Here is a 57671-nt window from a genome sequence, read left to right as displayed (position 1 = left end):
ATGAGAAAACTGATTCTGTAAGCGCTTAATTTCTAACAAACATATATCTTCAAATGGCACTGGGTATCCCGATGTACAGCTATAAACAACTAAGTCCTTTGCGCGCTGCTTTTGCTCAAAAAATGAAACTATTTTTTCCTCCTCTTCTTGTGTGGTCATCCCAAACGAAAGATGTATTTCACCTTCAAAATTATCTGCCAAATAGTCCAATAGCTTTTTATTAAGATTACATGCAGATGGAATTTTTATTAGCTTGGGATTAATCGAAGTTATCTCTTTGGCTGAAGTAACGTCCCAAACAGACGTTGAATACTCAACTCCTAAACCTTCACACCACTTTTTTAGCTCTTTGTGTTGATCTAAATCTAATTCCAAAAATTCGCGATGTGCGCCATAAGTATCTCCGTAAGAATTATGCGGGTTTGGATGAGGCGCCTTATACTCCGCCTCAGATAACAACTCTTTATTATGCCTTTTTTGAAATTTTGCAACATTTACCTTACAGAAAATAGCAGCAGTCTGTATTAATTCTTTGGCGATATCCATATTGCCCTTATGGTTTGCACCTATCTCAGCTATTATTTTTGGTGTTTTCATATCATTAATTTAATTGCATTTTTAAAAGGGCATCATTTACATTGTTTATAGACGTTGCAAATAATTCTTTTTGTTTTGAAGATATATAAGCCATTTCATTTTCTGTATTCGCTAAAGCAGAAAAAACTCTCTCTCTTAAATCTTTTTCATAAGCATCTGATAACACATCCACTCCCCATTCAGGCCTACCTATATCATCCAAAAACCATTGCAATTTATTATGCGAAACAATTGATACTATTGGTGTTTTACACCCAAAAGGAATCATTTGTGCGTGACCGCGCATGCCAATCACTAATTTTGGTTTGGCATATTCTAAAATAATGTTTTTTGGATGAACCTTATTAAGTTTTATAAGTTCATAATCAACCTCATAACTTTGAAGAAATGGTAGAAAAGCTTCGTCTGATGGCATATGAGAGTAAAACTTTAAAGGAAATTTTTGAGAAATCTCTTTTAAAACTTTTGCGGTAGCTGAAAGGATATCTCCTATGTTCTCTCCGAACCTAAAATGCGACCTGTCAAAAGCTGTATTAATAGCTACAAAATCCTCCTTATTGTTGTAATCAGTGATTTTTGGATATAGCTCTGAAATGAAAGTGGTCATACATGGTTGAAAACGTATTTTATGATGAAATTGCTCAGGAATATAATTTTTTAAAGCCTCTATGCTTCCCGTATTACGTAACCCTAAATAAACCGATTTCTCTGCAAATGCTGTAATATTTTCTTTAAAATAAGGCTCAAAATCGTCTTGACCTCTAAAACGATTATATCCAACGGCACTTAGAACAATGGGGACTTTTATATTGTTTAGCATCTCTATAGAACAAGGCAATTGCCAACCACTGATTTTGTTTGCATTTGTGTCTTTTAAGAATAGTCCACCACCACCAATTACAACACCCTTAGAATTGTTTATTTCATTGACTAGAGAATTATTTACCTTAGGATATATCTGTTTATTATTCCAATCTATTGTTGGTAATACAGTATCCCAAGTATTTTGCAATGCTAACGGAAGTAAGGTGTCCCCTGCATTTCCATAACTAAATGCTGAAATATGAACAATTTTATTTAAAGATTTTTTTGAAGATTCATTTAAGATTTTCGGTAATATAATACTCTTTTGCTCCTTCTTAGATTTTGGTTTTCTAAAAAAATGACGATATATTCTTTTTAAATACTTTTTCACAGTGTTTTTCATTCTAGTACACTTTTTATAACATTTTTTATTTTAGTTTCAATTCTTTTAGAAAAACTAATTTTCTTTGGTTTTGGAGCGAAGCTCTTTACTATACCTATAATCCTGTCCTTATCATCACTTTTAAATTTTACTTGAGTTCCTTTCTTTGCAATGATAGAAACAAAACCCCTATTCATAAATATCTCTTTAATAGAAAACCCTTCACTTTCCAATAACCATGGTAATGTATTATTGGAAAACGTATTAACATGCACATCCCAAAAAAATGTATCTAAACTTCCTGTATATATATTATCTATAGTTGGACACTCTATATAGAGAAAACCTTCATCTTTTAAACGATTATAAATTTCTTTGACGAATGCTCGCGGATTGATTATGTGCTCTATAACATGAAAATTACATATAAAATCAAACAGTTCTGTATTATCATAATCTTGAAACATAACTGTCTCAATCGGAATTTTATAACGTTTCTTCACTACCTGCACATAATCAACGTCTGGCTCTATTCCTAAAACTTTTTGTCCTCTAGATTTTAGAAGCCAAAGAAAACTTCCTGCGCCACAACCAATTTCAACGCAACTATGAACTTTAGAAAAAAAGTCAGGAATTTTCGTTTCTAAATGATGTATTCGCTCTAAGGCATACTGTTCAGTTTGTTTAAACTTTGCTAAGTCTGGAACAGAGGATTTTCGAGCCTCTTTAGAAAAGTCACCATCAGAATACAATCTTTCAACTTCTTGATTTGATATTCGTGGCCATGTGTAGACAAAACCACAGTTGCAACAAACATAATTTTCTAGATACTTATTGCCTCTTGAATTGGTATATAGCAATTCATTTTTATCAGACTCACAAAGTGGGCAGGTATTCATTTCTTAATAACAAAATTAGAATTTAACAAGACAGGAACTGATGTTGTTAGTGGTGATTCCTTTACAAAGAACTTAATATAGTTTTCTTTTTTAAATAAAGTTTTTCCAATAGTGTATTGATTTTCATTAATATTAGTTTCAATTATTGTCAGTCCTAAATAAAATCTTCCATTAGTAAAAAGACATGGTACTTTGCAGTCCACCGAAACCAATTGATTATTATTTTTAGTAAGTCCTAAATTCATTAAAGAAGATGTTAGAGCTACATGAATCATCTGATCATCGGTTATTGGTAAATGCACAGAAAAATTCTCAATATCTGATGGACAAACAAACTTAAAGCTTAAAATGATGTCTTCGCCATGTTTCAAGTTTAATGTTGCATTTTCTTTAATACTTCTTCCATTAACATTGAAATCCTTTATGGTAATGCCAAAAGGATTGATTTCGTTAGACTTATAATTATCTTCAAAAGTGACATAATACTTTTCTACAAGTAAACCTACATCATTAGTTAATAAACTTGTTTTACCTTTATCTAAAAGTATTCCATTTGTACATATTCGAGCTATTTGCGGCATCGAATGAGAGACCAAAATTACGGCGCATTTATTGAGTAATTCTGATATTCTATTTAAACATTTTATTCGAAAGCCTACATCTCCCACAGCCAGCACCTCGTCAACAATTAAAACATCGGGTTCCATTTGTGCCGCTATGGCAAAACCCAAGCGCACCTTCATCCCAGAACTGTAATTTTGCACGGGCATATCTATAAACTCTCTAATCTCCGAAAAATCGATAATCTCTTCAATCTTATTCTCTATTTCGTTTCGTGTAAACCCTAAAACAGCACCGTTATTATAAATATTTTCGCGCCCAGTAAGTATAGGATTAAAACCAGCACCTAATTCTATCAGTGCGCCTACACGCCCTTTTATAGTCACCTTGCCGGCATCGGGGTTAATTAACCCATTTAAAATTTTTAACAACGTAGATTTGCCTGCACCATTATGGCCTATAAGCCCTAAGCATTCGCCACGACGCAACTGAAAATTAATATCTTTTAAAGCCCAAAATTCCTTAGGACGTAGTTCTCTATTATTTCTGTTACCAGTAACGCCTAAAAACAAATCCTTGATGCCGTACCACAGGCTAGTTTTTAAGTCTTTGCAAAACTTTTTGCTTAAGCCTTCTACACTAATTAATATGTCGTTATCTAATTGGTTCATGGCTATACTTTAGGCACTTAAACGCTCTACGATGATAGGTATGGCTAGTCTATAAAATACTAAACCTATAGCTAATAATGGTAAACATAAAAGCGTAACACTAATAAAATACGTGATATGCTCTGGATGAAATCCCACAATTAAATCTCTAGTGGTTAATACTATAGGTGTTATAGGATTCCAAGTCATAATCGTTTTCATAAGACCATCTTTAGGTATGGCATAAACGACTGGTGTGGCGTACATTAAAAACTGCATACTAAAACTAATGAGTTTACCAATGTCTTTGTACAATAGGCCTAAGGGTGTAATTAACAAGCCTATGACCGTACCAAATAAAATAGCAGCAAATAGCGCCAAAGGCACCAATAAAAGTGTCCAATGAAAACCAACACCGTACACAAAAACGAAAATTAAAAGAATGAGAACTTTTACGGCACTATTAAATAACAACTTGTAGATACCAGATACGATTAATGCCTCCTTAGGAAAATTAATCTTTGTAAGTATACCTCTAGCGGCATTAGTACTCTGCATTGGCGAGTTAATCGATGCTACAATAATAGACCAAATCAACGTTCCTGAGAATGCATAAACGGGATACGGAATGCCGGTATCCGATAATTTAACCGTACCAGAACTATTTAATACAATCCACACTAATGCGGTTGCTAATGGTGTTATAAAAGCCCAAAAAATACCAAAATACGATTGCCGGTATTGGGCTTTAATATCACGTTCTGCCAACTGTCTGGCCAGAAATCGTGAGCTGTAAATATCTGACAAGCTTTGTTTTAAAAGCTTAAGAATATTTGTGTTGTTTTCTTTCTGATAAGTGCGTGATTCCAGGGCCATCAACAATCATGGTTGTGTCGCTAATATACTAATTTAATGTACGCTCCAAAACCAACGCTAAAGAAGTTATAACAGGTAATTAACAAGTTTTCGATAGTTCTGCTGAGCTTGCTTGCCTTGTCGTAAGTTAGGCCGAAACTACATTAAATAACGAAATCCAATACCAAACAGCTAAACAGCTTAACAATCGTCGCTTCGAGTGATTTGTGAGGTACGAGCAAATTGTATCGAGAAGCACCCAACAACCAACACTCAATTTAGAACATCTAAACAACTAAATGCCTAAACAACTTAACTACTAATAACTAAACAACCGTCCTTTCGTGAAATTCGTGTCTAAGGAAATAGAATCCATCACTCAATAGATAAACACCTAAACAACTTGACGCCTAAACGACTGAACAACTTAACATCCGTCCTTTCGTGTTATTAATGAAATTCATGTCCAAACAACTAATCTTAATTTAATGTTTAACATCACCAAGCCGCTTCGACACGCTCAGCATAACAATTTGATTCTTTTTTGTCTTAGTTACTGCCGAGAAGCAATCCAACCATATAACTGTCTAAACATCTAGTCATCTAAGTATCTAGTTATCCAGCAATCTAACAATCCAACCATCTAAAAAATCTAAGACTATTCATGACGCTCTAAGCTCAGCATTTAAACAGGCCACGACATCAGCTTTATCTAACATGTAATATTCACAATAACACTTTAATGAAACATAAGGTCGTTTTGGAAGCTTATAATGCGCATTAATATCCTTAATAATACCACGTGCGGTAGCCTCACTCACTTGGTGAGTAATCATCACATCTTTGGTATGTAAAAACAACGGATACAGCATGTTATAGCTTAAAAACCCAAAACTAATAATGAATTATGAGATTTAGCTAAAAAACCCTTGCCACATTTCAACAACTAATTAACAACTAAATTGTTAAGGTGAAATATAAATCATTGATTATCAATTATTTAATTTTTAGATTATTGCAATTTTTCTTTTAAAAATGGGCCTTTCAAGACTTTGTTAGAAAAACACTAATAAAAAGCCTCTAAACATTCCTATACTAAAGCCATAGATACCCTATATATACTATATAAACAAAGATAATCATGTAATAGTAATCATTAAAAAAAAGCAAAAAGCACTAAAAAATAATAGATATCGATAATAACGACTAAAAACCAATAAAATCACGTGAATTAAGTACTAAAACAATAACTTTTCAAAATGCCATAATACATCAAGCTACTTTTATCATCGAATTATGAAGCAAGACTTAGGTCGCGAACTAAGTAAAGTGAGAAATTCAAAAGATTAAGTATAACGATAGCCTAGCTATCATAAAAATTTAGAATTATGGCAAAGTTAAAAAGCCTATTAAAAATTGAAGGAACTCTAGACGATATTACCTTCTACAAAAGTGAAGACGGTTACTTGGTACGCCAAAAAGGCGGCGTATCTAAAAACCGAATTAAAAACGACCCTGCATTTGCAAGAACTCGGGAGAATAATGCCGAATTTGGATACAGTGCCTCAGCGGGCAAAACGTTCCGACAAGCCATCACACCATTACTATTCGATGCAAAAGATGCCAAGGTCACAAGTCGAGTAACAAAAGTGATGACTCAGCTAAAAAATCTAGACACCACCTCAGTAAGAGGGCAACGTCAAGCAAGTATTGGACTGCAAACCACAGCAGGTAAGGAACTGCTAAAGGATTTTGAATTTAATCTAAGAGCAACTATAGATAGTATCTTATTTACAGATATTAATCTAGACACAGCCACTGGAGTAATCACCTTAGTAAATCTAAATCCTAGCCAGCAAATTGCAAAACCAACAGGAGCTACACATGTAAGCTTCTATGGTGCGATGCTAAATCTAGATTTAGATACTGGAGAAAAAAGCTTAGAAATAAGTAATACGGTAAATATTCCAATAGATACTACGGTGCAAACAGTAACATTGACACCAGCGGTAGCTACAGGCTCTGGATTATCCTTTTACTTTCTAAAAGTAGCGTTTTTCCAAGAATTAAATGGTGCACAATACCCATTAAACAATGGTGCATTTAATGCCTTAAAATTATTAGAGGTCATATAAAAGCTACACCATTAGCAAAGTAAAAAAGCGATTACAAACACAATAGAACGTAATCGCTTTTTTTATATGTAAACAACCGTCACTTCGAGTATTCCTACCGCAGCGTCAAAATGTACTTCGGAAAGCTCAGCAGAACTATCGAGAAGCAAAACAACAAATAACAACTGAACAGCTAAACGACTTAACGACTGAACATCAAAAAATCCAAAAATCTAACAATCTAAAAATCGAAACAACCAACACCCAACACCTAACACCTAAATAACTTAACGACTAAACAACCGTCACTTCGTGTGATTTGTGTAATTCGTGTAATTCGTATCAAAGTAACTAACACCCACAATCTAACACCTAAATCACCGTCACTTCGAGCATTCCGACCTTAGCCTCATAATGTACTTCGGCAAACTCAGCAGAACTATCGAGAAGCAAAACAACAAATAACAACTAAACGACTTAACAGCTAAAAATCTAAAAATCGAAACAACAAACACCAAACAGCTAAAGAACTAATTACTGCCTACTACCTACTGAATACTGAATACTGAATACTGCCTACTGATTACTAAAACCTACCGCTTCCCTTTAAACAATCGTTTAAATCGTTGCCATAAGCCACGCTTCTCATTCTCATGATACGCATCGCCATAAGCACCGTAACCATAACCGTAACCATAGCCATAGCCATAGCCATAGCCACCTCCTTTTTTATGCCTATAAAAGTTAAGCAGTAGGTTAACATTTTTAAGTTCGCCTTTCTTAACTTTGGAATTGATAAGAGACAGCATCCCTTTTTTAGTATAGTTTAAACGTACCATAAAAATGGTAGCATCAGCATATTGCGCTAATTCTAAGGCGTCCGTCACCAAACCTAATGGTGGTGAGTCCAGGATAACCATATCGTATTTAGCTTTTAGCGCTCTAACTAATTCTGCCATACGCTCACTCATTAAAAGTTCTGAAGGGTTTGGAGGAATCGGCCCAGATAGAATTAAATCCAAGTTAGGAATCTTCGTTTGGTGCGTAATGTCGTCCAAGGTACTATCGTTAATCAAATAATTAACAGCGCCTTTATCGTTTTTGACTTCAAAATCCTCTGAAATTTTAGGCTTTCGTAAATCTAACCCTACCAAGACAGTTTTCTTACCACTAAGCGCATAAACTGTAGCTGTATTAATAGAACAAAACGTCTTTCCCTCACCACTAATAGAAGACGTAAACATCAAGGTCTTAGCGCCATCAGTGTCTTTTTGGCTTTTGTAAATAAACTGCAAACTAGAACGAATAGCTCTAAAGGCTTCTGCTACGGATGACCTTGGTTTTTCAAAAGCAACCAAGTTATTTTTGTGGTTATATTTCCCTACAAGTCCTATGACTGGCAGTTTGGTTAAGCGCTCTACATCTGCCGAATTGCTAATTGTATAGTCTAAGATAAACCGAATAAATATGAATAATATAGGCAACAGTGTTCCTATCAATAATGCAATAACGTAATTTAAAGAAGTTTTAGGGCCAACAGGTCTATTACCAGTATCCTTAGCAGCATCTATCATAGTAATATCAGACACATTAGCAGCTCTAACTATTGCTGCCTCGGAACGTTTAGCCTGATACACGTTGTAGGCATTTTGACTAATGTTTAAGCGACGCTGTATTTTTAAAAACTCCTGCTGTTCTTTAGGTAGTTTTTTTAACTCTGCCTCTAGTTTTGCTATAGAACTGTTTATAGAACTTAACTGTAAATTAATACCACGACGTGCGGCATTAATAAGCTCAAAGGCAACACTTTTTTCGGAGTCAATTTGAGCATCTAAACGTTTTAATAAAATAGAACCCTCACGTGCAGTTTTCGCTTGATTTTCGCGTTCAATGGCAAATCCGGTTAACTTTCCAATACTATTTAAAAGACCACTCTCGGTAATACCTACAGAGGTAGGTGCAGCAATTTTAGTATAGTCGGACTTATTCTGAAGGTATGACTCTAAACTATTTAGATAGTTGATTTTTATGCGTTCTGTCTCAAGTTGAGACTCATAATCTTTAAGTCGCTGAGAGGTGTTAGAAATATCTTCAGTAACATTAAAAACTTTGTTAGACGCCCTGAAATCATCCATCTCTTTATTCACATCTTTGAGACGATCATCTACGGTTCCCAGGGTGCTATCTATAAACTTAATAGTGTTGGTAGCATAAAGATTTTTAGCTCTTAACTCAGTCTCTCTTAAAATAGCAACAGTGGTATTTAAATAATCAACAATTTTTGCCTTGTTAGTACCAGATTGCGATAAGGATAAAACCGTAGAACTGCCTTTAAAAAAATTAACGTTAACACTATTCTGAAAGGACGATACTAAACCATCAAAATTAAGAAACCGTACAAAATACTGCTCACTGGTCTTAGGAGTAGCACCTTGTCGCTTATGCACCACCGCGTTGAAAAAGGGCAAGCGTATTGAGTCCCCATAAACAAATGTTTGCTCAAAAATACCAGGAGTCACAGTAATACCAACTCTAGAACGGTCTGAATAGCGCTGCCCTGATACCGATTGACGCTCCTCAAAATCGCAAATAAGTTTAAAACGGGTTGCATCAATATGTTTTAATTCAAGAGGAATACCTAATAACTGAGGTTGCGATTTATCGATGATAACCTCATACGGAGACGCTTTATAGATATCCTCCAAATGGTATTTACCTTGCCTTAGGTATTGCTTGTAAAACTGAAGGGAATCCACCACAAGCTCATTATGACTGCGAGTTGCTAGCGTTGTCATCACTTTACCTAACTTCCCAGAAACACCACCCCAATTAAAAGAAATACTTGTATTGGTTGTAAAAAAAGGATTTTGTTCGCTCTCTACAGAAACCAATGCATTTAAAAGATAAATGTTCTGTTTTCTTACGTTATTGTAATGTGCTATTGCTAAAAAGACACCTATACATATAGCGATGTAGTACCAATTGTTTAGTATTTTAAATAAAAACCCTTGAAAATCAAAAGTCAATCGTCCACTAGAATCATCAAACTCAATATCCTGATCTAAGTTAGCCATAAGTTAAAGTCTATCTATCAATAAAATGGTACTAGTCACTACGGTGACTATGCTTAATATCGTTGTAAATGTTTGTATACCATTAGTACCTGTTCCGAGGGATTTTTGAACTAACGGATCTACTATAATTACATCATTAGGCTGTATATAGTAATAAGGTGATTTCATAACGCTTACATCAGTTAAGTCTAAACGATGAATCTCTTGGCCGTGTGGATACTGCCTAAGAATCCTTACTGCTTTTCGATTACCCTCTATAGGAATGTCGCCAGCATTGGCAATGGCTTCTAAAATGGTTGCACGCTCTTGAAAAATAACTTGCGACCCTGTTCTACCTATTTCACCTAAAGTCGTATAGCGAAGTCCTGCTAATTTTACGGTGACAAAAATTTGTGCAAACTCATTAAACTCTTTTTCTAACAAGCGCGTTTTTATAAGCTCTTCTATCTCACGATTTGTTAGATTTAAGACTAAGAATTCACCAAGTTGTGGCACACGAATATTACCTCTTAAATCCACCGTAAAACCATCAAAATACGCACGCTCCTGTGGGCTTGCCTGTAAATCGCCTTCGCCTGTAGGATTAAAAATTGTGGCATCGTCTTGGTCCAAAACCTTGATACGTATATTTAAAATATCATTGATCTGAACGCGATAAGGTTTCTGCTGTTCAACCAAACTCGGAATCGTATCATTAGAATTCCCCTTATCTTGTAAGTAAATAATATCTTTTTGAGGGACACAAGACGTACAAAACAAAAGACCCAAAAAACAAATGGCCAATAAATACCGAATCATAGATAAATAGGTTTACTCACAAATATAATCGAACGTTAGGAATAACAAAATTATTGGCACTAGAAGTTGAAAGCATAAAACTTAAGTCTATTACAAAAGCCAACACCAAACAACTAAACAACTTATCAGCTAAACAACTAAACGACTTAACAACTAAACATCTAAACATCTAAACCCATGTCAAGTTGAGCCTGTCGAAACCGAATTAAAACAACAAAACACAATACCAAGAAACTAAACAGCTTAACAAATAAACAATCTTCGCTTTGTGAAATTCGTGAAATTCGTGTCAAAAAAAAGTCCTTTCCATTTACTCTTTAAAACCTCCAAACCGCTTCGACAAGCTCAGCGTGACAAATCGATTCATTTTTGTCTTAGTTACTACCGAGAAACACCTAAACAACTAACACCTAAACATCTTAACAACTAAACGACTTAACAGCTAAACAACTAAACCGATATAAGGTTGAGCGTATCACACTGAGCGTGTCACACTGAGCGCAGTCGAAGTGCAGTCGAAGTGCAGTCAAAACCTCTAAACGACACTAAAAACTCAATTCTGAATACTTAATACTGAAACTTAAAACTTGGAACTTGAAATGCCTTTCCTCATCTTTGCATAAAATTAGTTAAGATTGAATTACCTCAACGTTGAAAATATATCTAAGTCCTACGGAGAACTCCAATTATTTAGCGACATCTCATTTAGCATTCACAAAGACCAAAAAATTGCATTTGTAGCTAAAAATGGAAGCGGAAAAACATCGATACTTAATATCCTTTCGGGAAATGATACGCCTGATACGGGTCAAGTTGTTGTACGTAAAGGTTTAAGGTTAGCTTTTCTAGACCAAGAACCAAACTTAGACCCAAACCTCACCATTGAAGAAACCATTTTTGCGAGTGACTTACCCATTTTAAAAATCATTGAAACCTACGAAAAGGCACTAAAACATCCTGAAGATACCGAAGCCTATCAACAGGCCTTCGAAGCTATGGACCGACACAATGCTTGGGAGTTCGAAACACAATATCAGCAAATACTGTCACAGTTAAAACTAGACAATCTCGATGCTAAAATTAGTACACTCTCTGGAGGACAAAAAAAACGTTTGGCCTTAGCACAAGCATTGATTAGCAATCCAGATATATTAATCTTAGACGAGCCAACTAACCATCTCGATTTAGAAATGATTGAGTGGCTTGAAGATTATTTTGCTAAAACACAGCAAACACTATTTATGGTAACGCACGACCGTTATTTCTTAGAACGTGTGTGTAATGAAATTATAGAACTCGATAATGGCAATCTTTACACGTATAAAGGCAATTATTCGTATTATCTAGAAAAAAAAGAAGAACGGATTGCTAATGAACAGACCGAGGTTGGTAAAGCCAAACAACTCTTTAAAAAAGAACTCGACTGGATGCACCGCCAGCCAAAAGCCCGCACCACAAAATCCAAGAGTCGAATAGATGATTTCTTTGAGATAAAAAAGAAAGCCCATCAGCGCCGCAAAGACCATGTAATTCAGTTAGAAATTAACATGGAGCGCTTAGGAAGTAAAATCATAGAGTTTCATAAGGTATCTAAAGCGTTTAAGGACAAAATAATTCTTGATGGTTTTGAATACACTTTTAAAAAAGGAGAGCGCATAGGCATCATTGGAAAAAACGGAACTGGCAAGTCTACCTTTCTCAACATGCTTACAGGAGCTATTCCTCCAGACGCAGGTAAAATTGTTGTTGGAGAAACGGTGAAGTTTGGCTATTACACACAAGGAGGCATTAAAGCAAAACCCAACCAAAAAGTTATTGATGTTGTTAGGGATTATGGCGATTATATTCCGCTTGCAAAAGGCCGACAAATAAGTGCTCAGCAATTACTAGAACGTTTTTTATTTGACCGCAAAAAACAATACGATTTTGTCGAAAAATTAAGTGGTGGTGAGCAAAAGCGCTTATACCTCTGTACAGTCTTAATACAAAACCCTAACGTTTTAATTCTGGACGAACCTACAAACGATTTGGATATTGTAACACTGAATGTCTTAGAAAGTTTCTTACTAGATTTCCCAGGATGTTTGCTCGTGGTGTCTCACGACCGGTACTTTATGGATAAAATTGTTGACCATTTGTTTGTATTTAAAGGTGAAGGGATTGTAGAAGATTTTCCTGGTAACTACACAGATTTTAGAGCTTACGAAAATAGTCAACCTAAGCAAGAAACAAAAGTAGAAAAGACGGAGAACGCCGAAACCATAAAACAGAATGAAGCCAACAAACTCTCTTACAACGAACAGAAAGAATATAAAAACTTAGAATCTAAAATTCGTGCTTTGGAGTTAGATAAAAAAGCGCTAGAAGCAAAGTTTCTCAATCCAGATTTATCCCAAGAAGACATTACCAATCTCTCGGAAGAACTTCAAAAAATAATCGATAACATTGAAGAAAAAGAATTGCGCTGGTTTGAATTAGCGGAGAAATTTGAAAATTAGGAAGCAGGAAGCAGGAAGCAGGAAGCAGGAAGCAGGAAGATAAGTTGTAAAAAAAATCGAGTAAAAAAATAATTAAAAATCAATGTCCCAAATTTCGACAAAGTCGAAAAATATCAAAATGCAGAAATAAAGAGTGAAAGAACAAAGATGCGAGATGAAACCTCAAGCACGAAGTTCTGAAAGCGAATGGTGCGATAGCAATTTCCTCATTTTGATTGTGATTTTTTGGCTAGGTTTATCCTGAGCGCAGTCGAAGGGTTTTGCATCAAGGCAAAATGAGCATATTAAAAATAGAATGCATCAGCTTTTATCATATATAAAATTCCTTTTAAACTCCACTAACCAACACGGAGTACACTCGCCATTTGTTTATGATTTTGTTACCAAATGCTTATATAACAAAACAAATTACAAAGCTTATACAAATTTAAAAACCTACAGAAATCAATTGCTTCAATCTAAAGAAATATTAAATATCACAGATTTTGGCGCAGGTTCTAAAATTTTAAATTCAAAAAAACGTTCGGTGTCTAAAATGGTGAAGAATTCAAGTAGTCCATTAAAAGATTCAAAATTACTTTTCAGAATTTCAAACTATTTCAAATTCAAAAACACTTTAGAATTAGGTACATCATTAGGTGTCGGAACACAAGCCTTAGCTTTAGGTCATTCAAATAATAACATTACAACAATTGAAGGCTGTCCAGAAACTTTTGAATTTTCAAGACAACAATTTGAGGCCTTAAACCTTTCAAACATTACAACTATCAATTCAGACTTTAAAACAGCTATCTCTCAACTAAAAGAAGACACTTTTGATTGTATCTTTTTCGATGGACATCATAACAGAGCGGCTACCTTAGACTACTTCAATCTATTGATTTCCAAAGCACATAACAATTCTGTATTTATTTTTGATGATATCTATTGGTCTAAAGGCATGACTGAAGCATGGCGAGAAATCACTACGGACAAACAAGTGACGGTAAGTATCGACACATTTAACTTTGGATTTGTGTTTTTCAGAAAAGAACAGCCAAAACAACATTTTACAATACGACTGTAACAAGTCTATAATTTTAACGTCATATTCAGATAATAGCTATTATAAACTTTTATCTTGCGATAAGCATTTGTATTTTCTAATTTGTAAAGCGAAAAAATAATGTCAGGTTGAGCGCAGTCGAAACCTATTGAAAACTAATTTCAAAAACCTTTAAACTGCGCTCAAAGTGACTAACATTACAACCAAATTATGAGTGACAACGTCATTGAAATCAGAAATATCATTAGAGATTTTAAACTAGGCCAAGAAACGGTCCATGTACTAAAGGGTATTGACTTAGATATAAAACGCGGTGAATATGTCGCCATTATGGGACCGTCTGGCTCTGGGAAATCGACATTGATGAATTTGCTGGGATGCCTCGATACACCAACTGCTGGAACCTATCTCCTTAATGGTAAGGATGTAAGTCAGATGTCGGATGACGAGCTTGCCGAAATCCGAAATACGGAAATAGGCTTTGTGTTTCAAACCTTTAATCTATTACCAAGAACAACAGCATTGGATAATGTGGCGCTTCCTATGGTGTATGCAGGGCAATCTAAAAAAGCTAGAGAAGAACGCGCTACAGAAGTATTACATGATGTTGGTTTGGCAGACCGAATGGACCACAAACCCAATCAATTATCTGGTGGACAAAGACAACGTGTTGCAGTCGGACGTGCATTGGTGAACAAACCTTCTATTATTTTGGCAGATGAGCCTACAGGAAACCTCGACTCTAAAACAGGTACCGAAATCATGGCGCTCTTTGATGAAATTCATGCCAAAGGCAATACGGTAATTATGGTAACTCACGAGGAAGATATTGCAGCACATGCAAAGCGTGTTATCCGTTTACGTGATGGTATTATCGAAAGTGATAAGATGAATTAAGTTAAAATAATAATAACTTCAGAATTAGCTAAAAATCCTTCAAGTCAAATTGCTTAAATTTGACTTATGAAAATCTACACAAAAACAGGAGATAAAGGCACTACTGCCCTTTTCGGTGGAACTCGAGTGCCTAAACACCATATTCGTATTGAAAGTTACGGTACCATTGACGAGCTAAATTCGCATATAGGTTTAATCAGGGACCAAGCCATTAACCAATTACATAAAAATGTGTTGATGGAAATTCAAGACCGGTTATTTACAGTCGGAGCTATTTTGGCAACTGACCCAGAAAAAGCCACGCTTAAAAACGGTAAAGACCGCCTAAATATTCCTAAAATATCTGAAGCAGATATAAAGCGTTTAGAAGATAGTATGGATAGCATGAATGCCGAACTTCCGCCAATGACGCATTTTGTTTTGCCAGGAGGACATCAAACCGTGTCATTCTGTCACATTGCCCGTACGGTGTGCCGAAGAGCAGAACGTTTGGCAAGTCATCTAAATGATATAGAACCGTTTCAACCCGAAACACTGATGTATATTAACAGACTATCTGACTACCTTTTTGTATTGGCACGGAAGTTGTCTCAAGAGTTACAAGCTGAAGAGATTAAATGGATTCCAAAAAAGGAATCATAATAACTTCAGGGTTAGAATGGGCAACGCAAAATACCATTCTACAAGTTTTGAGATTATACGTTCTTTTTATTGATGACTTCTCATTTATTAGTAAATACACTTGCCTTAAAGTAAATACTTATAAATGACTAATTAGAGACCGGTGAATTAATATAGTTTAGCTAAAAACTAAATAATTTAATTTTTTCTTGACTTTTTGAACTAAAAAATTATTTTTGCAAAAAAATTAAACACCAAAGTAAATGTATTGGACATTAGAATTAGCATCTTATTTAAGCGATGCGCCTTGGCCAGCAACTAAAGATGAGTTAATCGATTATGCGATTAGAACTGGAGCACCTTTAGAAGTTGTAGAAAATTTACAAGCAATAGAAGACGAAGGTGATTCTTACGATTCTATAGAAGAAATTTGGCCAGACTATCCAACTGACGAAGATTACCTCTGGAATGAGGATGAGTATTAAAAAATAAAAACAATTAGAAAAAAGTCTCTTTCGTTATTACGACAATGAGACTTTTTTTGTTTATAAAGGGTTCTATTTACACAATACAAAGTGTATATTTGAAGCCCTTTTAGACAGATAACTATATGTAAGATTAAGCACTGTCTAAGTCTTAATAACAATATCAAAAAATGTTAGGCTTAGTCTAACATTATCAAAAAATAAACCACATGGGAATACTAGATTCTGTACTTAAAGTGTTTGTTGGCGATAAGTCCAAGCAAGACGTTAAGTCCATAATGCCAATTGTAGAGCAAATAAAAACGTTTGAAAAATCTTTAGAAGCCTTATCGCATGACGAACTAAGAGCTAAAACTACAGCTTTTAAAGCTAAAATTGCGGAAGCACGCGCACCTCTTAATGCGCGTATCCAAGAGCTAAACGAAAAGGCGGAACAAACAGAAGACATCGATGAACGAGAAGATATCTATCAAGAAATTGACCGTATTAAAGACGATATTTATTCGCTTACAGAGGATGTTTTAAACGATATTTTACCTGAAGCGTTTGCTGTTGTAAAAGAAACAGCTAAGCGTTTTGTAAATAGCACAGAAATTGAAGTTACTGCAAATGCCTTTGACAGAGAAATTTCAGGAGAGAATGATTATGTAACACTAGAAGGTGATAAAGCCTATTGGGCAAACTCTTGGGACGCCGCAGGCAAACCAATTACTTGGGATATGGTACATTACGATGTTCAGCTTATCGGTGGTATTGCAATGCACCAAGGTAAAATTGCCGAAATGCAAACTGGTGAGGGTAAAACACTGGTAGCAACCTTACCCGTTTACTTAAATGCTTTAGCAGGTCGCGGTGTACATCTGGTTACAGTTAACGACTACCTAGCAAAACGTGATAGTGCATGGATGGCGCCAATATTTCAATTTCATGGGTTAAGTGTGGACTGTATAGACCATCACAGACCTAATTCCGATGCTAGACGTAAAGCCTACAATGCCGATATCACATACGGTACAAATAACGAATTTGGCTTTGACTACTTACGTGATAATATGTCGCACTCTCCAGATGATTTAGTGCAACGCCCACATCATTACGCTATTGTAGATGAGGTGGATTCTGTTTTAATTGATGATGCGCGTACACCTTTGATTATTTCTGGACCAATCCCTAAAGGTGACCAGCATGAATTTAACGAATTAAAACCAAAAGTAAGTAGCATTGTAGAGACACAACGTAAATACCTTATTGGCGTTTTAGCAGAAGCTAAAAAATTGATTAGCGAAGGTGATACTAAAGAAGGTGGCTTTCAATTACTCCGAGTTTACAGAGGTATTCCAAAAAATAAAGCATTAATAAAGTTTTTAAGTGAAGAAGGTATCAAGCAACTCCTTCAAAAAACAGAAAACTTTTACATGCAAGACAACAATAGAGAAATGCCAAAAGTTGACGCAGAACTCTATTACGTCATTGACGAAAAAAACAATCAAGTAGAATTAACAGACAAAGGTGTAGATTATCTTTCAGGTGACGATGACCCTAACTTTTTTGTAATGCCAGAAATGGGTACTGAAATTGCAAAAATCGAAAATAAAGGGCTATCAACAGAAGAAGAAGCTGCTGAGAAAGAAGAACTATTCCGTGATTTCTCGGTAAAATCAGAACGCATCCATACACTTAGCCAACTTTTAAAGGCTTATGCGCTATTCGAAAAAGATACCCAGTACGTCGTCATGGACAATAAAGTAATGATTGTCGATGAGCAAACAGGACGTATAATGGATGGACGTCGTTATAGCGATGGCTTACACCAAGCGATTGAGGCTAAAGAGAATGTAAAAATTGAAGATGCTACCCAGACTTTTGCCACTGTAACGCTTCAGAATTATTTTAGGATGTACCGTAAGTTATCTGGTATGACAGGTACCGCGGTAACTGAAGCTGGCGAATTCTGGGAAATCTACAAGTTAGATGTTGTAGAAATCCCAACAAATAAACCAATAGCTCGTGATGATAGAGAAGATTTGGTTTACAAAACTAAGCGCGAAAAATATAACGCAGTTGTAGACGAAGTAACAAAGCTTTCGCAACAAGGCCGACCAGTTTTAATTGGTACAACTTCGGTAGACATCTCAGAATTGCTAGGTAAAATCTTAGCACAACGCAAAATACCTCATAATGTACTTAACGCTAAACTTCATAAGAAAGAAGCAGATATCGTTGCAGAAGCTGGTAAACCAGGCCAAGTAACAATCGCTACAAATATGGCAGGTCGTGGTACAGATATTAAGCTATCAGACGAGGTCAAAGCAGCTGGTGGTTTAGCCATTATAGGTACAGAACGTCACGATTCAAGACGTGTAGATAGACAGTTACGTGGTCGTTCAGGTCGTCAAGGAGACCCTGGAAGTTCACAATTTTATGTGTCTTTAGAAGATAACTTAATGCGTCTTTTTGGTAGTGAGCGTATTGCCAAAATGATGGATAAAATGGGCTTAAAAGAAGGCGAAGTTATTCAGCATAGCATGATTTCTAAATCTATAGAACGTGCGCAGAAAAAAGTAGAAGAAAATCAGTTTGGTGTGCGTAAACGTCTCTTAGAGTATGATGATGTGATGAATGCGCAGCGTGAAGTGGTTTACAAACGTCGTCGTCATGCCTTACATGGAGAGCGTCTACGTGTGGATTTAGCAAATATGATTTTTGATACGTCTGAAATCATCACTGAAACTAATAAAGAAGCTAACGATTATAAAAACTTTGAGTTTGAGTTGATTCGTTATTTCTCTATGCCATCTCCAATTTCTGAAGCCGATTTCGAAAAAATGGATGCTCAGAAAATAGCAGGCACCGTTTATAAAGCAGCTTTTGCTCACTATCGCGAAAAAATGCAACGTGCTGCTGATTTAGCATATCCTGTAATCGAAAATGTTTACAATACACAAAGAGATAAATTTAAACGAATTGTCGTACCATTTACAGATGGTAAGAAGACATTACAAGTTGTAACAGATTTAGAAAAAGCTTACGAAACAAAGGGAACACAGTTAATCAATGATTTTGAAAAGAATATCACCCTTGCAATTGTTGATGATGCTTGGAAAACCCATCTACGTAAAATGGATGAATTAAAGCAGTCGGTACAGCTTGCGGTACATGAGCAAAAGGACCCACTTCTTATTTATAAATTTGAAGCGTTTGAATTGTTTAAAGCAATGATTGACCAAGTGAATAAGGATGTGATTTCATTCTTATTTAAAGGCGAAATTCCTCAAGAAACAGCTAACACTATTCAAGAGGCAAAAGCAAGACGTCAAGAAAAAGTCCAAGAACAAAAAGAGGAAATCCAAAATTTAGACGAGCGCGCAGCACAAAGTAGAGCTGCTGGTGCTGGAGCATCAAGACAACAGCAAGTGGTAGAAACTATTGTACGTGAGCAACCTAAAATTGGCCGCAACGATCGTGTAACCATAAAACATGTGATGAGTGGCGAAGCCAAAGAAATGAAGTACAAACAAGCTATCCCTTTAATACAAAAAGGCGAATGGGTTTTGGTTGAATCCTAATTGTTGTCACTCTGAACCTAATATACTTAAAACCCAATGCTTTGCGTTGGGTTTTGTGTTTTAAATTGTTTTTTATTTATTTGAATTGGATTTATAGGACAACTTTATACAAGAGTTGGTTTATCATCATTAAGATACAGGACAAGCCGATAAGGCCGTTATGGTATAATTAGTAGAAGACAACAAACAGAAAATATCATCATGAAGCAAACATTATTATTAGTATTAATCTCGATAATTTTTGGTTTATCACATGCTCAAGATTTAAAAAAGGTCTATTATGATAATGGGCAATTACAAGCTGAAGGCAAAGTAGAAAATGGAAAACAAGTTGGAGTATGGAAAATTTACTACGAAAATGGGCAACTAGTTTCTGTTGGAGAAATAAAAGACAATAAGGAAAATGGAGATTGGAAATATTATCATGACAATGGACAACTTGCTGAAGCTGGAAATTTCGACAATGGAAAAAGAATTGGTACTTGGAGATTTTATTATAATAATGGAAAATTAGAAACAGTTGCCAATTTTGTTGATGGTCAACCGCACGGAGAGTCAAAGTCGTATTGGGAAAACGAAAATTTTGCACAAATTGGGAATTACGATAACGGTAATAGAACAGGTATTTGGAAATTCTATTACAAAAATGGGCAACTACAACAAATAGGCGATAGTAAGAATGGATTGCAAATTGGCGAATGGAAAAGTTATCATGAAAATGGGAACTTAGGTGAAATGGGCGAATATAATGATGGAAAAAAGGTGGGTGTTTGGAAATTTTATTTCAAGAACGGGAACTTAATGAAAACTGGTAATCTTACAAATGAAAAAGAAATAGGTGATTGGAAATACTATCACGAAAATGGAGAATTAAAAGAAATTGGCACATATGATAATAACGGAATAAAAAACGGTGAATGGAAAGAATATTATAGCAATGGGCAATTAAAAAGTGAAGGGAAACAGAGTAAAGGATATAAAATCGGAGATTGGACAGAGTATTATGAAAATGGACAAATTGAAACACGAAGTAGTTATAACAGTGAAGGAGATGAAATAGGCGATTGGAAGTACTATCATGAAAATGGTGAGCTAGGAGGAATAGGTACATATGAAGACGGTAAGCGTATGGGTGAATGGAAAGAGTACCATGATAATGGCAAACTTGCGGCAGTGGTATATTATAAAAACGGGAAAAAAACTGGTGAGTATAAAGAATATCACAAAAACGGTCAGCTGGCATACATTGGAAGGTTTATCAATGATAAAGAATCAGGCGACTGGTTAGAATATGATGAAAACGGGAAATTGACTAGTAAAGAAACTTACATCGATGGAAAATTACAAAACAAATAAAATCTTTATCAAAATGAGCTGGTTTTTGAATTTTACAGCCAACTAAAAGCCTATTACTTTAAATTCCTATTTACTAAAATGGTAAAAGAATTAATTTAAATAATTTACCAAATCAAATATGGATTTAAAAACAACTATTTCCAACCATTTGAAATCCTTAACTAGTATTCAATATTCAAGTATTGAAGGTTCAATGGAGCAATTGAATTCAACAGTAAAGGTTATCAGAAGTTATCAAGATTATTACATTAAGGTCTCGGAATCATATAAAAAAAATCATGAAAGCATAAATCACAAAATAGCTTCAAAACTAACAGTTATAAAAATTGCACTATTAAAATCTAAAAACGAACAACGTTTATTTTTAAGTACGGGTAAACTGAAACACAAAAACAATTATGCAGATTCTTTACAAAAAGTAATAGAGGAACTAAAAGAATTACAAGTTATAATTGAAAAATAACTATTGCCAACAATGCCATAACCTGTACTAAACCGAAAATTAAGGCATATCACCCTGTAAGAGACGATTATACAATACCGTTAACCAATTAAATAACAAAACTTTAAGGAATCCTTATGTACTTGTGTATTAGGATATCCTTACTTTGAAAAATAAAACTTTGTTATGAAAAAAATTAACTTCTTTTTCCTGGTCTTGATTCTTACAACTAGTGCTATTAACAGTCAAACTGTTTTAAATTTAGAACCTATACAAAGTATGTGCATTGCAGGTAAAGGTCCTGGCCAAGATGGTGCTATTAACCCTTACCTTGGTAAAGATTGCATTAGTATTGTAGAAAATATTGGTAAAAACGACTTTTCAATTCGCATTCAAGAAGAGGGAAAAATCATTAAAACTATAGCTATTAAACCTCAGGAGAAGAAGAATATTCCGTTACTTAAAGGTCAAGTATTATACTTTGACACAGAAAAATCAGCCATTGCCAAGGTTGATTTTAAGCAAGTTGCATATTAAAATTCGAGAAGTAATTTAGGGTCTGGACAGTTGGTTTTATAAAACTCCAAATCTTGTAGATTAGAAACACCTGGATAATCTCCATAGAAATCTTGTATATCTTTTATCAGCTGAAAGTGTAAATGCGGAGCATAATCGCCATTAACTTCAGCAGTACCTAAAGTTGCAATTACTTCTCCTTTTAAAATTTGGTCTCCAACGTTTTTATTCTCTAGAGATTCTATACTTAAATGACCGTAAAGCGTATAAAATCTGTAATTTTCTATTTGGTGCTTTAGAATTAGGGTTGGACCATAATCACCATAATTGGTATTATTTTTAAAACTATGAATTTCGCCATCAAGAGGCGCATAAATTGGAGCATTCGCTTCTATCCATAAATCTAGTCCTAGATGGATATTTCTTTCCAAGTCAGGATTTTGTTGATTAAAATGGGAACTGCGATTATAAATACCTCGTTTTTCGATATAACCACCGTAAGCAACTTTAGCCTTATGTTGTTTTATATGATTCCATATATACTGTTCTAAATCATCAGATGAAGACAAATTAACCTGTGTTAATTGCGAATTATCGACAGATAAGTCTATGGCAACGTAGTCTTTGTTTACATAGCTTTCCCCTAATACTGGAAACACATCTAAACCTAATATATAACTTTCGAAAGTTGAAGATGGCATAACTAAAAAATTTCCATAAAAATAAGAATCTATTCTATGGAAAACAGGGAAATAGGTCTAAGAAAATAGTACTATTCTAAATCATACTTTTATATTAAAAAATTGCATCAGCGAAGTAGTTAATTCATTGTCACGCTGCTATACTTAGCATTAACTACAATAGTTTTGCTGGTTGGTTTACCATCGTAGCGTTTTACTGTTTTTTGTTTGGTTGGCTCATTATTATACTTAGAACGATTTCCGTTAAAAAACAAACTATAATTAACACTCTCAGGTATTTCTACGAACGCATCACTATTCTCTAAGACTAGATTTAGATTATTAAATGTTTCGGCAAGATTAGAAATTGTTAAGTCTCCAAAACTTCCATTTATTATGCCAGTATCCGTTAGATTTTTAATGACAATGTTAGATGATTTTGAAGTTAACATTAGGTTATTTGCACGCTTAATTTCAGCATTTTTTACAAAATTGAGATTTAATGACCCCACATTCCAACTATTTATAGCTACCGGAGAGTAAGATACATTGATGGAAGTATCACTTCCATCAATGTTTTCTGCTACAAAAAAGGTATGGGACACATCACCTCTGGCATTATGCACTGCCGATGCAATTTTTAACTCACCATGCCTTACGTTAAGCTTTAACTTTGCTTTTTTAGGCATTGTTATTTTTATAACACGTTTTACTTTACTATTTCTGTCGGAGTTATAGCTTTGCGCAAAAATAGATGCTTTTCTATCCTGCATAGCTTCTTTGCGTTTAGCCGTTTGCTCTGCACGCTTTTCCATAGCTTCAGCTCTTTTTTCAAGAGCCTTTGCGCGTTGCTCCATTTGCTTACCAAAGCGCTCACCCCATGCTTCCATTTTTTTTCCTAAATCTTCTCCCCATTTTTCCATATCCTTTCCAAAACTTTCACCAAATTCTTCTCCCCATTTCTCCATATCTTTTGCCCATTGACCTTCGAAACGCTTTCCGTATTCTTCACCCCATTTAGCCATCTTTTCTTCGTAGCCCGACTCTGCAAATTTCTTTGCCCATGCTTCCATTCGTTTTTGCAGCTCTTTACCACCTTCTTTTTCGTATCTCTTACTCCACTTGGATAAATATTTTTCACCTTCTTTTTGATATCTATCATAATCGAATTGAATGGTCTTAACGCCTTCAGGTAATTCTGGAAGTTCTGGAAATTCGGGCATTTCAGGTAGCTCAGGTAAATCCGGAAAATTAGCCATATTTGGTAAAACCTTAATTTCTGGAATTTCTGGAAGATCAGCAAGACTAAATTCTAGTTCTTGTAATATATCGTCGTAAGAATTTCTTGGAAAAAGACCTGCACCTCTTCCGCCTTCCGAAGAAATATATACTTTATCTAGTGTTGCATCAAAGTTTAAATTCCACGTTTTTAATGCTTTTTTTAAGTCCTCTTGAGATAGCACATCACTCTCTAAATAGGCTTCGATTTTTACTTCATCTTTATTCCATGTATCAATTTCTATCTCTACATAATTGGTATTTAATTCTACTACAACATCCTTATTAACCTTGGCTGTTTGCGATGTTTTAATTTCCTTCTTTTGTGCAAATCCTATTGTGGTGATTAAGCACAACATAAAAATTTTGATTGTCTTCATTGTTTTGGTTTTTAAACTGTTCGTTTTTTGATTTATAATTAAGATTAGATACTTACTTGGTCATAGTTGGAAGAGTTGAACTCTTTCAATTTTTCTTTGAGTCGCATTACTAAATCCAACCTAAACTTTAGATTATCAATAAGTGCGTCCAAGGTCGCTTCGTTAGGGCCATTTTCGTTTAACTCTCTTGTAAGCTTGTTATATTCGGAATTGAGTTCTTTTAATCTGGCGATATAACCATCTACCAAATCTTTATTTTGTGGGGTAAGTACAACTTTAGAAAGCTCTAGATTGATACTTGCCAAATAGTAATCTTCGACCTTTTTTAAATCAGGAGAGATATCTCCCATAGTTTTTAGGTCTTTAGTTTCTACAATATTACTAGGTACTATTGGATCTGTTACACCACCAAAATATTTCACTGCGCCATAGCTTAATCCTAGTAGTACAACAACGCTTGCTGCTATATTAAAAAATCCAAAATGACTAGACTTCTTTTTCTGCGGTAAGGCATCCTCTAACTTTTGCAAAAAACGAGCCTCGTGTCCTTCCGACATTTTTATATGCTCATCTGTTGGTTGATTTTTAAATAAATCTCTAAGATTCTGTCCCATTTTTCTCTAGTTTTAGTAAGGCTTTCAACTTTTGTTTTCCTCGTGACAATTGCGTTCGAGACGCCACTTCTGATATGTTTAATATTTCTGAAATTTCTTGATGATCATAACCTTCAATTAAATACAACATAACCACATACTTATACTTTTCTGGTAGCTGTTCAATGGCAAATTTTACATCGTCAATTGTTACATTCTCCTCAACAGACCAATCGTCCTCAGCAGTATCTACTATCTTTAGCTGTACATCTTCTATATCCATAAGACGCTCTTTTTTGGTTTTTAGAACATCTATGCTCTTGTTAATTACGATACGTTTTAACCAAGCTCCAAAAGTGACTTCTGCTTTATATTGCTCCAATTTTGCAAATGCCTTTATAAATGCTTCTTGCACCACATCTTCTGCTTCCATTGTATCTTTTACAAAACGTTTTGCCACGATTAACATGCCATTGCAGTATTGATTGTAAAGCTTTAATTGCGCTTTTCGGTCGTTTTGTTTGCACTTTTCAATGATGTCTGCTCGAAACATTCTTGGTTGGCTTTGGTTGTTTTTTATTTACCGTGATAATTTGTAGGTAAATCGATTGGTTTGTCTTAAAGACGATACATTTTTCTAAGTGTTGCAAAAAGTTGAAAAAAAGTTGAAAAAAAATGTTCACGTTAAAAATATGTTGTCTCAAGTCTTAAATTTAGGGATTTCAATTATCTTTAAAACTTAATTTTAAAATTCCATTTTTAAGAATTTATGTTGAAACGTATTCTAATTATTCTGTTCATAGCCGCTTTAGGTTTATTATTATATTCTGTTTTTGTTGAAAATATTTTTTCACCGCGTCTAAGTCCAAAAGACTCTGCTGCCATTGAGCTAAATGATTTAAAATTAGAAGTCGAATACAACAGACCATCTAAACGAGAGCGTGAAATTTTTGGAGCACTTGTCCCTTATAATAAAGTGTGGCGAACAGGCGCTAACGAAGCTACTACATTTAAAACCAATAAAGATTTAATTATCCAAGGAATGCTTTTACCCAAAGGAAATTATACCTTATGGACGGTACCTATGCAAAATTCTTGGAAAGTCATGTTCAATTCTGGCCAATATCAATGGGGCGTTGACGAAAAGATGGAACCCATGTGGGACCCTAATTATGATGTTGTAGAAATTGAAGTACCATCTAAAAATCTAGATACTACAGTTGAAAAGTTTACTATAGCGTTTGATAATACAACAGGTGATTTAAAATTAACGCTAGCATGGGATAACACAAAAATTGAAGTCCCAATAAAACAAAAGAATTCTTCTTCTGGAGAAAATGTAAAACAGAAAAACTAAACGTTTACCTTGGCAAAATCGAAACCCAAAAAATCTGCACTTAAAGAGAATGATGGCATTAAACAGCCTGAGTCATTAAGTTCGGTTTCTGCAAAAGCCATAAAATCTAAACGCCAAAAACAACCCTCTGCCGAAGAGTTAGTAAAAGGTATTATCCAAGGCAATATTACCGCTTTAAGCCGCGCAATTACTCTGATTGAAAGTACTAATCCCTCACATACTAAAAAAGCCAATACTATTATTAACGCATGCCTACCGTATGCAAATAATTCTATTCGCATAGGAATTACAGGTGTTCCTGGCGTCGGAAAAAGTACATTTATAGAAGCTTTAGGGGTTTACCTCATCAAAAACAGTAAAAAGGTTGCGGTTTTAGCCGTAGACCCAAGCAGCACCTTAAGTAAAGGTAGTATCCTCGGAGATAAAACCCGTATGGAAGATTTGGTAAAAACCAAAAATGCGTTTATTCGTCCATCACCTTCAGGAGACTCTCTGGGTGGTGTCGCAAGAAAAACAAGGGAAACTATTATTCTGTGCGAAGCGGCTGGCTTTGATACTATTTTAATTGAAACTGTTGGTGTAGGCCAAAGTGAAATAGCTGTACACAGTATGGTCGATTTCTTCTTGCTGCTAAAATTAGCTGGTGCTGGAGACGAACTACAAGGAATAAAGCGTGGCATTATTGAAATGGCGGATGCCATAGTAATTAATAAAGCTGATGGAGAAAATATTAAAGCTGCCAATGCTGCTAAGTTAGAATTTAATCGTGCACTGCATTTATATCCAGAAAAAGCGTCAGGATGGACACCTAAAACAACGCTATGTAGTGCTTTAAAAAATGAAGGCATTTCCGAGGTTTGGGATATGATAACGGACTATGTTTTAAAAGCAAAATCTAATAACTATTTTAATAGACATCGGAAACAACAGAATACCTTTTGGCTATTACAAACCATTGAAGAACGTCTAAAATCTAATTTCTACAACCGTTCTATTATTAAAACAGAACTCAAAAAACAAATTGCATTAATCGAAGAGGGAAAAACCACGCCTTTTAATGCGGCAGAGTATTTATTGGGTCTTTGAAATTACGAGTAGTTTTCTTTAAACCACTTTACTTGTGCTTTAATACTTTCCTTCAGCGTAGTTGTAGGATTATAACTAAGTAATTTTCGTGCTTTATCTATATTAGCTTTGGTACGTAATTGGTCACCTGCGCGCTTAGGTTTTACTACTATTTTAATTGATTTACCCAAAACGTCTTCTACAGTATCTATTCCCTGTTGTGTTGTATATTCTGCTTCCGTTCCTAAGTTAATTACTTCGCCGTTAACTCTAGTTTCTTTACCAATAACACTTACTATTCCATCAATGATATCACCAACGTAAGTAAAACTCCTTAAATGTTTTTCGCTACCTTCAAATAAAGGAAAAGCGTCTCCTTTAAGACCTAAATCAATTAATTTGGTGTACATTTTTTCTGGGCGTTCTCGTGGACCTATCACAGAATAAAGCCTAAGTGAGCAAGTCTTAAAATGGTCTTTTTCACTTTGCTCTAAGACTAATTTTTCGGCCATGTATTTAGTAACGCCGTAGTCCGACGCGGGATTAGGCACTGCCGTTTCTGGAGAAGTCGCTTCTAATCCATAAATAGAGGACGTCCCAATGTTTACAAATAGCTTTAAGCTCTTGCAGGACTTCGCAAATTCGATTAAATGTTCGGTTCCGGTGACATTATTAGAAAAGTAATCATCGTAAGTAGCAGTACTAGACAAACCAGGTTGCGCCGCAAAATGAAAAATATAATCGAAATCTTTTGGCAGATGTTTAAAACTCTTCTTATCTCTTAAGTCTAGAACAATAATCTTTCCACCTTTTTCTTTGACTGACAAGGCATTTTGTTTTTTTAACTTTTTACTGTAATACGGTGAAAAATTATCGACACCAACAACAACATGACCCAACGCTAAAAGGCGCTCTGCACAATGCGACCCAATAAATCCTGCTGCTCCTGTGACTAAAGTTTTCATTTGTTTACGCTACTTTTTTATGTACCTATCGGTCTTGAAATATCGATTACACAAATAAACATCTTTTTTTGGTATTAGAGCAAAGCTATATGAAGTTAGGTAAAAACGATACATTTGTTGAAACTGTTTAGAGCTACAGATGAAATCGTCTTTTACTATTATAGTTCCTGTTTATAACGAAGAAGAGAATTTAATCCGATTGGAGAACGAATTGGTTTCGTATGTAAAAGATGCATTAATCAACACGTCCGTGTTATTTGTGAACGATGGATCTACTGATAATAGCTTAGCTTTTATTGAAGATATCTGCCATAGACAAGATACATTTAATTATATCTCTTTAAAACAAAATAGCGGATTAAGTACAGCATTAAAAGCTGGTTTTGATACCGTTAAAAGCGACCTCGTTGGGTACATAGATGCTGATCTACAAACAGACCCAAATGATTTTAATCTATTGTTACCTTATACCAACAACTATCAATTGGTAACAGGTGTAAGATTAGAGCGACAAGATAGTCTGATTAAACGTTTATCTTCAAAATTTGCAAATGGCTTCCGAAAGTTATTCACAAATGATGGTATTGATGATACTGGATGTCCGCTTAAAATAATTCACACAGCTTATGCAAAGCGTATTCCCATGTTTAGAGGATTACATCGCTTTTTGCCTGCAATGATTTTACTTCACAACGGAAACGTAAAACAAGTTCCAGTTAAACATTTTCCACGGTTAGCTGGTAACTCAAAGTATAGTGTAAAAAACAGATTCTTTGGACCTTTTCTAGATTGCTTTGCCTATCTGTGGATGAAGCGAAAATACATTAATTACCACATCGATAAGCGCTCTTAATCTTTAAAAAATCGCTTTAAAACTAATCCTGAAAGTTTATAGAATCCAAAACCGGTTAGTGCTCCAAATGCCATACCACAGACAATATCAATAGGAAAATGCACGCCAACATAAATACGGCTGTAAGCAACCATAGCTGCCCAAAATAACAGTATAAAAATTAAGTTTTTAAAATAAGGCCTTAAAAGTAAACCTCCAAAGACTGCAGCTGCCATTGAATTTGATGCGTGCCCAGAAAAGAAGCTCCTATTAGCACTACAACGCTCGGCTATGAATCTAATTTTATCCATAATTTCTTCACAGGCACAAGGTCTAAAACGTAGTACTGCACGCTTAACAACATTTGTCATTTGATCAGTAAACGTGATTAATGCCACAATTATTAAAATAATAACTAATAATTTCTGCCATCCGTATTTTTTGTAAACCAGAGTTAGCAGAATAATGTAAAGCGGAATGAAACTTAATTTATTGGTTACTATTAGCCAAAAACCATCCCAAGTCTCGTTACCTAAACCATTGAGATAAACGAATAATTCTGTATCGTATTCTAATATTTGTTCTAGCATTAGTCTTCGTATCGTGAGACTTCTCTATCGTAGAATTCGGTAGCTAAACGAATATAATTTTCGGTTTCGGTAGCCAATTCCTTTTCGTCATGTTGGTCAAATTCTTCGAACCATTCGACCTCATCATTTTCAAGATTGATAATAAATCTTGGAAATTCTGTATGAATGATAAAAATAGCGTCTGGATAGTCTGTGTTATCTCCTAAAATGAACTTTGGTAATTCCATTTAATTAGTTTTCGTTTACTAAAATTAATCGTCTGGTCAAATATACAAACCTTATATATAACAATAGTGCGGCAGAACTTAATCCTGCTAATAATCCTATCCAAATTCCTAAACTTGCAAGACTATCTTCTTTACCTAAATAATAACTTATCGGGAAACCTATAAGCCAATACGCAACAAACGTAATTAAAGTTGGTATATAAACGTCTTGTAATCCTCTAAGCGCACCTAAAACAATGACTTGTAAACTGTCTGTAATTTGAAATACTGCTGCTGCCAATAATAATGTTGCTGCTATCTCCACCACTTCTGCGATGTCTAATGCATCTACTGGATTATCTAAATCGACATAAAGATTTGGAAGTACCTCATTAAATACCGCAAAGAATAAAGCAAATACCACTGCAAAAACAAAACCCAGTAAAAAAATAGATTGTGCTATGCGTTTAAGTTCTGGGAAATTTTTTAGTCCTTTTTGGTTTCCTACACGTACCATTGCTGCCACACTTAAGCCCGTTGCAACCATAAAAGTCATCGAAGATAAGTTTAATGCAATTTGATTAGCAGCTTGAGCGTTGGCACCTAACGTTCCACTTAACCAAATAGCTGCAGTAAAAATCCCTACTTCAAAAAACATCTGCATGGCACTCGGTAGTCCTAGATTTATAATTTTTTTTAAGGCTTGTTTAGTGAGGTGAAATAGCTTAATGCCTGTAACATAAGCTCTTGATTTTTCTTTTCTAGATAATAAAAACCAGAGGTAAAATAACATGACGAAACGAGAAATTAATGTTCCGACAGCGGCTCCTACTATACCCATTTCTGGAAAACCGAACTTCCCGAAAATCAATACATAATTAATAGCTACGTTGAGAACATTTGCCAAAATGGTAGCGTACATGGGGTATTTGGTAAGCGATAAACCATCGCTAAATTGTTTAAATGCTTGAAAAACGATTAATGGCACTAACGAAAACGCTACTAAATCTAAGTATGGAATGGCTAAGGCAACAACTTCTTCTGGTTGTTCCATAATATACATTAGTGGTTTTGCCAATAGTAACATCCCAAACAATAGCAAAGCTAATACGATACATAAAAATAGGCCATGTTTAAAAGCGGACTTTCCTTTTCCTAAGTTCTCTTCTGCATCAGCTTCTGCTACCAAAGGTGTAATGGCAGTGGAAAAACCAATACCTAAAGACATAGCAATGAATATAAAGCTATTACCTAAAGATACCGCAGCTAACTCTGCGGCTCCTAATTGCCCTACCATGACGTTATCCACAAAACTAACAAAGGTATGTCCTAGCATACCCAGTATTACGGGTGTCGCTAATTTTAAATTATATGAAAACTCTTTGGTGTAATTGCTCAAAACCATGGCGTAAAAGTAGCGGTTTTGATTTTAGTTTTTAAGCTAGTTTGACTGATTTATTTTCGAAATTCCTTTACTCAACATTGGGTAATTTGTAACTTCGAAAAGCGCCATAAAATCCAAATAATGAAAGTGCGAGAATAACGCCTTCGATAGAGATGAGTGATACCAATGCACTTAAACCTCCTGTTAATAATAGAATAAGACCAATAACCGTATTACTAACCGATACATAGTCGGTTCTTTGATTTCCTTTGGCCATGTCTACGACATAGGTCTTCCTACCCAATCTAACACCGCCATGAGCAATACCGAGAACAAAAAATGCAATTGGATATAACCATAACTGGGACCGTAATGTTTCAGCAAATGTTACTAAAACAACCATAAAAACACCAAGGACTGATGCTATAATAACTGCTATTGCCATCGTATTCTTACTAGAGTTATCTGCCATTTTACCCCAAAAAGGTGAGCTAACAATAGAAGCAATACCATTTGCCAAAATAAGCAATCCTAATAAGTAACTTTCCTTACCTACATATTCTTGTGCTAGTAAAACATAAAACGGCGCTGATAAAGCAGAACACAATAACAGAGATCTTGCAATAACGAAATTGCGAAACTGAGTATCTGTTTTAAGAAGCGAAAATTTGGAGAATACAGTTTGTTGGTTTTCTTTATCAGTTGACACTTCTCCAGGAAACTCTTTTATTGTACTGTAAATAAGAGCTGCAAAAATCCACATAAAAGATGCAAAGAACATTAAGTTCGTATAGAAGCTAACTCCTGCATTTGTGTTAGACTTATAAATAATATACAAACCAGCAATTAATACCAAAACACCAGAAAGTGAAACCGTATAACCACTTAAACGCCCTCGTCTAGTTTTTGGAATAGTTTTCCCAATAACGTCTTTGGATGTTACTGAACAAAGACTCCTAGCTAAGCTAAAGAAAATGAGACAAGCTACGATAAGCCAGCCAGCTGTGGCATTTTTAAAAAATAATGCTACAACCCCAATTAAACCGATAAATACAAATTGTAATACTGAACCAATAACCCATATCCATTTTCTTATTTTTTTCTTACTAATGTAATTGGAGATGGCAATTTGAGGAATCATTGCTCCCGATTCCCTAATTGGCACGATAAGACTGATTAGATATACAGGAGCGTTGACGTAACTCATCAACCAAGTTAAAACTGTTTTAGGATTGCTTAATGTATCCCCTAACTTGGTAAATGTATGTGTAAGTAATATTTTAAAAAAATTAGGAACGGTGTACTCGCATGCCTCATCTGTAAGACCTTTACATACACGCTCTTCAGACTCGTTATTAAGATAATCGTAAAGTTTCTCTAGGTTGGTCTTAGACATTTAACAAAGATACAATATGAAAACTATCAAAAACTAAACTTAAAATAATGCTTGCTCAAAGCGCTAATATTTAAAGTTTTACGAATTATAGATTGGTTATAATAATGCTACATTCTGCTTAGCAGTTTCAAACTCAGCAACGATTTCTTTTACTATCTCGGTCACTGGTTTTATATCATGAATTAATCCTGAGATTTGTCCGATTTCGAGTTCGCCATCTTCTAAATCACCCTCAAACATACCACGCTTGGCTCGTGCACGTCCTAAAAGTTCTTTGAGTTGCTCGACTGTTGGTCCTGTTTTGTAAAGCTCTTGAACTTCGTTATAAAACTTGTTTTTTATAAGTCTAACAGGAGCTAATTCTTTTAGAGTAAGTTGCGTATCACCTTCTTTAGCATCCACAACAACCTGCTTAAATGCTTGATGTGCAGAAGATTCTTCACTAGCTACAAAACGACTACCTACTTGCACGCCATCTGCACCTAAGACCATTGTTGCTAACATGGCTTTTCCTGTGGCAATTCCACCAGCAGCTATCAATGGAATACTCAACTGTTCTTTCACCATTGGTATTAATGTTAAAGTCGTTGTTTCGTCACGACCATTGTGTCCTCCGGCTTCAAAACCTTCAGCAACAACTGCATCAACACCTGCAGCTTCTGCTTTTAATGCAAATTTTACACTACTCACTACATGCACTACGGTAATTCCTCGTTCCTGTAACCAATTGGTCCAAGTCTTTGGATTTCCTGCGGACGTAAAGACAATCTTAACTCCTTCTTCAACAATGATATCCATAATCTCTTCGATGTTTGGATAAAGCATAGGGACATTAACGCCAAACGGCTTGTCTGTCGCAGCTTTACATTTTTGGATATGCTCGCGCAATACATCAGGATACATTGATCCCGCACCAATTAATCCTAAAATGCCTGAATTACTGGCTGCAGAAGCTAATCGCCAGCCACTATTCCAAATCATTCCGGCTTGGATAATGGGATACTTTATATCGAAGAGTGATGTGATTTTATTTGCCATTTCATCTTTTATTTAATGGCTTAAAGTTAGATAAAAGATGCAGAACCAAGTTCAGCATGACAGAGAAATTATTAAGAAATAACGCCAGAACCAATAAGCTCATCGTCCAAATACCAAGCAACAAATTGTCCCTCAGTGATTGCGGATTGTTTATTCTGAAACTCTACATACAAACCAGAATCAACTTTATAAAGTGTCGCGTTTTCTAAAGGCTGACGGTAACGAATACGCGCCTTTACTTGCATAGTTTCGTCATCTTTTAACGCTAAATCTTCACGCACCCAATGCAATTCTTCATTTTTTACAAATAATACAGAACGTAATAATCCTGGATGATTTTTACCTTGACCTGTATAAATGACATTTTCGTTAACATCGGTTTCAATGACAAACAAAGGTTCTTTTGTGCCACCAACTGCCAAGCCTTTACGTTGGCCTTTGGTGAAATAATGAGCGCCTTGATGCTTCCCTACGACTTTACCATCTGAGATACTATATTCAGTTTTATCTGCATGAAATGCCAATTCATTAGTTTTAGAATCAAATCTAGGAATAGATTTGTGATAGGTATTTAATGTTTCAGGAATCTCAACAATAACGCCTTCTTTTGGTTTAAGTTGTTGTTGTAAAAACTCTGGCAAGCGCACCTTACCAATAAAACAAAGTCCCTGAGAATCTTTTTTCTCTGCAGTGATTAAGTCTTGTGCTTTTGCAATTTCGCGGACTTCAGGTTTTGTTAACTCTCCAATGGGGAACAAAGCTTTAGCCAATTGCGCTTGCGATAATTGACACAAAAAATAAGATTGGTCTTTGTTTGTGTCTACACCTGCTAGTAATTGATGGATTTGTTTTCCTTCTTTTTCGAAAGTAGCTTTACGACAATAATGACCCGTAGCTACATAGTCCGCACCAAGCTCTAAAGCAATATCCATAAAGACATCGAACTTTATTTCTCGATTACAAAGTACATCCGGATTTGGTGTACGTCCATTTTCGTACTCCTTGAACATGTAGTCTACGATACGCTCTTTGTATTGCACACTTAAATCTACAGTTTGGAATGGAATGCCCAACTTATTAGCAACCAGCATTGCATCGTTACTATCTTCTAGCCATGGACATTCGTCTGATATGGTGACAGAATCATCGTGCCAGTTCTTCATAAACAAGCCAATAACCTCATAACCTTGCTCTTTTAAAAGGTATGCAGCTACACTGGAATCTACACCTCCAGAAAGGCCTATGATGACACGGGATTTATTCATTTTGCACTAATAACTATTGGATTCTATAAATAGAGGACAAAATTACAAAAATAAAAGGCTTTAAAGCACAGCATTGCTATTGCGAAAAACAACTGGTACTATAGATAAAATTTATTGCTTTTTGTATAAAACTTTATCAGTATCGTGATTAACTTTTCTTGTTAAGACACCATTCTTGTAATACTCCCAAATACCGACTTTTAGATTATCCTTAAAACTACCTTTTGCTTGAATATTTCCATCTGCATCATAATATGTAGAGATACCATTTAATTTATCATCCTTGTATAATGACTCTTGCAAGAGCTTTCCAGACTCTGCATATATTTTAGATATACCATTTAAAAGCCCGTTTTTATAAGTCTCTTCCTCCGCAATTTGACCTCTTACAAAAAATACAGTGCGCTTGCCATCTAATTGCCCCTGAAGATTATAATTTTCTTCTATCATGACGTTATTAGAATTTTTATGATAAAATAGCCATCGACCAATAAAGTCCTTGCCAGCCATTTTACCTTGACTAATAATCTTACCGTTTGAAGCTAAAAAAGTAACCTCGGCTTTATTATCAATGCTATTAAAAACTTTCACAGCACTCAAAACACTTTTTTTTCGCTTTAGCTTATAATACTTAAACGTATCAATTTCTTTTCCATGGACAAATTGCCCTTCATAACGTAATTGATTTGTATTAGGATAGGTTTTCTTCCAGATACCGTGTCTTTTCCCGTCTTTATCAAAACTATTTATCTCGTTCTGAGCGGTTAACGATGTTAAAGTTATTGTAAAAAAAAGTAGAAACTTGAATTTATGTTTAATCATTTTATAAATTTGTTAAACAAGATGAACAACAATATTAACTTTCAAAACTCAAAAAAATGAAAATTATTTCAAAGTATTTAAAGTTGCTACCAGTTTTTATAATGGTTTTAGGATTAACTGCATGTAGTGACGATGATGACAACAACGGCCCAGGTGTACAAACTACTACGGTAGTAGATGTTGCTGTTGCTAATGGATTTGATGCCCTTGCAGCTGCCCTTGTAAGAGCAGACTTGGTAACAACTTTAGAAGGACCAGGTCCGTTTACTGTGTTTGCGCCTACGGACGACGCTTTTCAAGATTTATTAGATACAGACCCTACTTGGAATTCTGTAAACGACATTCCGTTAGATTTATTAACTAATGTTTTATTAAACCATGTAATTATTGGTGACAATATCGCTTCTAGTGAATTAATAAATTTAGGTTCTGGTTACGCCACTACTGGCGCTACTGGGCCAAGCAATACAAACTTAAGCCTATATTTTAACGTAGATGGTGGTACGGTAGAGTTAAACGGAGGATTTGATACATCAGCTGGGGCAGACGTAACAACTGCCGATGTTGAGGCTACAAATGGAGTTGTACACGTAATTAATAAAGTATTATTACCACCAACGGTTGTAGATATGGCTATTGCTAATGATGACTTCTCTAGTTTAGTAGCGTCTCTTTTAGAGGCAGATGGAAGTACGGCAGACCCTATGTACGTCGCTACACTTTCAGGTACAGGACCATTTACCGTTTTTGCGCCTAACAATGCTGCTTTTCAAGCATTACTAGATTCTAATATGATGTGGAATTCTCCAGCTGATATCGATGATGCATTATTAAATGCAGTATTAGCACATCATGTAGTGGTTGGAAATAATGTGCAGTCTGGTGATTTAACACCAAACGGAACTACGAGTCCAACAACATTACAAGGTCAAACCATTGATATTACTTTGCCAGGAACAAACGGAAATATTGCAGATGTTGTTGATGGTGCTGGTAACGACGCTGGTATTATAGCTGTAGATGTACAAACGTCCAACGGCGTAATCCATGTTGTAAATGCAGTATTATTACCTGCAAGTTAAAAAGAATAAAAGTCGAGGCTGATTACCTCATTTTTATATTGATTGATTTAGTTAGTGAAAAGCCTTCCATCTTGGAGGGCTTTTTGTATTTATGCTGTATTCTCTAGTATATTTATCGCTAGAAAATAAACGTTGCAAATGCTAAAATCTAAAAACAAAGCCATTCTAACTTTCGAAGATGCAAAACTATATTCAACAAAATCAATTACAGGCGCCACTTTTTTAGGAGGCCCATTGGTAGCTGGCTATTTAATTAGTGAAAATTTTAAGGCTTTTAATGAAACAAATAAAGCTAAAACCTCTTTAATCACAGGTATTGTAGCAACTATATTTTTGTTTACTGCTATCCTTATAATTCCGGAAGACATAATGAGCAAAATTCCTAATTCTGTTATTCCATTGTTCTATACAGGAATTATATGGTTTTTTGTTGAATGGACACAAGGTGACAGATTAAATACTCATAAAGAAAATAACAATACATTTTACTCTGGTTGGCGAGCTGCTGGATTCGGCTTCTTATCCTTGATAATAATTGTCGTGGGGCTGTTTGGTTATTTTTTATTAGAACTAAATAATCCAGCATATAGAACATACGACGATAAGATTGCTGAATTTTCTAAAAACGAAACAGAATCTTTAAAATTTTACGACCGAATAGATTCTAAAGGAAGACTAACACTATTACAAGAATTAGACGAAAACGTAATTCCTCTTTGGGAAGAAAATATCTCTATAGCAAATGAAATTACCAAAATTGAAGGACTATCAACCGATTTGAAATCTAGTAGTGAATCTCTAATTAAATACTCAGAGTTACGTTTAGAAGTTTTTCAATTAACTAGAAAAGCAATAGATGAAGACACTAACAAATACGATTACAAACTTTATGATTTAAACAATCAGATTGAAGCAGTTTTGAAAGATCTAACTGAACTATAAGATTTGAACAATTAAAAAGCCCTCAGAAATTCTGTGAGCTTTTTTTGGGTGGAATTCTAACTATTTTTTCTTGTTACGCTGTTGCATCTTTTTCTGTTGTTCCGCCTGCTCCATCATTTCAGCCATTTTCTTTTGGAAACGATTTTGTTTCTTAGGCTTACTCTTACTCACCTCTATCTTAGCAAGTACCTTCTCTTCGTCAATGATATAGTTTTTAATCACCAACATAATACCAATACTAATAAGGTTAGATATAAAGTAATACAAACTTAATCCTGAAGCGTAATTATTAAAGAATACTAGCATTAATAATGGCGAAAAATAAATCATATATTTCATCATCTTACTCATATCTGGCATACCTTCTTGCGGTGGACCTTGCATCGCCGTTTGCTGACCCGTTGTCATTTTCATGTAAAAGAATATGGCAATAGCAGCCAAAATTGGAAATAGACTTACGTGATCTCCATAAAATGGAATATTGAATGGTAATTCTGCTATAGAATCATAAGAACTTAAATCATCCGCCCATAGAAAGCTTTTTTGTCTTAAATCGAATGCTGTTGGAAAAAACATAAATAAGGCATAGAAAACCGGTATTTGCATTAAACCAGGTAAACAACCGCTCAAGGGACTTGCACCTGCTTTACTTTGTAACGCCATGGTTTCTTGCTGTGCTTTAAGCTTGTTGTCTTTGTATTTTGCTCTTATAGCATCTAATTCTGGTTTAAGAATTTTCATTTTTGCCTGAGACAAAAACTGCTTGTACTGCACAAAAGAGAGTAATATTTTTACCAAAACCGTCATTACTATAATGGCAATTCCATAAGGTAAGAAGCTACTTAACCAGCCGAATAACGGGATAAAAAGCGCTTTATTTATCCAACCAAAAATTCCCCATCCAAATGGGATACTTTCTTCTAAGTTTTTGTCGTAGGACTTTAAGATTTTTGCATCTGTAGGCCCATAATATAGCCCCATGGACTTATTAAATTCGCCACCATTAAGTGCCAATGGCATTTTAGATGTATATAATTTGGTAAAAACCGTATCTACCTCTTCATTTTCTACCAAATCTTTAGACGTCATACTTACCGATTTAAACGGCGTATCGGGCACTAAAATACTGCTAAAAAAGTGCTGTCTATAAGATAACCAATAAACATCCGAAACGACTTCCTCGTCATCACTCATTTGGGCCAACTTATCTATTTTATCGCCATCGTGCTGATAGGTTAAACGCGTATATCTGTTCTCGTAAGACACACTTTGGTCGTGACTAAAACCTCTAAGTTTCCAATCCAAGTTTATTTCCTGAGAACTATTAACAACGTTATCCAAACCTTGAGATTTTATTGAAAAATCAATCATGTAGTCATTAGGTTTAAGCTCGTAGCGATATTCTAGAAAGCGTGTTTCCGATACTTTTAGTTTCATAGAAACTATGGTATTGTCTCCACTTTTAGTTACGCTAGGCTGAAAATAAAGTTGGTCTGTATTTAAAACCCTATTATCTGTTGTCGAAAAATTGATATTTAAATTTGTATTTCCGTCTTTAACAAGATATATCGGTTGGTCATTGTGGTCAACAAACGCTTTTAATTTAACTTCGGCTAAATGACCACCTTTGTTATTAAATTTTAATGCTAAAACATCTGTTTCTACATCTGTCACGGCGTCTGTGGCAGACGGTAAGGTCGAGGCATAGGCAAATGCTCCTAATTTATTTTGAAGTGCAATCTGCGCTAAAGAGTCCGTCGCCGATAGATTAGAATAATCTTCGGCCGTAGTTACTTTAGTAGATAAATCTTGTTCTGTATTTTTAGCTTTGCTTTCGGCTTCGACTTTTTCTGCTTCAGCTTTTTTCTGAGCTTCTAACTCTTCAGGAGATGGTTGGTTTTGATAAAAATACCATATCATGAGTCCAAATAATAGAATAAAACCTATTATCGAGTTAATGTCTAATTTCTTTTCTTCCATATGTATAATTACCGAAGTTTCGGTATTCTAAGTTGATTAGTTATTGCTTGGATAACCCAAAAAGCTGTCCAAAGTACACATTATGCCAAACTGACACTATTTATTTATCTTATATTTTAAGGCTGCAGCAACAAATGACACAAAAAGAGGATGTGGGCTTGCTACAGTACTTTTATATTCTGGATGGTATTGCACACCAACAAACCAATTATGAGAAGGTAATTCTACAATTTCTACCAGCCCAGTTTCGGGATTAAGTCCTGTTGCCTTTAAACCTGCTGCCTCTATTTTCGATTTATAATCATTATTAAATTCAAAACGGTGTCTGTGACGTTCTTTTATATCTTGTGTACCATATGCTTTTTCAGCAATACTTCCTTCTTCAACCTTACAATCCCAAGATCCTAAACGCATGGTTCCACCTTTGTTAACGACATCTTTCTGAGACTCCATTAAATCTATAACTGGATGTGGCGTTTGCTCGTCCATCTCGGTAGAATTTGCATCGTTTAGTCCTAAAACATTTCTAGCATATTCAATTACTGCCATTTGCATACCAAGACATATCCCTAAAAACGGAATATTATGCTCTCTTACGTAACGTACAGCTTCAATCTTACCTTCGATACCGCGTTCTCCAAATCCTGGAGCAACAAGGACACCATCTAAATGACCAAGTTTTCTTTTTACATCGTCAACACTGAGATATTCTGAATGAATAGATTCAATATTTACTTTTACCTCATTCTCTGCACCAGCATGAATAAAAGCTTCTAAAATAGATTTGTATGAATCTTGAAGCTCTACATACTTACCTATTAAACCAATAGTTACCTCGCCTTTAGGGTTTTTATGTCTAGAGAGAAACTCATTCCAGCGCGTTAAATTCGGCTCTTCATTTTTAAGATTTAGTTGTCTTAAAACTACTTTATCTAAACCTTCGTCAAGCATAAGGTTTGGTACATCGTAAATCGTTGAAGCATCTATAGATTGTATAACAGCTTCTTTCTTTACATTGCAAAAACGTGCCAATTTGGTTTTAATACTATCACTAAGCTCGTGTTCGGTACGACAAACTAAAATATCTGCCTGTACACCACTTTCCATTAAGGTTTTTACGCTGTGTTGTGTTGGTTTTGTTTTTAACTCGCCTGCTGCCGATAAATATGGAACAAGCGTTAAATGAATAACACAAGTATTGTGTTCACCTAAATCCCATTCTAACTGACGAACAGCTTCGATATATGGTAAAGATTCTATGTCTCCTACGGTACCACCTATTTCGGTAATAACAATGTCGTAATCGCCAGAATTACCAAGGATTTGAATACGGTGTTTAATCTCGTCTGTTATATGAGGTATTACCTGCACGGTTTTACCTAAAAACTCACCACGACGTTCTTTATCAATTACACTCTGGTAAATTCGTCCAGTAGTTACATTATTAGCTTGTGATGTAGGGACGTTTAAGAAGCGCTCGTAGTGTCCTAAATCCAAATCCGTTTCCGCACCATCGTCTGTAACATAACATTCGCCATGCTCGTAAGGATTTAATGTGCCTGGGTCTATGTTAATGTATGGGTCTAATTTTTGTATGGTTGTTCTGTAACCTTGGGCTTGAAGTAATTTGGCCAGAGATGCCGCTATAATGCCTTTTCCGAGAGAGGAAGACACACCACCAGTTACAAAAATATACTTAGGATTTGTTGTCATGTTGCGCTGTTAAACGCAGGCAAATTTACAAAATTAAATGACTTTATTGGGAATTGTTTTGGGTTTGTTTCTGTTATACCTTACAAAGATTTATAATCTTGATTTTGATAGATTTTTAAGCTAATTTCGTTTAACGATTTATATAGTTTATTAAAACAGAACCATATCATTAATAGTTGTACACAATGCTCGCCTGAATAAAAAACTAATGAAATATACCGAATTAGAAATTCAATTACTAAAGAAACACATAGCTTCAGTTGCAATACCTATAGAATTCATAATTGAATCTAAAGAAAAAATTATTTTATCGTACAAAAATGATAAAGATATATCTATAAAATTGACCAAGGTTTTCCAATACGAAGCTTCCGGTAAGAATTCAGATGGTTCATTTGCTGTTTTCAGTAATAAAGATTTCCAACAATTTATAATGGGAATAAGGAATTGGTTGAATAAAATAAGAACTGACAACCCAAATATTATAAGTAGAAATTCAACTATCGAAAATTTCTCACCGAATTTTTATAATGTATTTCAAGACGCTACGATGATTAGTTGTCTTAATTATAAAGAAAGTGCTGGAATGGTTTATAGGAAATCTCTGGAAATTATAGTTAAAGACTTCTTATTAAAATTTCTACCTGAATTTGAAAATATAATAATCAACGAGACAGTTGGAGGTTTAGTCTTTTTCTTCTATGATAACATTGAAAATAATCTTGTACCAAGAAAAAAAAGAAAGTTTAAGCGTACTGAACATAATTTTGATGAAATACAAAATCAACTGAATGAAATATTACCACTGATTAACTTTGTAAATAATACTTTTAAAATTGGTAATGACTTTAGCCACTATGAAAGAAGGTTGGAAAAATACAAAACAGAAGATTTAGAAAATAACATTAATCAAATTATTCAATATTTAGAATCAAAATATAGTATAATAGAAACCACGAAAAAATTAGAATTAATTGATAAAAGTTTTAAGGATTATAATTTATAAAAACACTGTGTACAACAACGTGTATAGCTCATTGCGGCTGAATTCCTAATCGGAATTCATTGCAATTTGCTACCTTTCGGTTACGGCGGAAAATCATAGCTGATTTCCCGCAACGAGCCATACACAAAACCGTTAAACGAAACTCCACTAAAACTCCCTTCTAATTGTGTAAATAAGTTCTTCTAAGCCGTTGATTTTAATATCGTACATCTGCTGCATCATGCTTCCTAATTTTCCTTGTGGAAAGCCTTTTTGCTGAAACCAGGTATAGTAAGCCTCTGGAATATCTATTAAAAACTGATTTTTGTGTTTACCAAAAGGCATTTTGTAGTTGGCAAGTTCTATTAAAGCCGCTTTATTAGGTTGTATCATTTGGTTTTAAAAGCTTCAAGTCGTTTTAATTCTTTAGAAACATAGATTTCCCATGCCTTTTGCTGTTCTTTATCAATAGAATGATTAGTCTCTTTATCGTATCGACGTTGCATGTCGTAAGAGGCTTTTCTCATGGCTTGATACAGGTTATTAAGCTGAGTTTTTATCTGAGCTGATGCTTTAAGTTTAGTAATTTCTTGTCTAAATTTCCGCGCATGTAACTCGGTAATATTAAAATGAAATTGCTCGTGACGTAAAATATGAGCTGTAGCATCTTCATTTTTTACCCAAGATTCTGTTGGGTAAAATAAACACGCTACATCTGCTTTAAATTTTGTTATGCGGCTTCCTGTTTTACTAATCGAAAATCCAAATGAAATACCCGAAGCTGTTTGTGCTGCAGCACCAGAATTCTTGTTGGGCTTTCCCTTAAAATCCGACCAGACCAACGGTTTATCTTCTTCCCACGAAAAATGCTCTAAATCCTCCTTTTGTGCAAAAGAAAACATAGACACACAAAGAAAAATAAGAAAAAGTCTAGACATACTAATTGAAATTCTTTTTAAGAACGAAAAGTGAGACCGCTTATTGCTAGATGTAATATAGGCTTGATTGTTAATCAACCTCAACAAGCTCAAGATTATCGAACTTTACAACATAGGCTGCTTCATTAACGTAACCGCCAAACAACTTTTTGTTGTATCTAAACTTGTTTTCGATATACTCTGTCTGAATTTCGGAATTTGTAAAACCTTCTTCCGATGCTAAACGAAGTAAAATATCCAACGTTAAATCAAAACCACGAGTAGCGTATTTACTTGGCGTTACGCCATATTTAGAGGTATAGTTAGATATAAAACCTTTTTTAGCCGTACTATCGTAAGATTTATTTATAGTAGCGTAATGAAATTTAAGATTGGACAAATGGTAATTGTTATCTGGATCATTACTTTCAAATGCCTTACTCTTATCCGTCGTGGTTAAAATAATTTCGGTTTTATTAATATTTAAACCATTAAGCAAACTAATAATACTAGAACCAAAAGAAACATCGTCTGTTTCTAAAAACACTATATTTTTTCCTTCTTTAAAAACACCTTCAAATCGTGTTGGATAGATAAAGTAAGCGTCTTTTTCTTTTACTATTTCAGAGAACATCTGTTTTGCTTCAGGAAACTCACGCTTAAGATTATTGCTAATAGATTTATGTTTTTGGTCAGATATGATAACTATCTGATTAATTGTAGAATCGCGCTTAACAAAATCAATCATTTTTTTAGCCAAAATGTCCTTATCTGGAATAGTTTGATACACATTTCTAGAAATTTTAGACGGCTTCGACAACGGCGCAAATACTGGTACATCTTCTTTAGCAACAGAAGCAGCAAAACGGTCAAAAGGTTTACTCATCATTGGACCAATCACTGCATCGTATTCAGAAAAATCTTCGTTATCTAAAATAGTGTTGATTTCTGTTAAACGGTTTTCGGTATCAAAGGTTTTTAAATTGGTCGAAATTCCTAATTGCTTAGCAGAATCTAACGCCATTACAACACCCGAATAAAAATCTAAAGCGATGCCTAGAACTCTGTCCGATTTCATCATCTCCTTAGTTTCTTGCACAGAATCCAAGTCGATACGATGCAATTTAAATGGTAATAAAACAGCCAAGCGTTTCGTCTCTTTGTCCAATATTTTATCCGCTAAATTTGTTTTATCTAAATCTTCTGAAGTATTTAAAACTACATCTACATCCGCTGGAATTTTTAAGACCATACCAGCCTTTAAACCTGTTTCCTTTAAATCTGGATTTAGTTCCTCTAACTGCTCTTGAGTAAGACCTAGTTTTACTTTAAGTCTATAAAACCCTTCCTTTGGCTGAACTTCGTAAAAATTGTATTCAGAATCAGCTACTTCTTTCTCTTCGTTATTGGCAATGTTTGGCACATTTAACTCGTCTCCTGGCTGAATAACGTCATTCATACTAGGATTTAAGTCCTCCAATTCTTTAACGGTGATTCCAAATTTGTAGGCGATACGCCATTTCCCTTCACTAGGCTGTACTGTATATTTTTTAATGGTGTTAGATAAGGTTTGCTTAGACACCACAGTTTTGTATCGTGGTATTCTTATACGGTCACCTTTTCTTAAATTTTCTGAATATAATCTAGGATTTGCTTTTTTGATTTCGTCTTGGCTAATGTTGTAGCGTTTAGCTAAACCAAACAAGGTTTCTTTTCGTTTTACCTTATGACTTTTATAATCTATGATTTCTTTAGAAGGCTCTACAATGGCTTCATTTTTTACCTTCGAATTAGGTATAATTAAAACGGTGTTTGGTCCAAAGTCGTTTTTAGCATCGGGATTTAAAGCATAAATATCGAAAGGCGTTACCAGATACTTTTTGGCGATAGTTTCGATTGTCTCTCCTGATTTTACTTTGTGTGTCTTATAATCTTGCGCATACACACAAAATGAAGAGATACATATAATGATGGCTAAAAAATTCTTCATTTACTTAAATTTAATTATTCCCATTCTATGGTGGCCGGCGGTTTAGAACTAATATCGTACACTACCCTATTAACGCCTTTTACTTTATTTATTATTTCGTTAGACGTCTTTTGCAAAAACTCATAAGGCAAATTTACCCAATCTGCCGTCATGCCATCTGTGCTTTCTACAGCTCTTAAAGCCACACACTTTTCGTATGTTCGCTCATCTCCCATTACGCCTACGCTATTTACTGGTAACAACATGGCTCCTGCTTGCCAAACCTTATCGTATAAATTCCAAGAGCGTAGGTTATTAATAAAAATGGCATCTACTTCTTGTAATATACGAACTTTCTCTCGTGTTAGATCTCCAAGAATTCGGATGGCTAATCCTGGTCCAGGAAATGGATGACGACCTAATAAATGGCTATCCATATTCATAGAAGCACCTACACGTCTTACCTCATCCTTAAATAACGCCTTTAATGGCTCAACCACTTTAAGCTTCATAAAATCTGGTAATCCACCAACATTATGATGACTTTTTATCGTTGCACTTGGTCCGCCTGTAGCCGAAACACTTTCTATAACATCTGGATAAATTGTTCCTTGCGCCAACCACTTTACATCCTTTATGCGATGCGCCTCATCATCAAAAACCTCGATAAACACACGACCTATGGTCTTGCGTTTTTCCTCTGGATCGCTCTTTCCTGCTAGGGCATCCAAAAAGCGTGCCGAAGCATCTACACCTTTTACATTTAATCCCATACCTTCGTATTGGTGCAATACATCTTCGAACTCATTTTTACGTAGTAAACCGTTGTTTACAAAGATGCAGTACAGGTTCTCACCAATGGCTTTATGCAATAACATTGCCGCTACGGACGAGTCCACACCACCAGACAACCCAAGAACCACTTTATCGTTCCCTAGCTTGTCTTTTAAGTCTTGTACGGTTTCTTCTACAAAAGCATTTGGTGTCCAATCTTGCTCAACTTTAGCAATTTTTACTAAGAAATTTTGAAGCAGTTGGTGTCCGTCTGTAGAATGGTAAACTTCTGGATGGAATTGAATAGCGTATGTTGTTTCACCCTCAATCTTAAATGCTGCATTTTCTACATCTTCTGTACTTGCCAATAACACGCCTCCTGTTGGTAGTTTCTTTATGGTATCGCTATGGCTCATCCATACTTGGCTACCTTCGTGTATGTTTTCAAAAAAGTCTTCATCTTCTTTTATAAAACCAAGATTTGCTCTACCGTATTCTCTCGTGTTAGATTCAGCCACTTCACCTCCAGAAAAATGTGCTAAATACTGTGCGCCATAACATACGGCAAGCATAGGTTTTTTCCCTCTAATATTTGATAAATCTGGATGAAGGACGTCTTCTCCCCGAACTGAGTTTGGGCTACCAGAAAGAATAACTGCTTTGAAGCTATCTGAATCTGAAGGAATCTTGTTGAATGGATAAATCTCGCAGTAGATGTTTAACTCTCTAACGCGACGCGCAATAAGCTGTGTGTATTGCGACCCGAAATCTAAAATTAGGACTTTGTTGTGTTGCATGCACAAAAATAGTAATTGATTTCAGATTTGCGATTGACGACTACCGATTTTTTGAATACTTTTTTAACAGTTTTATGACTGTCTCTTATTTAAAGAGTTATGACAGTAAATTCACCTTTCAATGGCTGCAAACATTCAATCAAAGTAGGTATTAAATCCTCTCCAAACTCCAAATACAATTCTGAAAAATTGGTGTTACGCTCTTGCAAGCTTTGATTAGGAAACAGTTGCTCTTGCAAGTCAGTGGCTCTAGAAATTTCGTCAGCAAGTTTTCTTTTTTGAGCTTTTAGTAAGCGTTTTTCGAGATGTTGCAAACCCTTTATTTGCTTTTTTACTTGCGCATCAACAGCACCAATAAATGACTTATCGGTTTGTTCTGCTAGGGTATATAAATGCTGAAATTGTTGTTCTAAATGCTCAATTTGTTCAGTAACATCGATGTCTATATTAGATATTTTCCGAACACGCTTATTAATAAAACTCGGACGTTTTAGAAATAGGTCTTTATTAGAGATGTCTAGGTGTTTTTGTTTTTGATTTTGCTTTTCGGTTTTTATTAAAACTGAATTACGAAGCAACAGTATAGGAAAAACAACCGCTTGCGCTTCAAAATTTGATTTTACTTGAAACCAGTAGGCTAACTCACCGCCGCCGCCAATATAACATAGATTTGGTAGAATAACTTCTTGATACAATGGACGCATTATAACGTTTGGCGAAAAACGCTCTGGAAATTCAATAAGGTGTTTCAGCAATTCGTCTTTTGTCCAACTGATTTCGGTATTATTTACCTTAAATACACCAGCTTCAAAAACAATACGTTCCCGAAGATTATCTGCTATGTAGAATAAATTTATTTCTCTTGGATTAACTTGTACACCGTAACCTAAGGCTTCGATTAGTTTGTTAGTCTCATTAACTTTATTAAAACTCGTTTGCTCTAATAATTCCTTTTGCATGTGCTGAATAAACAAACGTTTCAATTCTGCATTGTCGGCATCTAAAACCACTAAACCATAGTCGGTAAAAAGCGCATTTGCCAAATAACGTGTAGCATCGGCCAAATTATCATGATTAACATAAGCTTCTTTAAACCATAGCTTCAATTGCTCCGCGTGTTTCCCAGGACCAAACTCAGCAGAGATAATATCGTATACGGCTTCTAATCCGTTAGTATCAAAACGACCAACTGCGCCTCCATCTTCCCTATTCCACTGTATTTTTTTGCCTTTAAAATTGAAATAATTAATCTCGTCAAAATCATGGTCTTCTGACGCCATCCAATAAATTGGTACAAAATTATAATCAGGATACTTCTCTTTAAGTTCTTTTGTAAGATTTATGGTCGATATAATTTTGTGTAAGAAATATAACGGTCCCGTAAATAGATTTAATTGATGCCCTGTAGTTACAGTAAACGTATTTTCTTGCTGTAAGCTTTCGATATGCTGAAGCGTCAATTCTGAAGCTTCAACATTTTGATATTGCTTTTTAAGGACTTCAACTAAGATAGTTCTCGACTGATTATTAAAAGCGAAAGATTTCTCTTCAATTTGCGCCTTAAAGTTTTCAAGATTTGGAAAACGATTATATAAGGGCTTTAGCTTTGGGTTTTCATCCAAATAATCGCAGATAAACGAAGAAAAGTAATTTGTTTCTCTAAAAGAAATACAGTCGGTTGGCATGTGTAATCTTTAAATCAGGCATAAATATACATTATGCGCAAAAGACAACTGCTAATTTTTAGTTAATATGACTATTAGAAACACCATATTATAAAACACAGTATTTATTTTTACTAGCTTTGATGCTAAACTAACTCTTACTATGCAAAGACTCCTTTTATCGTTGTTATTTGTTTTTGGATTAAGTCTATCGACATTTTCGCAAAACATTCCATCTCCAGATGAATTTTTAGGTTACCCAATCGGAACACAATTTAGCAGACACCATCAAGTTGTGGACTATTTTAAAGCCGTTGAGAAAGCTGTTCCTAAGCAAATGAAACTAGAAAAATATGGTGCAACTTATGAACGTCGTCCTCTATACTTAGCTTACATATCTAGTGAAGAAAACATAAAAAACCTTGAAAACATACGCGAGAATAATTTGAAGAATGCTGGTTTACTAAATGGCACTTCTAACAATCCTGAAATTGCCATAGTATGGTTAAGTTATAATGTTCATGGTAACGAAGCCTCTAGTACTGAAGCTTCGATATTGACGCTTTACAAACTAATAACCGAAAAGCAAGAGTGGTTAAAAAATACGGTGGTTATTATAGACCCATGTATAAATCCAGATGGTCGTGACCGCTACGTCAATTGGTTTAACGAAACGGCTAGCCAACCTTACGACATCGACCAGCAAGCTAGCGAACATAATGAGCCTTGGCCTGGCGGAAGACCAAATCATTATCTATTTGATTTGAATCGTGATTGGGCTTGGGCAAGCCAAATAGAGTCAGCTTCAAGACTAAAAGCGTATAATAAATGGATGCCACATATTCATGTCGATTTTCATGAGCAAGGCATAAACGAGCCGTATTATTTTGCACCTGCAGCTGAACCGTTTCATGAAATAATTTCGGATTTTCAACGCGACTTTCAGACGGAAATAGGGAAAAACCACGCAAAGTATTTTGATAAAGAAGGTTGGTTATTTTTCACACGCGAACGTTTCGATTTGTTTTATCCAAGTTATGGCGACACCTATCCTACCTACATGGGCGCCATTGGCATGACTTACGAACAAGGCGGTCATGGCCGTGCCGGCTTAGGTATTTTAAATGATGAAGGGCATGTCTTGACTTTAGTAGAACGTTTGACGCATCATACGACTACTGGTTTATCTACTGTTGAGATTGCTTCAAAAAATGCAAAACGCTTAAATGACGAATTTGGGAAATTCTTCGATAATTCAAATTTAAAATATAAAAGCTACGCACTTTCGGGGAATTCAGATAGAATAGAACGTTTGAAATCACTTTTAGATAAGCACAACATTGCATTTGAAAATGCAACTACAACTAAGGCAACTGGCTATAATTATGCAACTGGAAAACAAGGTAGTATTAGTTTAAATAACAACTCGCTTGTAGTACATACAAATCAGCCAAAAGGTAAAATGGTAAAAGTGTTATTTGAGCCTAACGCAAAACTTACTGACTCTTTAACCTATGACATCACAGCTTGGAGTATGCCTTACGCTTACGGATTAGATGCTGTAGCAAGTACTACAAAACTAGCAAGTGCTAAAGGTTCTTCGACTCCAGAATACAGACCTTTGTCTGATGCTTATGGCTATGTGAGTGATTGGAACTCGATGAAAGATGCGCAATTTTTGGCTTCACTTTTAAAAGCAAATTTTAGAGTGCGTTTTACAGAAAAACCATTCACATCAAACGGAAAAAGTTTTGAACGCGGTTCATTAATTATTACAAAAGGTGACAATGCCAAGCTAGACAATATGCTTTCTACCTTGAATAGTATTGCTAAAAAGCATGATAAAGCCCTAGCTACTATCAATTCAGGATTTTCACAACGCACACCAGATATTGGGTCACCTGATATTAAGTTAATCAATAAACAGAAAATTGCTATGCTTTCTGGTGAAGGCACATCATCTTTAAACTATGGCGCACTTTGGCACTTTTTTGAGCAACAATTACATTATCCGGTAACATCGATAAATACGGATAACTTAAACCGAACAAATTTAGATAAGTACAATATCCTAATCATGCCAAGTGGTTATTACGGCCGAATTTTAAATGAGGATATGATGAAAACCTTAAAAGATTGGGTGCGTTCTGGCGGTAAAGTGATTGCTATTGATGCTGCGCTAAGAAGCTTTGCAGGTAAAGACGGCTTCAGCTTAAAGTATAAAACTAGTGAGCCTAACGAGAGTTCTGAAAACCTCACTCCTTATGCTGAACGCGAACGCGAATACGCTAACAACCTGATAACAGGAGCCATCTTTAAAAGTAAAATAGACAATACGCATCCTATGGCTTTTGGTTATGACAACCATTATTTTACCCTAAAAATAGGAAGTTCAGCATATGACTTGTTGGATAACGGTTATAATGTGGGGCATATTTCAGACACTAAAGTGTTCTCTGGTTTTGCAGGAAAAAATGCACTAAATAATTTAGAAAACACGTTAGTATTTGGAGAAGAACGCATGGGAAGTGGAAGTTTTATTTACATGGCAGATAACCCTATGTTCAGAAGTTTTTGGGAAAACGGAAAGCTCTTTTTAGTGAACGCCATTTTCTTTGTTAATAATAATGCATTCGAATTATAAAATAATACTAGCTATACAAATCACCAAATTATGAAATACATCAAATCCTTTTGCCTAAGTCTTCTTGTAGGACTTGTTATAATATCTTGTAAAGAGAGTAACACAGAAGAATCGTCATCAGAGTTAAAAGTCGATTATGAAACCTTTGAACTCGATAACGGACTCAAAGTCCTGTTTCATATCGACCGCTCTGACCCAGTTGTTGCTGTATCACTAACAGCTCATGTAGGTTCTGCAAGAGAAAAAGAAGGACGTACTGGTTTTGCACATTTATTCGAACATTTACTCTTTCTTGAATCCGAAAATCTAGGTAAAGGTGGACTTGATAAAATGAGTGCACGTATTGGTGGCTCTGGCGCAAATGGTTCTACAAGTCGCGACCGTACAAATTATTTACAAACCGTTCCTAAAGACGCCTTAGAAAAAATGATTTGGGCAGAGGCTGATAAGTTAGGCTACTTTATAAATACGGTTACCGAACCTGTTTTAGCAAAAGAAAAGCAAGTCGTAAAAAACGAAAAACGTCAATCTGTAGACAACAGACCTTATGGGCACAACCAATATGTCATAGACAAAAATCTATATCCCGAAGGACATCCGTATAGTTGGCAAGTCATTGGCTCGTTAGAAGACCTACAAAACGCGACTTTACAAGACGTTAAAGATTTCTTTAACCGCTGGTATGTACCTAATAATGTGATTTTGACTATTGCTGGAGATTTTGATAAAGACCAAGCGAAAGCTTGGGTTAAAAAGTATTTTGATGAAATTCCACGTGGTGAAGACATCCCTGCATTAGCCAAACAATCTGCTGTTCTTGACGCCTCAAAACACCTGTACTACGAAGATAATTTTGCAAGAGTACCACGATTAACTATGGCTTGGCCTGGCGTTCATCAGTATCACGAAGACTCCTATGCACTTAGCGTCTTAACGCAATATTTATCTCAAGGAAAAAAAGCACCTCTAAACAAGGTTTTAGTAGATGAAGAGCAATTAACGAGCTTTGTAAGTATGGGCGAATATAATTCTGAAATTGCAGGACAAATACAACTTAGCGTTACTGCATTTAACCAAGTAGAGCTAAATGATGTAGCAAAAGCCATTGAAAAAGGATTTACATTGTTTGAAGAAAATGGTATTTCAGAAGAAGATTTAAACCGAATTAAAGCTGGACAAGAAACTAATTTCTACAGCGGATTATCCAGTGTTTTAGGAAAAGGTGCACAGCTTACACAATACGAAATGTTTGCTGGCAATGCTAGCTTCATCACTAAAGATGTAGAAAATATTTTAGCGGTAACACCAGAAGATGTAATGCGCGTTTATAACACCTACATTAAAGACAAAAACTACATAGCTACGAGTTTTGTGCCTAAAGGTCAGAAGAATTTGGTCTTAGCCAATTCTGAATTGGCAGAAGTTGTTGAAGAACAAATTGTTGAAGGTGCAGAAGAAACATTCGACGCCTCCATTGCAGCCACTTACGAAAAAACACCTTCAAGTTTTGACAGAAGTATTGAGCCACCTTATGGTGAGAGTCCAGAAATAAACGTCCCAGAAGTTTGGAAAGAAAATTTAAATTCAGGACTAAAAGTAGCTGGTATCGAAAATGATGAGGTGCCGTTAGTACAATTTCAACTAAAGATTAAAGGTGGTATGTTATTAGAAAATACAGATAAAATTGGTGTTTCTAATCTAATGGCCAACCTTTTAACCCGAGGTACAAAGAATAAAACACCCGAGCAGTTAGAAAATGAAATTGAAAGCATAGGAGCACGCATTAACGCTTACGCAACGGAAGACGCCGTTTATATCACAGGTAGCAGCCTATCCAAACATTTTGATGCTACTATGGATCTGGTGACTGAGATACTTCTTGAACCACGTTGGGATACTAAAGAATTTGAATTAGCCAAGCAAAGCGTAAAAAGTAGTATTCAACGTCAGAAGGCAAATCCAAACGCCATTGCGGCAAACGAATATTCAAAATTACTTTACGGAAAAGACCATATTTTGGCCAATAACAACCAAGGTACAGAAACTTCAGTAGAAGCAATTACAATAGAAGATTTGAAAAACTATTACCAAACAAATCTTACGCCGAAGCTAGCATCGTTTAATGTTGTAGGTGACATTTCTAAGGACGTTGTGGTCTCAAATTTAGAAACTATCAATTCTACATGGGAAGCAAAAGACGTTACAATTCCTACTTTACCAGAAGTAAAAGCCCCAACAAAATCGATAGTTTATTTTTATGATGTGCCAAATGCCAAGCAATCTCAGATACGTTTTGGCTATCCTGGACCAAAAGCTACAGACAACGATTATTATGCCGCAACAGTTATGAATTATCGCTTAGGTGGTGGTGGTTTTGCTTCGCAATTAACACAACAATTACGTGAAGGTAAAGGTTATACCTACGGTATTCGTTCGCGTTTTAGTGGTGACGATTTAACAGGCGATTTTCAAATTTCTAGTGGAGTGCGTTCTAATGTCACATACGAGTCTGCAGCATTAATAAAAGACATTTTAGAAAACTACGCTAAAGATTTTGACAGTACCGATTTAGAAGTCACCAAAGGCTATACGATAAAGAGTAATGCCAGAGCTTTTGAAACCTTAGGCGCAAAACTCCGCATGCTTTCAAATATAAGTGAGCTAGGTTTTCCTGATGATTACGCTAAACAACGCGAGGCCATTGTTAAAGGGTTGACTGTCGAAGACATGAAAGCACTTGCAGGCAAATATCTGCGTCCAGACCAAATGATTTATTTAGTCGTTGGTGATGCCGCTACGCAATTAGATAAATTAGAGCAATTAGGTTTTGGCAAGCCTGTGTTACTCAATCCTACCTACGAGGCTTTAGACCAGTAAAAGGTAATTATATTAAAACAAAAAGAGCTAGTTAAAAAACTAGTTCTTTTTGTTTAAGCGTTATTGACTACAATTACCATCAATAATATCTTGAATTGATGGATTATACTGGTTATTTGATATATGTATACCATTAAAAGGAGATGTTTGTATAGAAACAAAATTCCCATTTACAAATAAATTTTGTAAAGCGCAAAAATCAGTCAATACTGAATTACCTAAATCAACAAAAATATCGAAATCTAAATCTCTTCCTATAAACATTCCAATATTTTCAATTACATTATCTAAACCATTTAAACTCTCTAATGAATCATTACCTGCTATAAATAATGCTCCGATTTCTGTTACATTAATTAAAGCTGATAAATCTGTCAACCCATCATTGTTACTTATCCTAAACCAATCATAATTAGTTACTTGATTTAAACCTTCTAGTGAGGTGATATTTGGACTATTTTCTAAAGTAAAAGAACTTATATTTTGCAAAGAGGACAATGTCTCTAATGAATTTAACGAATTGTTATTTCGTAAATTAAATTGACCACCAATAGTCGTTAGATTATTTAACCCATTCAGTGAAGAAAGAGAATCATTATTAAATAAAGACAGTCCTACATTTAAAACTGTAATATTTTCTAGACCTTGAAGGTTAATAAGCTCAGTTTGTCTTATTGTTAAAAAACCCGTGACAGAGTTTATTGACGATAATGGAGCAAGATTGTTAATATTACTTACTTGATTGTTAATCGTCTCTCCTAATAATAGATTACCATTTATTTGATTATAATCAAAATTACCAAAGAAATCAACCTCTTCCTGGGTTCTTAATGTAACATCGCCATTAAATATACCGCCTGTATCTTCACAGGTGCTAACATTACCTAAATCTACAGATGCGCCATTTACAGAAACGTCATAAGCAATAGTCCATTGATTTGTATCAAAATCATATATCTGAATATTTACCATTGAGTCTATGCAATGAATAATCTCAATATCTAAAACACCATCTGTTATGCTAAATATGTTATTCCCATCAATATAAACATAACCATTAGTTAGAGGGTTTCCTATACAATTAGTTACAAAACCATTTATGTTTGTAGATGTAACCTCCTGAGGTTGAGAAAAATTAAGATTAACTGTAGTATCGGTCATAAAACCGCCCAAAATATCTTGGTAAACAATGAGGTTTTGACAAGAACCCGACGCACTACGAACTATTATTTCAATTTCCTCATTTCTTGGTACCAATCCACAGGTTAAGTCATCATCTGAATACACTGTTCCAGAAAAAATAACTTGACCGTTTGAAACTCTAAGAATTGAAACATTATATGGTGTTGAAGTAGTTGAGGCATTAGCTTGTTCTGGGTTTATAGAATAACAAAATTCTACAGAATTAAAAGGAATATCACAATTCCACCATGTAAAGTGAGTCACATTAGCAATATACTTATTCCCATCTTTAACAGCCTGCCCATCTTCTTTCCAATACCCTTGTTCTTCATCAAAATACCACAGAGTAATACTTTCTGGTGCAACATCATTTTGATAAAATGATATAGGAAACTCAATATTGGCAGGATTTGCCTCATTTATATTTAATATTTCACCCGAAGGCGAAAATAAATTGACAGAAACCATTCCGTAAGATTCTAGACCTCTAGCTTCATTATCGGCCGTTTGAGCAAATAAACTACCTGGCATTTCTCTAAAAGTAGTTGAGTAAAATGGAGTTAAATAATTTAAAACAACCTCAACTTCACCATTATATTCACTTCCATCTTCTCTTATAAAATCACCTGTGAAACTAACTTTAGCTCCAGATTTAGACACCACTGATGGCTCTCCAGAATTAATAGTGGCAGTTGTTTCCTTTTCAAACAAAACTATTTGGATATTGTTTGTACCCGTTTCCTTAGGAATTACTACTCTTGAACCATCAATATAACCCTGTTTCTTTGCTTTGATATAAGCGAAATTCTCAAAAACTGGTGCATTGTTCAATATAAAAATACCGTTTCGGTCAGTTGTGGTAGTAACTCCATCAATTTCAATTTGTACATCTGAAAGCAAGTCACCAGACGTATTTTTTATTGTACCTATAAAATTTGCGGTAGTTGAATTACCAAAATTCTGTGCTTGAAACTCCTCGTCCATTAAACTAATTTCTGGGTTTGAAGTGCTTGGAGAACTCAAATCGACAGGGTCTTTTTCACAAGAAAAAAAGAAAGCAACAGATACAAATAGAAGCGCAATACGGATAAAATTTTTCATAATCTTGGAGGTTGAATTCGTTATAATAGATGTAAAAAACAAAAATGGTTGCGTGAAATTTCACATAAAAATAATATTTCAATTTATAACATTTACTTTAAACCTAAAACTACCATTCTAAAATTCTTAACTGATAGTTATTATATTTAGGCAGTTATAAACAACCCAAAACTTAATATGAATCACAACGAATACCTAGCCAATCGACTTAGAGAAATTCTTTTAAATGGTAAATGGGTGACTGGCACCAACTTTAAAGAACAGATAGAAGATTTAACGTGGATAGAAGCAACTAAAAAAGTGGAAAACTTTAATACCATAGCGAGTCTAACCTTCCATATTAATTATTATTTATCTGGAGTTATGGACGTCTTTAAAGGTGGAGAATTGACTATTAGGGACAAATTCAGCTTTGATGCTCCTGAAATTAAGAATGAAAACGATTGGAATGAACTAAAAGAAACCTTTATAAAAAACTCAGAAAGGTTTATTGGATTCGTTCAAAACATGAAAACAGAACAATTAATGAGCGCTTTTGTAAAAGAAGACTATGGGTCGTACTACAGAAATATTGATGTAATGATAGAACATACGTATTACCATCTTGGGCAAATTATACTCATTAAAAAAATGATTTAAAACTAAGAAGCCGGCACTTCGAGAACCTCAGTGACCGGCTTTATATTTTTTATAAGTTTTACTATTCTAGAACATCTCTCTTCCTGAGAAATGAAAAGCGCCTTCAATAGCCGCATTTTCATCACTATCACTTCCGTGAACAGCGTTCTCACCAATAGAAGCGGCATATAATTTACGGATAGTACCTTCAGCAGCCTCTGCTGGATTAGTTGCACCAATTAAAGCTCTAAAATCTTCAACAGCGTTGTCTTTTTCTAAGATTGCTGCAACAATAGGACCTCGAGTCATGTACTCTACTAATTCTCCAAAGAATGGACGCTCACTGTGGATAGCGTAAAATTCTTGAGCATCAGCCTTAGTCATTTGCGTTAATTTCATTGCTACGATTCTAAAA

Annotated in this window: 48 protein-coding genes (2 of these 48 only partly in view); 19 read left to right on the top strand and 29 right to left on the bottom strand. The window is 35.0% G+C overall.

The genetic code is table 11. The features are described 5' to 3' along the window. From DFQ05_RS01590 to DFQ05_RS13585, 6 genes are all read right to left on the bottom strand, one after another. Positions 1 to 606, bottom strand: the 5' portion of a protein-coding gene (locus DFQ05_RS01590; protein WP_422398647.1) for an N-acetylneuraminate synthase family protein. It extends 276 nt beyond the left edge of the window; only the first 606 of its 882 coding nucleotides appear in the window; it begins with the start codon at positions 604 to 606; its stop codon lies off the left edge, out of view. Further along, positions 602 to 1804: a polysaccharide pyruvyl transferase family protein gene (locus DFQ05_RS01585; protein WP_132702893.1), complete on the bottom strand. Its 1203-nt coding sequence runs from the start codon at positions 1802 to 1804 to the stop codon at positions 602 to 604. The genes DFQ05_RS01590 and DFQ05_RS01585 overlap by 5 nt, the downstream gene beginning before the upstream one ends. Next, the gene (locus DFQ05_RS01580; RefSeq protein WP_132702891.1) at positions 1801 to 2682 is read right to left on the bottom strand and encodes a class I SAM-dependent methyltransferase; all 882 of its coding nucleotides are present in this window, start codon (positions 2680 to 2682) and stop codon (positions 1801 to 1803) included. The genes DFQ05_RS01585 and DFQ05_RS01580 overlap by 4 nt, the downstream gene beginning before the upstream one ends. Further along, the gene (locus DFQ05_RS01575) at positions 2679 to 3914 is read right to left on the bottom strand and encodes an ABC transporter ATP-binding protein (protein WP_132702889.1); all 1236 of its coding nucleotides are present in this window, start codon (positions 3912 to 3914) and stop codon (positions 2679 to 2681) included. The genes DFQ05_RS01580 and DFQ05_RS01575 overlap by 4 nt, the downstream gene beginning before the upstream one ends. Positions 3915 to 3923: 9 nt before the next feature. Continuing rightward, complete coding sequence (locus tag DFQ05_RS01570) at positions 3924 to 4769, bottom strand: ABC transporter permease (RefSeq protein WP_132702887.1); 846 nt, start codon at positions 4767 to 4769, stop codon at positions 3924 to 3926. 641 nt (positions 4770 to 5410) lie between these two features. Then, positions 5411 to 5584: a hypothetical protein gene (locus DFQ05_RS13585; protein ID WP_158281882.1), complete on the bottom strand. Its 174-nt coding sequence runs from the start codon at positions 5582 to 5584 to the stop codon at positions 5411 to 5413. A gap of 552 nt (positions 5585 to 6136) precedes the next feature. Between DFQ05_RS13585 and DFQ05_RS01565 the strand changes: the two genes are divergently transcribed. After that, entirely contained in the window at positions 6137 to 6883 is a 747-nt protein-coding gene (locus DFQ05_RS01565) for a hypothetical protein (RefSeq protein ID WP_132702885.1), read from the top strand. A 572-nt stretch (positions 6884 to 7455) separates the two neighbouring features. Here DFQ05_RS01565 and DFQ05_RS01560 read toward each other — a convergent pair. Next, positions 7456 to 9936: a polysaccharide biosynthesis tyrosine autokinase gene (locus tag DFQ05_RS01560; RefSeq protein ID WP_132702883.1), complete on the bottom strand. Its 2481-nt coding sequence runs from the start codon at positions 9934 to 9936 to the stop codon at positions 7456 to 7458. A gap of 3 nt (positions 9937 to 9939) precedes the next feature. Next, entirely contained in the window at positions 9940 to 10734 is a 795-nt protein-coding gene (locus tag DFQ05_RS01555) for a polysaccharide biosynthesis/export family protein (RefSeq protein ID WP_132702881.1), read from the bottom strand. Between the two features lie 635 nt (positions 10735 to 11369). Here DFQ05_RS01555 and DFQ05_RS01550 point away from each other — a divergent pair. The 9 genes from DFQ05_RS01550 (at position 11370) to DFQ05_RS01510 (ending at position 22181) form a co-directional block, all read left to right on the top strand. Next, complete coding sequence (locus tag DFQ05_RS01550; protein WP_132702879.1) at positions 11370 to 13232, top strand: ABC-F family ATP-binding cassette domain-containing protein; 1863 nt, start codon at positions 11370 to 11372, stop codon at positions 13230 to 13232. Between the two features lie 295 nt (positions 13233 to 13527). Next, the gene (locus DFQ05_RS01545) at positions 13528 to 14298 is read left to right on the top strand and encodes an O-methyltransferase (RefSeq protein WP_132702877.1); all 771 of its coding nucleotides are present in this window, start codon (positions 13528 to 13530) and stop codon (positions 14296 to 14298) included. A 189-nt stretch (positions 14299 to 14487) separates the two neighbouring features. Beyond that, on the top strand, positions 14488 to 15174 hold the full coding sequence (locus tag DFQ05_RS01540) for an ABC transporter ATP-binding protein (RefSeq protein WP_132702875.1): 687 nt from the start codon (positions 14488 to 14490) through the stop codon (positions 15172 to 15174). A gap of 66 nt (positions 15175 to 15240) precedes the next feature. Then, positions 15241 to 15816 (top strand): cob(I)yrinic acid a,c-diamide adenosyltransferase, encoded by a 576-nt coding sequence (locus DFQ05_RS01535; RefSeq protein WP_132702873.1) that lies wholly within the window; start codon positions 15241 to 15243, stop codon positions 15814 to 15816. A 242-nt stretch (positions 15817 to 16058) separates the two neighbouring features. Then, positions 16059 to 16280: a DUF2795 domain-containing protein gene (locus DFQ05_RS01530; RefSeq protein ID WP_008272287.1), complete on the top strand. Its 222-nt coding sequence runs from the start codon at positions 16059 to 16061 to the stop codon at positions 16278 to 16280. Positions 16281 to 16489: 209 nt separating this feature from the next. Further along, positions 16490 to 19846 (top strand): preprotein translocase subunit SecA, encoded by a 3357-nt coding sequence (gene secA, locus DFQ05_RS01525; RefSeq protein WP_132702871.1) that lies wholly within the window; start codon positions 16490 to 16492, stop codon positions 19844 to 19846. Between the two features lie 201 nt (positions 19847 to 20047). Further along, a complete protein-coding gene (locus DFQ05_RS01520; protein ID WP_132702869.1) occupies positions 20048 to 21202 on the top strand; it encodes a toxin-antitoxin system YwqK family antitoxin in 1155 nt (384 codons plus the stop codon). A 118-nt stretch (positions 21203 to 21320) separates the two neighbouring features. After that, on the top strand, positions 21321 to 21665 hold the full coding sequence (locus DFQ05_RS01515) for a hypothetical protein (RefSeq protein ID WP_132702867.1): 345 nt from the start codon (positions 21321 to 21323) through the stop codon (positions 21663 to 21665). 165 nt (positions 21666 to 21830) lie between these two features. Further along, positions 21831 to 22181: a hypothetical protein gene (locus DFQ05_RS01510; protein WP_132702865.1), complete on the top strand. Its 351-nt coding sequence runs from the start codon at positions 21831 to 21833 to the stop codon at positions 22179 to 22181. Here the strand turns inward: DFQ05_RS01510 and DFQ05_RS01505 are convergent. The 4 genes from DFQ05_RS01505 to DFQ05_RS01490 form a co-directional block, all read right to left on the bottom strand. Then, entirely contained in the window at positions 22178 to 22861 is a 684-nt protein-coding gene (locus DFQ05_RS01505; protein ID WP_132702863.1) for a peptidoglycan DD-metalloendopeptidase family protein, read from the bottom strand. The genes DFQ05_RS01510 and DFQ05_RS01505 overlap by 4 nt on opposite strands. 119 nt (positions 22862 to 22980) lie before the next feature. After that, positions 22981 to 24498 (bottom strand): YggN family protein, encoded by a 1518-nt coding sequence (locus DFQ05_RS01500; RefSeq protein WP_132702861.1) that lies wholly within the window; start codon positions 24496 to 24498, stop codon positions 22981 to 22983. 44 nt (positions 24499 to 24542) lie between these two features. Continuing rightward, positions 24543 to 25112, bottom strand: coding sequence for a hypothetical protein (locus tag DFQ05_RS01495; RefSeq protein WP_132702859.1), 570 nt, complete (start codon positions 25110 to 25112; stop codon positions 24543 to 24545). Beyond that, entirely contained in the window at positions 25096 to 25644 is a 549-nt protein-coding gene (locus DFQ05_RS01490; protein WP_132702857.1) for an RNA polymerase sigma factor, read from the bottom strand. Before DFQ05_RS01490 ends, DFQ05_RS01495 begins: the two co-directional genes overlap by 17 nt. A 216-nt stretch (positions 25645 to 25860) precedes the next feature. On the opposite strand from DFQ05_RS01490, the gene DFQ05_RS01485 reads away from it, so the two are divergent. Next, positions 25861 to 26448, top strand: a complete 588-nt coding sequence (locus DFQ05_RS01485) for a DUF2911 domain-containing protein (protein ID WP_132702855.1) — start codon at positions 25861 to 25863, stop codon at positions 26446 to 26448. Positions 26449 to 26457: 9 nt separating this feature from the next. Then, entirely contained in the window at positions 26458 to 27534 is a 1077-nt protein-coding gene (gene meaB / locus DFQ05_RS01480; protein WP_132702853.1) for a methylmalonyl Co-A mutase-associated GTPase MeaB, read from the top strand. A 2-nt stretch (positions 27535 to 27536) separates the two neighbouring features. Here the strand turns inward: meaB and DFQ05_RS01475 are convergent, their stop codons facing one another. Next, positions 27537 to 28478: an NAD-dependent epimerase/dehydratase family protein gene (locus tag DFQ05_RS01475; RefSeq protein ID WP_132702851.1), complete on the bottom strand. Its 942-nt coding sequence runs from the start codon at positions 28476 to 28478 to the stop codon at positions 27537 to 27539. A 139-nt stretch (positions 28479 to 28617) separates the two neighbouring features. Here DFQ05_RS01475 and DFQ05_RS01470 point away from each other — a divergent pair, with 139 nt between their 5' ends. Next, a complete protein-coding gene (locus tag DFQ05_RS01470) occupies positions 28618 to 29331 on the top strand; it encodes a glycosyltransferase family 2 protein (protein ID WP_132702849.1) in 714 nt (237 codons plus the stop codon). Here DFQ05_RS01470 and DFQ05_RS01465 read toward each other — a convergent pair. From DFQ05_RS01465 to DFQ05_RS01435, 7 genes are all read right to left on the bottom strand, one after another. Continuing rightward, positions 29328 to 29900 carry a phosphatase PAP2 family protein gene (locus tag DFQ05_RS01465; RefSeq protein ID WP_132702847.1) on the bottom strand — a complete coding sequence of 191 codons (573 nt, stop codon included), beginning with the start codon at positions 29898 to 29900 and terminating at the stop codon, positions 29328 to 29330. The two genes, DFQ05_RS01470 and DFQ05_RS01465, sit on opposite strands and share 4 nt — an antisense overlap. Next, positions 29900 to 30127 (bottom strand): hypothetical protein, encoded by a 228-nt coding sequence (locus tag DFQ05_RS01460; RefSeq protein ID WP_132702845.1) that lies wholly within the window; start codon positions 30125 to 30127, stop codon positions 29900 to 29902. The genes DFQ05_RS01465 and DFQ05_RS01460 overlap by 1 nt, the downstream gene beginning before the upstream one ends. A gap of 4 nt (positions 30128 to 30131) precedes the next feature. Next, complete coding sequence (locus DFQ05_RS01455; protein ID WP_132702843.1) at positions 30132 to 31511, bottom strand: MATE family efflux transporter; 1380 nt, start codon at positions 31509 to 31511, stop codon at positions 30132 to 30134. A gap of 67 nt (positions 31512 to 31578) precedes the next feature. Beyond that, a complete protein-coding gene (locus tag DFQ05_RS01450) occupies positions 31579 to 32886 on the bottom strand; it encodes an MFS transporter (protein WP_132702841.1) in 1308 nt (435 codons plus the stop codon). A 96-nt stretch (positions 32887 to 32982) separates the two neighbouring features. Continuing rightward, a complete protein-coding gene (locus tag DFQ05_RS01445; RefSeq protein ID WP_132702839.1) occupies positions 32983 to 33924 on the bottom strand; it encodes an NAD(P)H-dependent flavin oxidoreductase in 942 nt (313 codons plus the stop codon). A 71-nt stretch (positions 33925 to 33995) separates the two neighbouring features. Then, positions 33996 to 35189: a tRNA 2-thiouridine(34) synthase MnmA gene (gene mnmA / locus DFQ05_RS01440; RefSeq protein WP_132702837.1), complete on the bottom strand. Its 1194-nt coding sequence runs from the start codon at positions 35187 to 35189 to the stop codon at positions 33996 to 33998. Between the two features lie 111 nt (positions 35190 to 35300). Continuing rightward, positions 35301 to 36011, bottom strand: coding sequence for a toxin-antitoxin system YwqK family antitoxin (locus DFQ05_RS01435; RefSeq protein ID WP_132702835.1), 711 nt, complete (start codon positions 36009 to 36011; stop codon positions 35301 to 35303). Between the two features lie 56 nt (positions 36012 to 36067). Here DFQ05_RS01435 and DFQ05_RS01430 point away from each other — a divergent pair, with 56 nt between their 5' ends. Together DFQ05_RS01430 and DFQ05_RS01425 are read left to right on the top strand one after the other, a co-directional pair. Next, entirely contained in the window at positions 36068 to 37093 is a 1026-nt protein-coding gene (locus DFQ05_RS01430; RefSeq protein WP_132702833.1) for a fasciclin domain-containing protein, read from the top strand. 138 nt (positions 37094 to 37231) lie between these two features. Next, the gene (locus DFQ05_RS01425; protein WP_132702831.1) at positions 37232 to 38035 is read left to right on the top strand and encodes a hypothetical protein; all 804 of its coding nucleotides are present in this window, start codon (positions 37232 to 37234) and stop codon (positions 38033 to 38035) included. A gap of 60 nt (positions 38036 to 38095) precedes the next feature. On the opposite strand, the gene yidC is transcribed toward DFQ05_RS01425, so the two are convergent. Together yidC and DFQ05_RS01415 are read right to left on the bottom strand one after the other, a co-directional pair. Continuing rightward, a complete protein-coding gene (gene yidC / locus DFQ05_RS01420; protein WP_132702829.1) occupies positions 38096 to 40015 on the bottom strand; it encodes a membrane protein insertase YidC in 1920 nt (639 codons plus the stop codon). A 96-nt stretch (positions 40016 to 40111) separates the two neighbouring features. Further along, a complete protein-coding gene (locus DFQ05_RS01415) occupies positions 40112 to 41728 on the bottom strand; it encodes a CTP synthase (protein ID WP_132702827.1) in 1617 nt (538 codons plus the stop codon). A 208-nt stretch (positions 41729 to 41936) separates the two neighbouring features. Between DFQ05_RS01415 and DFQ05_RS01410 the strand changes: the two genes are divergently transcribed. After that, complete coding sequence (locus tag DFQ05_RS01410) at positions 41937 to 42734, top strand: hypothetical protein (RefSeq protein WP_132702825.1); 798 nt, start codon at positions 41937 to 41939, stop codon at positions 42732 to 42734. A gap of 147 nt (positions 42735 to 42881) precedes the next feature. Here DFQ05_RS01410 and DFQ05_RS01405 read toward each other — a convergent pair whose 3' ends face one another. From DFQ05_RS01405 to bshC, 5 genes are all read right to left on the bottom strand, one after another. Beyond that, positions 42882 to 43106 carry a DUF3820 family protein gene (locus DFQ05_RS01405; protein ID WP_132702823.1) on the bottom strand — a complete coding sequence of 75 codons (225 nt, stop codon included), beginning with the start codon at positions 43104 to 43106 and terminating at the stop codon, positions 42882 to 42884. Then, the gene (locus DFQ05_RS01400; protein WP_132702821.1) at positions 43103 to 43651 is read right to left on the bottom strand and encodes a DUF922 domain-containing protein; all 549 of its coding nucleotides are present in this window, start codon (positions 43649 to 43651) and stop codon (positions 43103 to 43105) included. Before DFQ05_RS01400 ends, DFQ05_RS01405 begins: the two co-directional genes overlap by 4 nt. Positions 43652 to 43721: 70 nt before the next feature. Continuing rightward, positions 43722 to 45620 carry a LysM peptidoglycan-binding domain-containing protein gene (locus DFQ05_RS01395; protein WP_132702819.1) on the bottom strand — a complete coding sequence of 633 codons (1899 nt, stop codon included), beginning with the start codon at positions 45618 to 45620 and terminating at the stop codon, positions 43722 to 43724. A 14-nt stretch (positions 45621 to 45634) separates the two neighbouring features. Further along, positions 45635 to 47170, bottom strand: coding sequence for a glutamine-hydrolyzing GMP synthase (guaA, locus tag DFQ05_RS01390; RefSeq protein WP_132702817.1), 1536 nt, complete (start codon positions 47168 to 47170; stop codon positions 45635 to 45637). Positions 47171 to 47259: 89 nt separating this feature from the next. Further along, positions 47260 to 48855, bottom strand: a complete 1596-nt coding sequence (gene bshC, locus DFQ05_RS01385; protein ID WP_132702815.1) for a bacillithiol biosynthesis cysteine-adding enzyme BshC — start codon at positions 48853 to 48855, stop codon at positions 47260 to 47262. Positions 48856 to 48997: 142 nt separating this feature from the next. Here bshC and DFQ05_RS01380 point away from each other — a divergent pair, with 142 nt between their 5' ends. Together DFQ05_RS01380 and DFQ05_RS01375 are read left to right on the top strand one after the other, a co-directional pair. After that, positions 48998 to 51478 carry a M14 family metallopeptidase gene (locus DFQ05_RS01380; RefSeq protein ID WP_132702813.1) on the top strand — a complete coding sequence of 827 codons (2481 nt, stop codon included), beginning with the start codon at positions 48998 to 49000 and terminating at the stop codon, positions 51476 to 51478. 30 nt (positions 51479 to 51508) lie between these two features. Continuing rightward, complete coding sequence (locus DFQ05_RS01375; protein WP_132702811.1) at positions 51509 to 54355, top strand: M16 family metallopeptidase; 2847 nt, start codon at positions 51509 to 51511, stop codon at positions 54353 to 54355. Positions 54356 to 54415: 60 nt separating this feature from the next. Here DFQ05_RS01375 and DFQ05_RS01370 read toward each other — a convergent pair whose 3' ends face one another. Further along, positions 54416 to 56638 carry a leucine-rich repeat protein gene (locus tag DFQ05_RS01370; RefSeq protein WP_132702809.1) on the bottom strand — a complete coding sequence of 741 codons (2223 nt, stop codon included), beginning with the start codon at positions 56636 to 56638 and terminating at the stop codon, positions 54416 to 54418. A gap of 177 nt (positions 56639 to 56815) precedes the next feature. Between DFQ05_RS01370 and DFQ05_RS01365 the strand changes: the two genes are divergently transcribed. Beyond that, the gene (locus DFQ05_RS01365) at positions 56816 to 57277 is read left to right on the top strand and encodes a DinB family protein (RefSeq protein WP_132702807.1); all 462 of its coding nucleotides are present in this window, start codon (positions 56816 to 56818) and stop codon (positions 57275 to 57277) included. A gap of 66 nt (positions 57278 to 57343) precedes the next feature. On the opposite strand, the gene DFQ05_RS01360 is transcribed toward DFQ05_RS01365, so the two are convergent. Further along, a protein-coding gene (locus tag DFQ05_RS01360; protein ID WP_132702805.1) for a nucleoside-diphosphate kinase crosses the window boundary here: on the bottom strand, positions 57344 to 57671 show its 3' portion. It continues 92 nt past the right edge of the window; 328 of the gene's 420 nt are visible here — the last part of the coding sequence; the start codon falls outside the window, past its right edge; the stop codon is at positions 57344 to 57346.

The sequence above is a fragment of the Winogradskyella wandonensis genome (assembly GCF_004346845.1).
In the GTDB taxonomy this organism is placed as follows: Bacteria; Bacteroidota; Bacteroidia; order Flavobacteriales; family Flavobacteriaceae; genus Winogradskyella; species Winogradskyella wandonensis.
Note: the sequence above shows the minus strand (reverse complement) of the source record. Positions and strands in the feature narration are given on the sequence as shown.

Excerpts from the sequence above, each read along its gene's own strand:
- DFQ05_RS01435 (WP_132702835.1), bottom strand. The coding sequence starts at position 36,011 with ATGATTAAACATAAATTCAAGTTTCTACTTTTTTTTACAATAACTTTA.
- DFQ05_RS01365 (WP_132702807.1), top strand. The coding sequence starts at position 56,816 with ATGAATCACAACGAATACCTAGCCAATCGACTTAGAGAAATTCTTTTA.
- DFQ05_RS01445 (WP_132702839.1), bottom strand. The coding sequence starts at position 33,924 with ATGGCAAATAAAATCACATCACTCTTCGATATAAAGTATCCCATTATC.
- secA (WP_132702871.1), top strand. The coding sequence starts at position 16,490 with ATGGGAATACTAGATTCTGTACTTAAAGTGTTTGTTGGCGATAAGTCC.
- DFQ05_RS01490 (WP_132702857.1), bottom strand. The coding sequence starts at position 25,644 with ATGTTTCGAGCAGACATCATTGAAAAGTGCAAACAAAACGACCGAAAA.
- DFQ05_RS01495 (WP_132702859.1), bottom strand. The coding sequence starts at position 25,112 with ATGGGACAGAATCTTAGAGATTTATTTAAAAATCAACCAACAGATGAG.
- DFQ05_RS01585 (WP_132702893.1), bottom strand. The coding sequence starts at position 1,804 with ATGAAAAACACTGTGAAAAAGTATTTAAAAAGAATATATCGTCATTTT.
- DFQ05_RS01485 (WP_132702855.1), top strand. The coding sequence starts at position 25,861 with ATGTTGAAACGTATTCTAATTATTCTGTTCATAGCCGCTTTAGGTTTA.
- DFQ05_RS01375 (WP_132702811.1), top strand. The coding sequence starts at position 51,509 with ATGAAATACATCAAATCCTTTTGCCTAAGTCTTCTTGTAGGACTTGTT.
- DFQ05_RS01515 (WP_132702867.1), top strand. The coding sequence starts at position 21,321 with ATGGATTTAAAAACAACTATTTCCAACCATTTGAAATCCTTAACTAGT.
- DFQ05_RS01505 (WP_132702863.1), bottom strand. The coding sequence starts at position 22,861 with ATGCCATCTTCAACTTTCGAAAGTTATATATTAGGTTTAGATGTGTTT.
- DFQ05_RS01510 (WP_132702865.1), top strand. The coding sequence starts at position 21,831 with ATGAAAAAAATTAACTTCTTTTTCCTGGTCTTGATTCTTACAACTAGT.
- DFQ05_RS01465 (WP_132702847.1), bottom strand. The coding sequence starts at position 29,900 with ATGCTAGAACAAATATTAGAATACGATACAGAATTATTCGTTTATCTC.
- mnmA (WP_132702837.1), bottom strand. The coding sequence starts at position 35,189 with ATGAATAAATCCCGTGTCATCATAGGCCTTTCTGGAGGTGTAGATTCC.
- DFQ05_RS01430 (WP_132702833.1), top strand. The coding sequence starts at position 36,068 with ATGAAAATTATTTCAAAGTATTTAAAGTTGCTACCAGTTTTTATAATG.
- DFQ05_RS01570 (WP_132702887.1), bottom strand. The coding sequence starts at position 4,769 with ATGGCCCTGGAATCACGCACTTATCAGAAAGAAAACAACACAAATATT.
- DFQ05_RS01555 (WP_132702881.1), bottom strand. The coding sequence starts at position 10,734 with ATGATTCGGTATTTATTGGCCATTTGTTTTTTGGGTCTTTTGTTTTGT.
- DFQ05_RS01560 (WP_132702883.1), bottom strand. The coding sequence starts at position 9,936 with ATGGCTAACTTAGATCAGGATATTGAGTTTGATGATTCTAGTGGACGA.
- DFQ05_RS01455 (WP_132702843.1), bottom strand. The coding sequence starts at position 31,511 with ATGGTTTTGAGCAATTACACCAAAGAGTTTTCATATAATTTAAAATTA.
- DFQ05_RS01520 (WP_132702869.1), top strand. The coding sequence starts at position 20,048 with ATGAAGCAAACATTATTATTAGTATTAATCTCGATAATTTTTGGTTTA.
- DFQ05_RS01400 (WP_132702821.1), bottom strand. The coding sequence starts at position 43,651 with ATGTCTAGACTTTTTCTTATTTTTCTTTGTGTGTCTATGTTTTCTTTT.
- DFQ05_RS01410 (WP_132702825.1), top strand. The coding sequence starts at position 41,937 with ATGAAATATACCGAATTAGAAATTCAATTACTAAAGAAACACATAGCT.
- DFQ05_RS01380 (WP_132702813.1), top strand. The coding sequence starts at position 48,998 with ATGCAAAGACTCCTTTTATCGTTGTTATTTGTTTTTGGATTAAGTCTA.
- DFQ05_RS01405 (WP_132702823.1), bottom strand. The coding sequence starts at position 43,106 with ATGATACAACCTAATAAAGCGGCTTTAATAGAACTTGCCAACTACAAA.
- DFQ05_RS01565 (WP_132702885.1), top strand. The coding sequence starts at position 6,137 with ATGGCAAAGTTAAAAAGCCTATTAAAAATTGAAGGAACTCTAGACGAT.
- DFQ05_RS01535 (WP_132702873.1), top strand. The coding sequence starts at position 15,241 with ATGAAAATCTACACAAAAACAGGAGATAAAGGCACTACTGCCCTTTTC.
- DFQ05_RS01540 (WP_132702875.1), top strand. The coding sequence starts at position 14,488 with ATGAGTGACAACGTCATTGAAATCAGAAATATCATTAGAGATTTTAAA.
- DFQ05_RS01580 (WP_132702891.1), bottom strand. The coding sequence starts at position 2,682 with ATGAATACCTGCCCACTTTGTGAGTCTGATAAAAATGAATTGCTATAT.
- DFQ05_RS01470 (WP_132702849.1), top strand. The coding sequence starts at position 28,618 with ATGAAATCGTCTTTTACTATTATAGTTCCTGTTTATAACGAAGAAGAG.
- DFQ05_RS01460 (WP_132702845.1), bottom strand. The coding sequence starts at position 30,127 with ATGGAATTACCAAAGTTCATTTTAGGAGATAACACAGACTATCCAGAC.
- DFQ05_RS01530 (WP_008272287.1), top strand. The coding sequence starts at position 16,059 with ATGTATTGGACATTAGAATTAGCATCTTATTTAAGCGATGCGCCTTGG.
- bshC (WP_132702815.1), bottom strand. The coding sequence starts at position 48,855 with ATGCCAACCGACTGTATTTCTTTTAGAGAAACAAATTACTTTTCTTCG.
- DFQ05_RS01395 (WP_132702819.1), bottom strand. The coding sequence starts at position 45,620 with ATGAAGAATTTTTTAGCCATCATTATATGTATCTCTTCATTTTGTGTG.
- DFQ05_RS01425 (WP_132702831.1), top strand. The coding sequence starts at position 37,232 with ATGCTAAAATCTAAAAACAAAGCCATTCTAACTTTCGAAGATGCAAAA.
- DFQ05_RS13585 (WP_158281882.1), bottom strand. The coding sequence starts at position 5,584 with ATGATTACTCACCAAGTGAGTGAGGCTACCGCACGTGGTATTATTAAG.
- DFQ05_RS01475 (WP_132702851.1), bottom strand. The coding sequence starts at position 28,478 with ATGAAAACTTTAGTCACAGGAGCAGCAGGATTTATTGGGTCGCATTGT.
- DFQ05_RS01500 (WP_132702861.1), bottom strand. The coding sequence starts at position 24,498 with ATGAAGACAATCAAAATTTTTATGTTGTGCTTAATCACCACAATAGGA.
- DFQ05_RS01450 (WP_132702841.1), bottom strand. The coding sequence starts at position 32,886 with ATGTCTAAGACCAACCTAGAGAAACTTTACGATTATCTTAATAACGAG.
- DFQ05_RS01370 (WP_132702809.1), bottom strand. The coding sequence starts at position 56,638 with ATGAAAAATTTTATCCGTATTGCGCTTCTATTTGTATCTGTTGCTTTC.
- DFQ05_RS01575 (WP_132702889.1), bottom strand. The coding sequence starts at position 3,914 with ATGAACCAATTAGATAACGACATATTAATTAGTGTAGAAGGCTTAAGC.
- yidC (WP_132702829.1), bottom strand. The coding sequence starts at position 40,015 with ATGGAAGAAAAGAAATTAGACATTAACTCGATAATAGGTTTTATTCTA.
- guaA (WP_132702817.1), bottom strand. The coding sequence starts at position 47,170 with ATGCAACACAACAAAGTCCTAATTTTAGATTTCGGGTCGCAATACACA.
- DFQ05_RS01415 (WP_132702827.1), bottom strand. The coding sequence starts at position 41,728 with ATGACAACAAATCCTAAGTATATTTTTGTAACTGGTGGTGTGTCTTCC.
- DFQ05_RS01545 (WP_132702877.1), top strand. The coding sequence starts at position 13,528 with ATGCATCAGCTTTTATCATATATAAAATTCCTTTTAAACTCCACTAAC.